At 71.5% G+C, this 57,671-nt stretch carries 46 protein-coding genes, 1 tRNA gene and 1 pseudogene (1 of these 48 running past the window's edge); 7 read left to right on the top strand and 41 right to left on the bottom strand.

Annotated elements, in window-relative coordinates; translation table 11 throughout:
• The 4 genes from uvrC to uvrB all read right to left on the bottom strand — a co-directional run.
• Positions 1-1,453 carry part of the coding region annotated (gene uvrC, locus HWD93_RS08240; protein ID WP_261646539.1) for an excinuclease ABC subunit UvrC on the bottom strand (this coding region is incomplete at its 3' end). The annotated region extends 492 nt beyond the left edge of the window, so 1,453 of the 1,945 annotated nt are shown.
• Positions 1,454-4,480 (bottom strand): excinuclease ABC subunit UvrA, encoded by a 3,027-nt coding sequence (gene uvrA, locus HWD93_RS08235; RefSeq protein ID WP_261646538.1) that lies wholly within the window; start codon positions 4,478-4,480, stop codon positions 1,454-1,456.
• A 48-nt stretch (positions 4,481-4,528) separates the two neighbouring features.
• Positions 4,529-5,473, bottom strand: a complete 945-nt coding sequence (locus HWD93_RS08230) for an SDR family NAD(P)-dependent oxidoreductase (RefSeq protein WP_229084951.1) — start codon at positions 5,471-5,473, stop codon at positions 4,529-4,531.
• Complete coding sequence (gene uvrB / locus HWD93_RS08225) at positions 5,463-7,535, bottom strand: excinuclease ABC subunit UvrB (protein WP_070419051.1); 2,073 nt, start codon at positions 7,533-7,535, stop codon at positions 5,463-5,465. Before uvrB ends, HWD93_RS08230 begins: the two co-directional genes overlap by 11 nt.
• Before the next feature lie 171 nt (positions 7,536-7,706).
• Between uvrB and HWD93_RS08220 the strand changes: the two genes are divergently transcribed.
• Positions 7,707-9,035: an MFS transporter gene (locus tag HWD93_RS08220; RefSeq protein ID WP_229084952.1), complete on the top strand. Its 1,329-nt coding sequence runs from the start codon at positions 7,707-7,709 to the stop codon at positions 9,033-9,035.
• Positions 9,036-9,196: 161 nt separating this feature from the next.
• Here HWD93_RS08220 and HWD93_RS08215 read toward each other — a convergent pair whose 3' ends face one another.
• The 7 genes from HWD93_RS08215 to polA all read right to left on the bottom strand — a co-directional run bounded on the left by HWD93_RS08215 (position 9,197) and on the right by polA (position 19,903).
• Positions 9,197-10,549 (bottom strand): acyltransferase, encoded by a 1,353-nt coding sequence (locus HWD93_RS08215; protein ID WP_261646537.1) that lies wholly within the window; start codon positions 10,547-10,549, stop codon positions 9,197-9,199.
• On the bottom strand, positions 10,546-12,042 hold the full coding sequence (locus HWD93_RS08210) for an AMP-binding protein (RefSeq protein ID WP_261646536.1): 1,497 nt from the start codon (positions 12,040-12,042) through the stop codon (positions 10,546-10,548). Before HWD93_RS08210 ends, HWD93_RS08215 begins: the two co-directional genes overlap by 4 nt.
• 22 nt (positions 12,043-12,064) lie before the next feature.
• Complete coding sequence (locus HWD93_RS08205; protein ID WP_229084957.1) at positions 12,065-13,096, bottom strand: hypothetical protein; 1,032 nt, start codon at positions 13,094-13,096, stop codon at positions 12,065-12,067.
• Positions 13,093-13,695: a dephospho-CoA kinase gene (gene coaE / locus HWD93_RS08200; RefSeq protein ID WP_071296297.1), complete on the bottom strand. Its 603-nt coding sequence runs from the start codon at positions 13,693-13,695 to the stop codon at positions 13,093-13,095. Before coaE ends, HWD93_RS08205 begins: the two co-directional genes overlap by 4 nt.
• 95 nt (positions 13,696-13,790) lie before the next feature.
• Positions 13,791-15,260, bottom strand: a complete 1,470-nt coding sequence (gene rpsA, locus HWD93_RS08195) for a 30S ribosomal protein S1 (protein ID WP_070416219.1) — start codon at positions 15,258-15,260, stop codon at positions 13,791-13,793.
• 189 nt (positions 15,261-15,449) lie between these two features.
• Positions 15,450-17,129, bottom strand: coding sequence for a DUF885 domain-containing protein (locus HWD93_RS08190; RefSeq protein ID WP_071296367.1), 1,680 nt, complete (start codon positions 17,127-17,129; stop codon positions 15,450-15,452).
• Positions 17,130-17,230: 101 nt separating this feature from the next.
• The gene (gene polA / locus HWD93_RS08185) at positions 17,231-19,903 is read right to left on the bottom strand and encodes a DNA polymerase I (protein WP_261646535.1); all 2,673 of its coding nucleotides are present in this window, start codon (positions 19,901-19,903) and stop codon (positions 17,231-17,233) included.
• A gap of 100 nt (positions 19,904-20,003) precedes the next feature.
• Here polA and HWD93_RS08180 point away from each other — a divergent pair, with 100 nt between their 5' ends.
• Together HWD93_RS08180 and HWD93_RS08175 are read left to right on the top strand one after the other, a co-directional pair.
• Positions 20,004-20,372, top strand: coding sequence for a PaaI family thioesterase (locus tag HWD93_RS08180; protein ID WP_071296366.1), 369 nt, complete (start codon positions 20,004-20,006; stop codon positions 20,370-20,372).
• 29 nt (positions 20,373-20,401) lie between these two features.
• Positions 20,402-20,785 carry a VOC family protein gene (locus HWD93_RS08175; RefSeq protein ID WP_261646534.1) on the top strand — a complete coding sequence of 128 codons (384 nt, stop codon included), beginning with the start codon at positions 20,402-20,404 and terminating at the stop codon, positions 20,783-20,785.
• A 4-nt stretch (positions 20,786-20,789) separates the two neighbouring features.
• Here HWD93_RS08175 and HWD93_RS08170 read toward each other — a convergent pair whose 3' ends face one another.
• The 5 genes from HWD93_RS08170 to HWD93_RS08150 all read right to left on the bottom strand — a co-directional run bounded on the left by HWD93_RS08170 (position 20,790) and on the right by HWD93_RS08150 (position 24,217).
• Positions 20,790-21,260 (bottom strand): GNAT family N-acetyltransferase, encoded by a 471-nt coding sequence (locus tag HWD93_RS08170; protein ID WP_261646533.1) that lies wholly within the window; start codon positions 21,258-21,260, stop codon positions 20,790-20,792.
• Between the two features lie 44 nt (positions 21,261-21,304).
• Positions 21,305-21,910 (bottom strand): ANTAR domain-containing response regulator, encoded by a 606-nt coding sequence (locus HWD93_RS08165; RefSeq protein WP_022905562.1) that lies wholly within the window; start codon positions 21,908-21,910, stop codon positions 21,305-21,307.
• A 44-nt stretch (positions 21,911-21,954) separates the two neighbouring features.
• Positions 21,955-22,035: transfer RNA gene (locus tag HWD93_RS08160), tRNA-Leu, on the bottom strand.
• A gap of 8 nt (positions 22,036-22,043) precedes the next feature.
• Positions 22,044-23,534, bottom strand: a complete 1,491-nt coding sequence (locus HWD93_RS08155) for a HAMP domain-containing sensor histidine kinase (RefSeq protein WP_261646532.1) — start codon at positions 23,532-23,534, stop codon at positions 22,044-22,046.
• On the bottom strand, positions 23,534-24,217 hold the full coding sequence (locus HWD93_RS08150) for a response regulator transcription factor (RefSeq protein ID WP_261646531.1): 684 nt from the start codon (positions 24,215-24,217) through the stop codon (positions 23,534-23,536). Before HWD93_RS08150 ends, HWD93_RS08155 begins: the two co-directional genes overlap by 1 nt.
• 159 nt (positions 24,218-24,376) lie before the next feature.
• Between HWD93_RS08150 and HWD93_RS08145 the strand changes: the two genes are divergently transcribed.
• Positions 24,377-24,883, top strand: a complete 507-nt coding sequence (locus HWD93_RS08145; RefSeq protein ID WP_261646530.1) for a hypothetical protein — start codon at positions 24,377-24,379, stop codon at positions 24,881-24,883.
• An 86-nt stretch (positions 24,884-24,969) separates the two neighbouring features.
• Here HWD93_RS08145 and HWD93_RS08140 read toward each other — a convergent pair whose 3' ends face one another.
• The 3 genes from HWD93_RS08140 to HWD93_RS08130 are packed head-to-tail and all read right to left on the bottom strand — an operon-like array spanning position 24,970 to position 28,187.
• Positions 24,970-26,145, bottom strand: coding sequence for a GAF domain-containing protein (locus HWD93_RS08140; protein ID WP_261646529.1), 1,176 nt, complete (start codon positions 26,143-26,145; stop codon positions 24,970-24,972).
• A gap of 45 nt (positions 26,146-26,190) precedes the next feature.
• Positions 26,191-26,646: a DUF779 domain-containing protein gene (locus HWD93_RS08135; RefSeq protein WP_261646528.1), complete on the bottom strand. Its 456-nt coding sequence runs from the start codon at positions 26,644-26,646 to the stop codon at positions 26,191-26,193.
• Positions 26,646-28,187, bottom strand: coding sequence for an aldehyde dehydrogenase family protein (locus tag HWD93_RS08130; RefSeq protein ID WP_261646527.1), 1,542 nt, complete (start codon positions 28,185-28,187; stop codon positions 26,646-26,648). Before HWD93_RS08130 ends, HWD93_RS08135 begins: the two co-directional genes overlap by 1 nt.
• Positions 28,188-28,365: 178 nt before the next feature.
• Here HWD93_RS08130 and HWD93_RS19445 point away from each other — a divergent pair, with 178 nt between their 5' ends.
• The gene (locus HWD93_RS19445) at positions 28,366-28,905 is read left to right on the top strand and encodes an HdeD family acid-resistance protein (RefSeq protein WP_070416229.1); all 540 of its coding nucleotides are present in this window, start codon (positions 28,366-28,368) and stop codon (positions 28,903-28,905) included.
• 39 nt (positions 28,906-28,944) lie between these two features.
• Here the strand turns inward: HWD93_RS19445 and HWD93_RS08120 are convergent, their stop codons facing one another.
• From HWD93_RS08120 to HWD93_RS08040, 17 genes and pseudogenes are all read right to left on the bottom strand, one after another.
• Positions 28,945-30,024, bottom strand: a complete 1,080-nt coding sequence (locus tag HWD93_RS08120) for a VIT1/CCC1 transporter family protein (RefSeq protein ID WP_071296287.1) — start codon at positions 30,022-30,024, stop codon at positions 28,945-28,947.
• A 127-nt stretch (positions 30,025-30,151) separates the two neighbouring features.
• Positions 30,152-31,597: a pyruvate kinase gene (gene pyk, locus HWD93_RS08115; RefSeq protein ID WP_070416231.1), complete on the bottom strand. Its 1,446-nt coding sequence runs from the start codon at positions 31,595-31,597 to the stop codon at positions 30,152-30,154.
• 140 nt (positions 31,598-31,737) lie between these two features.
• A complete protein-coding gene (locus HWD93_RS08110; RefSeq protein ID WP_092387017.1) occupies positions 31,738-33,195 on the bottom strand; it encodes a glutamate synthase subunit beta in 1,458 nt (485 codons plus the stop codon).
• Positions 33,188-37,705, bottom strand: coding sequence for a glutamate synthase large subunit (gltB, locus tag HWD93_RS08105; protein WP_261646541.1), 4,518 nt, complete (start codon positions 37,703-37,705; stop codon positions 33,188-33,190). The genes HWD93_RS08110 and gltB overlap by 8 nt, the downstream gene beginning before the upstream one ends.
• A 287-nt stretch (positions 37,706-37,992) precedes the next feature.
• The gene (gene lgt, locus HWD93_RS08100; RefSeq protein ID WP_261646526.1) at positions 37,993-38,991 is read right to left on the bottom strand and encodes a prolipoprotein diacylglyceryl transferase; all 999 of its coding nucleotides are present in this window, start codon (positions 38,989-38,991) and stop codon (positions 37,993-37,995) included.
• A 216-nt stretch (positions 38,992-39,207) separates the two neighbouring features.
• Positions 39,208-40,002, bottom strand: coding sequence for a tryptophan synthase subunit alpha (gene trpA, locus HWD93_RS08095; protein ID WP_070416233.1), 795 nt, complete (start codon positions 40,000-40,002; stop codon positions 39,208-39,210).
• The gene (gene trpB / locus HWD93_RS08090) at positions 39,999-41,213 is read right to left on the bottom strand and encodes a tryptophan synthase subunit beta (protein WP_261646525.1); all 1,215 of its coding nucleotides are present in this window, start codon (positions 41,211-41,213) and stop codon (positions 39,999-40,001) included. The genes trpA and trpB overlap by 4 nt, the downstream gene beginning before the upstream one ends.
• Positions 41,214-41,269: 56 nt before the next feature.
• Complete coding sequence (trpC, locus tag HWD93_RS08085; RefSeq protein WP_261646540.1) at positions 41,270-42,055, bottom strand: indole-3-glycerol phosphate synthase TrpC; 786 nt, start codon at positions 42,053-42,055, stop codon at positions 41,270-41,272.
• Between the two features lie 16 nt (positions 42,056-42,071).
• A complete protein-coding gene (locus tag HWD93_RS08080; RefSeq protein WP_070416235.1) occupies positions 42,072-42,311 on the bottom strand; it encodes an HGxxPAAW family protein in 240 nt (79 codons plus the stop codon).
• Positions 42,308-43,057: a Trp biosynthesis-associated membrane protein gene (locus HWD93_RS08075; RefSeq protein WP_261646524.1), complete on the bottom strand. Its 750-nt coding sequence runs from the start codon at positions 43,055-43,057 to the stop codon at positions 42,308-42,310. The genes HWD93_RS08080 and HWD93_RS08075 overlap by 4 nt, the downstream gene beginning before the upstream one ends.
• The gene (locus HWD93_RS08070) at positions 43,054-44,598 is read right to left on the bottom strand and encodes an anthranilate synthase component I (protein ID WP_070416237.1); all 1,545 of its coding nucleotides are present in this window, start codon (positions 44,596-44,598) and stop codon (positions 43,054-43,056) included. The genes HWD93_RS08075 and HWD93_RS08070 overlap by 4 nt, the downstream gene beginning before the upstream one ends.
• A gap of 89 nt (positions 44,599-44,687) precedes the next feature.
• Positions 44,688-45,056: pseudogene (hisI, locus tag HWD93_RS08065) on the bottom strand (phosphoribosyl-AMP cyclohydrolase); the annotation flags it as partial.
• 25 nt (positions 45,057-45,081) lie between these two features.
• On the bottom strand, positions 45,082-45,846 hold the full coding sequence (hisF, locus tag HWD93_RS08060) for an imidazole glycerol phosphate synthase subunit HisF (protein WP_229084985.1): 765 nt from the start codon (positions 45,844-45,846) through the stop codon (positions 45,082-45,084).
• On the bottom strand, positions 45,843-46,682 hold the full coding sequence (hisG, locus tag HWD93_RS08055) for an ATP phosphoribosyltransferase (protein ID WP_022906699.1): 840 nt from the start codon (positions 46,680-46,682) through the stop codon (positions 45,843-45,845). Before hisG ends, hisF begins: the two co-directional genes overlap by 4 nt.
• Positions 46,683-46,727: 45 nt before the next feature.
• Positions 46,728-46,991 carry a phosphoribosyl-ATP diphosphatase gene (locus HWD93_RS08050; protein ID WP_031259753.1) on the bottom strand — a complete coding sequence of 88 codons (264 nt, stop codon included), beginning with the start codon at positions 46,989-46,991 and terminating at the stop codon, positions 46,728-46,730.
• A gap of 101 nt (positions 46,992-47,092) precedes the next feature.
• Positions 47,093-47,752, bottom strand: a complete 660-nt coding sequence (rpe, locus tag HWD93_RS08045) for a ribulose-phosphate 3-epimerase (protein WP_071296283.1) — start codon at positions 47,750-47,752, stop codon at positions 47,093-47,095.
• A gap of 47 nt (positions 47,753-47,799) precedes the next feature.
• Positions 47,800-48,402 carry a TetR/AcrR family transcriptional regulator gene (locus HWD93_RS08040; protein ID WP_261646523.1) on the bottom strand — a complete coding sequence of 201 codons (603 nt, stop codon included), beginning with the start codon at positions 48,400-48,402 and terminating at the stop codon, positions 47,800-47,802.
• A gap of 62 nt (positions 48,403-48,464) precedes the next feature.
• Between HWD93_RS08040 and HWD93_RS08035 the strand changes: the two genes are divergently transcribed.
• Complete coding sequence (locus HWD93_RS08035; RefSeq protein ID WP_261646522.1) at positions 48,465-49,118, top strand: NAD(P)-dependent oxidoreductase; 654 nt, start codon at positions 48,465-48,467, stop codon at positions 49,116-49,118.
• A 28-nt stretch (positions 49,119-49,146) separates the two neighbouring features.
• Here HWD93_RS08035 and HWD93_RS08030 read toward each other — a convergent pair whose 3' ends face one another.
• Genes HWD93_RS08030 through HWD93_RS08020 form a run of 3 tightly spaced genes read right to left on the bottom strand, consistent with a single transcriptional unit; the run spans position 49,147 to position 54,615 of the window.
• Positions 49,147-50,640 carry a transcription antitermination factor NusB gene (locus HWD93_RS08030; RefSeq protein WP_261646521.1) on the bottom strand — a complete coding sequence of 498 codons (1,494 nt, stop codon included), beginning with the start codon at positions 50,638-50,640 and terminating at the stop codon, positions 49,147-49,149.
• Positions 50,637-51,572 carry a methionyl-tRNA formyltransferase gene (fmt, locus tag HWD93_RS08025; protein ID WP_071303720.1) on the bottom strand — a complete coding sequence of 312 codons (936 nt, stop codon included), beginning with the start codon at positions 51,570-51,572 and terminating at the stop codon, positions 50,637-50,639. Before fmt ends, HWD93_RS08030 begins: the two co-directional genes overlap by 4 nt.
• A gap of 58 nt (positions 51,573-51,630) precedes the next feature.
• Positions 51,631-54,615: a DEAD/DEAH box helicase family protein gene (locus HWD93_RS08020; RefSeq protein ID WP_261646520.1), complete on the bottom strand. Its 2,985-nt coding sequence runs from the start codon at positions 54,613-54,615 to the stop codon at positions 51,631-51,633.
• A 54-nt stretch (positions 54,616-54,669) separates the two neighbouring features.
• Here HWD93_RS08020 and HWD93_RS08015 point away from each other — a divergent pair, with 54 nt between their 5' ends.
• Positions 54,670-55,128, top strand: coding sequence for a DUF4383 domain-containing protein (locus tag HWD93_RS08015; RefSeq protein WP_175473778.1), 459 nt, complete (start codon positions 54,670-54,672; stop codon positions 55,126-55,128).
• On the opposite strand, the gene HWD93_RS08010 is transcribed toward HWD93_RS08015, so the two are convergent.
• Both HWD93_RS08010 and tdh read right to left on the bottom strand, forming a co-directional pair.
• Positions 55,115-56,350, bottom strand: a complete 1,236-nt coding sequence (locus HWD93_RS08010) for a glycine C-acetyltransferase (protein WP_071303722.1) — start codon at positions 56,348-56,350, stop codon at positions 55,115-55,117. The genes HWD93_RS08015 and HWD93_RS08010 overlap by 14 nt on opposite strands.
• Positions 56,350-57,399, bottom strand: a complete 1,050-nt coding sequence (gene tdh / locus HWD93_RS08005; protein ID WP_229084999.1) for an L-threonine 3-dehydrogenase — start codon at positions 57,397-57,399, stop codon at positions 56,350-56,352. The genes HWD93_RS08010 and tdh overlap by 1 nt, the downstream gene beginning before the upstream one ends.
• Between the last annotated feature and the right edge of the window lie 272 nt (positions 57,400-57,671).

Below are 57,671 nucleotides of genomic sequence, written 5' to 3'. Positions count from 1 at the left end.
GCTTGGTCGGCTTCGACCCCTCGACCACCTCGTCGCTGGTGACGTCGGGGACATCCGGCAGCTCGGCGTCCTCGTCGAGGCGCGCAAGCCGGCGGGACAGCACCTGGTGCATGCTGTCGGTGTCGTCGGTGGTCTCGGCGATCGAGTACCGCCGGTACTGGTCCTTGCGGGGCAACCCGTCCTCGAACACGACCATCGACGCGACGACGTTCGTCCCCTGCAGGTGCGAGATGTCGTAGCACTCCATGCGGAGCGGTGCCTCGGTCATGCCGAGGGCGTCCTGGATGTCCGCCAGCGCCGCGGACCGCGTCGTGTAGTCGGCGGAGCGCTTCGTCTTGTAGAGCATGAGCGCCTGGGCAGCGTTCTGCGCCGCGGTCCGGGCGAGCCCCGCCCGGTCACCCCGCTGCGCGGTGCTGAGCTTGGTGCCCCGACCGCCACGGCGTTCGCTGAGCCACTGCTGCAGCGCCTCGGCGTCCTCCGGCAGTTCCGGCACGACGACCTCGCGCGGGGGTTCCTCGCCCGTCGCGTACTGTCCCTGCACGATCTGCTCGATGAGGTCGCCCGTCGAGATGTCGAGTTCCTTGTCGACGACCCACCCGCGCACACCGCGGATGCGCCCGCCGCGCACCGAGAACAGCTGCACCGCCGCGGCGAGCTCGTCCTCGGAGATGCCGAACAGGTCGAGGTCGACCGAGTCGCGGAGCACGACCGCGGACTTCTCGAGCACGGCCTCGAGCGCGCCGACCTGGTCGCGGAACTTCGCGGCCTGCTCGTACTGCATCGCGTCGGCCGAAGCGGCCATGCGCTGCCGCAGCTGCGTGATCACCCGGCGGTCGTAGCTCGCCATGAAGCGCACGAACTCCTCGACCAGCGCGCGGTGCTCGGCGATCGTGACCTTCTGGGAGCACGGGCCGCCGCACTTGCCGATCTGCCCCGGGAAGCACGGCTTGCCGGTCTGCATCGCCTTCTTGTACGACGAGTCCGAGCAGGTGCGGATCGGGAACACCTTGATCATCAGGTCGATCGTGTCGTGCACCGCCCAGATCTTCGGGTACGGACCGAAGTACTTCGCGCCCTTGATCTTCCGGTTCCGGGTGACCATCACCCGGGGCGACTCCTCGCCCAGGGTGATCGCCATGTACGGGTAGGACTTGTCGTCCCGGAACTTGACGTTGAAGGGCGGATCGAACTCCTTGATCCACGTGTACTCGAGCTGCAGCGCCTCGATCTCGGAACCGACCGTCGTCCACTCGACGCTCCGTGCCGTGAGCACCATGCGCCGGGTGCGCTCGTGCAGCGTCGGCAGCGGTGCGAAGTAGTTGCTCAGCCGGGCACGGAGGTTCTTCGCCTTGCCGACGTAGAGCACCCGGCCGGCTTCGTCACGCCAGCGGTAGACGCCCGGATCAGTGGGGATCTCCCCCGCCTTCGGACGCCACGGGACGGTGTCCGCCACCTACCGAGCACCCGCCTTCTGCTTCGCCTTCAGCCGCTTCTGGCTGGCCGTACGTGCGCCGACCGCCTGTTCCTTGCCGACCCGCGCGTCCTGCGCATCGAAGATCTCCTTGAGGAAGACCCCGGTGTGGCTCTCGGGCACGTTCGCCACGTGCTCGGGCGTCCCCGTCGCGAGGACCGTCCCGCCGCCGGATCCACCTTCAGGTCCCATGTCGATCAGCCAGTCCGCCGACTTGATGACGTCGAGGTTGTGCTCAATCGTGATGACCGTGTTGCCCTTGTCGACCAGGCTCTGCAGCACGAGGAGCAGCTTGCGGACGTCTTCGAAGTGCAGACCGGTGGTCGGTTCGTCGAGGACGTAGACCGTCCGGCCGTTCGACCGGCGCTGGAGCTCGGTGGCGAGCTTGACGCGCTGCGCCTCGCCCCCGGAGAGCGTCGTTGCGCTCTGCCCGAGCCGGACGTAGCCCAGCCCGACGTCGACGAGCGTCGCCATGTACCGGTGGATCGCGGAGATCGGCTCGAAGAACTCGGCTGCCTCGCTGATCGGCATGTCGAGGACCTCGGAGATGTCCTTGCCCTTGTAGTGCACCTGCAGCGTCTCGCGGTTGTACCGCGCACCGCCGCAGACCTCGCACGCGACGTAGACGTCGGGGAGGAAGTTCATCTCGATCTTGATCGTGCCGTCACCGGAGCAGTTCTCGCAGCGACCGCCCTTGACGTTGAAGCTGAAGCGACCGGGCTGGTAGCCGCGCGCCTTCGCCTCGGGCGTCTCGGCGAAGAGCTGCCGGATCCGGTCGAACACGCCCGTGTAGGTCGCCGGGTTGGACCGCGGGGTCCGACCGATCGGCGCCTGGTCGACGTGCACGACCTTGTCGAGCTGGTCGAGCCCCTTCACGCGGGTGTGCTTGCCCGCGATGTGCCGTGCGCCGTTGAGCTGGTTGGCGAGCACCTTGTAGAGGATGTCGTTGACGAGCGTCGACTTGCCCGACCCGCTCACCCCGGTGACCGCGGTGAACACCCCGAGCGGGAAGTCCGCGTCGATCGACTTGAGGTTGTTCGCCCGCGCACCCTGCACGCTGATCGTGCGCTTGAGGTTCACCGTGCGACGCTCGGCAGGGACCTCGATCGCACGTCGGCCCGCCAGGTAGTCGCCCGTGATCGATTCGCGGTTCTCGATGATCCCCTCGTACGAGCCGGAGTGGACGACGTTGCCGCCGTTCACACCCGCGCCGGGGCCGATGTCGACGACCCAGTCCGCCGTGCGGATCGTGTCCTCGTCGTGCTCGACGACGATGAGCGTGTTGCCGAGGTCCTTGAGCTTCACCAGGGTGTCGATCAACCGCCGGTTGTCGCGCTGGTGCAGCCCGATGCTCGGCTCGTCGAGGACGTAGAGCACGCCGGTCAGTCCGGACCCGATCTGGGTGGCCAGACGGATGCGCTGCGCCTCGCCGCCGGAGAGCCCGCCCGCGCCACGGGAGAGCGTCAGGTAGTTCAGACCGACCTCGAGCAGGAACTCGAGCCGCGCCCGGATCTCGCGCAGGACGGCGGCCGCGATGTGCGCCTCGCGCTCGGTGAGGGTGAGGCTCTCCATGAAGCCGTACGCGTTGTCGAGCGACATGTCCGTCACGTCGGCGATGCTGCGGCCGTCCACCGTCACGGCGAGGACCTCGGGCTTGAGGCGCGTGCCGTCGCAGACCGGGCAGGGGACCTCGCGCAGGTAGCCCTGGAAGCGCTGCCGCTGCGAGTCCGACTCGGCCTCGGCGAACTTGCGCTCGATGTAGGGCATGACGCCCTCGAACCCGCTCGTGTACCGCATCTCGCGGCCGAACCGGTTGCGCCAGGACACCGACACCTGGAAGTCCTTACCGGTGAGGATCGCTGCCTGCACCGAGGCGTCGAGACGGTTCCACGGGGTGTCCAGGTCGAACCCGAGGTCCTTGCCGAGGCCGGCGAGGAGCTTCTCGAAGTAGGAGTAGAGCCCGCTCGTGCCCGTCCACGGCAGCAGGACGCCGTCGCGCAGGGACGCCTCGGGGTCGCCGAGGACGAGGTCCGGGTCGACCGACATGCGGGTACCGAGGCCGGAGCACTCGGGGCACGCGCCGAACGGCGCGTTGAACGAGAACGTGCGCGGCTCGATCTCGGTGAGCGCCAGCGGGTGGTTGTTCGGGCAGGAGAGGTTCTCGGAGTAGGTCCGGACCGCACCGGGTCCCTCGGCGTCGACGAGGTCGATCGCGACCGTGCCGTCGGTCAGGCGCAGTGCCGTCTCGAGCGAGTCGGTCAGACGCCCGAGGATGTCCTCGTTCGCGACGAGACGGTCGACGATGACCGAGATGTCGTGCTTGACCTGCTTCTTGAGCTTGGGCGGGTCGCTGAGCTGGATGCGTTCTCCGTCGACGATCGCGCGGGCGTAGCCGGACGCCGCCAGTTCTTGGAAGAGGTCGACGAACTCGCCCTTCTTCTTGGAGATGACGGGCGCGAGCACCTGGAACCGCGTGCCCGACTCGAACTCCATGAGCTGGTCGGCGATCTGCTGCACGCTCTGCTTGCTGATCACCTCACCGCAGACGGGGCAGTGCGGGATGCCGATGCGCGCCCAGAGCAGACGCATGTAGTCGTAGACCTCGGTGATGGTGCCGACCGTCGATCGCGGGTTGCGGTTCGTCGACTTCTGGTCGATCGAGACCGCGGGCGAGAGCCCTTCGATGAAGTCAACGTCCGGGCGGTCGACCTGCCCGAGGAACTGGCGCGCGTACGCAGACAGCGATTCGACGTAGCGGCGCTGTCCCTCGGCGAAGATCGTGTCGAACGCCAGCGAGGACTTGCCGGATCCGGACAGACCCGTGAACACGACGAGCGAGTCGCGTGGGATCTCGAGGTCGACGTCGCGCAGGTTGTGCACGCGGGCACCGCGCACGCTGAGCGTGGAGGTGCTGTGCGGTGCCGTGCCGCCGGGGATGTGGAGGTCTACGGGCTCGCCGAAGGCATTCCGGCCCGACGTCGAGGTTCCGCGGTCAGAGGTGATGGTCATCGTCGTCGATTCTACGAAGCGGCACCGACATTCGGCCGCGATGGACGGTCAGACGAGTGCGTCGAGAGCGAACGCGACCCCGGCGGCACGCTCACTCGCCACCCAGAGCCGGGCGGCCTCGGCCCGGTCGTGGGCCCGCGGTTCGGCCCGGACGACCGCTGCCGGCCCCCGGAGCTGCATCCAGCCCGACGGCCCCCAGTACTCGCCGGACCGGACGCCGTCGGCGATCGCCGCGTGCACGAGCGGGTCGGCGCCGGCGTCCTTGCCCTGGGCGTACAGCCGCTGCGCCGGACGGGTCCACGCCGGCTCCGATCGGGACGATGCGACGTCGGGACGCTCGGGTGACAGCAGGTCGAGCGAGAACCCGGGATGCGCGACGACGCTGGAGACCGGTGACCCGGCATCGGCGAGGCGTTCGGCGAGCTCGAAGCCGAAGAGCATGACCGCGAGCTTGCTCCGCCCGTACTGGCGGTAGCTGGAGTAGTGGCTCGCGCCGAGCGGGTCCGACGGGTCGAGCCGTGCCCACCGGTGTGCGATCGACCCGAGGTGCACCACGCGCCCCGCGCGGCGGTCGAGCAGTGGGAGCGTCAGCGCCGTCCAGGCGAAGTGCCCGAGGTGGTTCGTGCCCACCTGCAGCTCGGTGCCCTGGGCCGTCCGCTGCATCGTGCTCGCGCCCACCACGCCGGCGTTGTTCACGATCGCGTCGACACCCTCCGGCTGCAGCGCCGCGAGCTCGTCGGCGGCTGCCCGCACGCTGTCGAGGTCGGCGAGGTCGAGGTGCACGTGCGCGAGGTCGGCGCCGTCCACGTGGCGACGGATGCTCCGCTCGGCCGCCGCAGCGCGCTCGCGGCTGCGGGTCGCGAGGACGACGCGGTGACCGGCGGCGGCGAGCTGCTCCGCGGCGAAGTACCCGAGGCCGGCACTCGCACCGGTGACGACGACGGTGCGACGAGACCCGTCGCGCGCGGCGCGCGCGCCGGCGTCAGCTGACATGGCCCGCCGACTCCATCTGGCGGAGCGCCTTCTTGAGGTCCTGCACCTCGTCGCGGAGCCGTGCGGCGAGTTCGAACTTCAGCTCGGCCGCCGCCTGCAGCATCTGCTCGTTGAGGTCGCCGATGGTCGCTTCGAGCTGCATCGCCCCCTCGCCGGCGATCCCGCCGCGCTTGAGGTTCGGCGTCGGCGAGCGTCGGCCGTCCGCTCCGGGGCGACCTTCGAGCAGCGCCTTCGTGTCGTCGTTCTCACGCGCCAGGATCTCGGTGATGTCGGCGATCTTCTTGCGCAGCGGCTGCGGGTCGATGCCGCGCTCGGTGTTGTAGGCCACCTGCTTCTCGCGGCGACGGTCGGTCTCCTCGATCGCGGTCTTCATCGAGTCGGTCATCTTGTCGGCGTACATCAGCACCTGGCCCGAGACGTTGCGGGCGGCACGACCGATTGTCTGGATGAGCGACGTCGACGAGCGGAGGAAGCCTTCCTTGTCGGCGTCGAGGATCGCCACGAGCGAGACCTCGGGCAGGTCGAGCCCCTCGCGCAGGAGGTTGATGCCGACGAGCACGTCGTAGACGCCCTGGCGCAGTTCGGTCAGCAGCTCGACGCGCTTGAGGGTGTCGACGTCGGAGTGCAGGTACCGGACCCGGACGCCGGCGTTGCCGAGGAAGTCGGTGAGTTCCTCGGCCATGCGCTTGGTCAGCGTCGTGACGAGGACGCGCTCGTCCTTCTCGACGCGCTGGTTGATCTCCTCGAGCAGGTCGTCGATCTGGCCGTCACTCGGCTTCACGACGATCTCGGGGTCGACCAGGCCCGTCGGGCGGATGATCTGCTCGACGACACTGTCCGTCACACCGAGTTCGTAGCGGCCCGGGGTCGCCGACAGGTAGACCTTCTGGCCGGAGCGTTCGAGGAACTCTTCCCAGGTGAGCGGTCGGTTGTCGAGGGCGCTCGGCAGGCGGAAGCCGTGCTCGACCAGCGTGCGCTTGCGGGAGGCGTCCCCTTCGTACATCGCGCCGATCTGGGGCACGGTGACGTGCGACTCGTCGATCACGATGAGGAGGTCGTCCGGGAAGAAGTCGAGCAGGCAGTGCGGCGGTTCCCCCGCGGCACGGCCGTCCATGTGGCGCGAGTAGTTCTCGATGCCGGAGCAGAAGCCGATCTGCTCCATCATCTCGATGTCGAACGTGGTGCGCATCCGGAGCCGCTGGGCCTCGAGCAGCTTGCCCTGCCCCTCGAGCTCGGCCAGGCGCTCGGCGAGTTCGTCCTTGATCGTGGCGATCGCCCGGTGCATGACCTCAGTGTCGGCGACGTAGTGCGACGCCGGGAAGATCGACACTGCGGGCATGTCCTCGATCACGTTGCCGGTGAGCGGGTGCAGGTACGACAGCGCCTCGACCTCGTCGCCGAACATCTCGATGCGGATCGCGTGCTCTTCGTACATCGGGATGATCTCGAGTGTGTCGCCGCGGACCCGGAAGGTCCCTCGTGCGAAGTCGACGTCGTTCCGCTGGTACTGCATCGCGACGAACTTGCGGACGAGCTGGTCGCGGGAGATCGTCTGACCGACGTGCAGCGCGACCGAGGCGTTCATGTACTGCTCCGGCGTCCCCAGGCCGTAGATGCAGGACACCGTCGAGACCACCACGACGTCGCGCCGGCTGAGCAGCGAGTTCGTCGTCGAGTGCCGGAGCCGCTCGACCTCGGCGTTGACCGAGGAGTCCTTCTCGATGAAGGTGTCCGTCTGCGGGACGTAGGCCTCGGGCTGGTAGTAGTCGTAGTACGAGACGAAGTACTCGACGGCGTTGTTCGGCAGCAGGCTCCGGAACTCGTTCGCGAGCTGGGCCGCCAGGGTCTTGTTGTGCGCGAGCACGAGCGTCGGCCGCTGCACCTGCTCGATGAGCCACGCGGTCGTCGCCGACTTGCCCGTACCGGTCGCACCGAGCAGCACGACGTCGGTCTCACCGGCGTTGATGCGACCGGCCAGTTCGGCGATCGCCGCGGGCTGGTCGCCGCTCGGCGAGTACTCGCTGATGACCTCGAACGGGCGGACCGCGCGCGTGGGCTCGATTGACACTGCCATGCCCACCACGGTAGTCGGCACCCCTGACACCGGAGCCGTCTGCTCGCCCTCGGCGTATCGTCCACGCCAAGCACGCTCCGAGACCGCTGATAGGGACCCGGCATAGCCTCCGATCCGTTCAGTAACCCGACTCGCTCTCACTCCCCGAAGAGGCCCCCCATGACGACGGCGACCCCCGCCGCACCGACGAAGGGCACCCCGTTCCGCGGACGCATCCGCGGACGAGTGCTCATCCTGCTGTGCTGCATGTACGCGATCTCGTACATCGACCGCACCAACATCTCCACGGCGCTCCCCCACATCACCGAGGACTTCGGCTTCAACGAGACGACCGCCGGGCTCATCGTCTCCGCCTTCGCACTCCCCTACGCCCTGCTGCAGGTCTTCGGCGGCACGATCGCCGAGAAGTTCGGTCCCCGGAAGGCCCTGTTCGTCATCACCGTGATCTGGGGTGTCGCCACCCTCTGGACCGGGTTCTCGGTCGGCTTCTGGACGCTCTTCGCCGCCCGCGCGCTCCTCGGCCTGAGCGAGGCGGCCGCGTTCCCCGCCGCCACCCAGGCCATGAGCCGCTGGATCCCCCGCGACCGCAACGGCTTCGCACAGGGCGTCGTGCACTCCGCGGCGCGCCTCGGCAACGCCCTCGCACCGCTCCTCGTCGCCTGGGTCATCGGTGCGACCGGCAGCTGGCGGTGGGCCTTCTTCGCGACGGCCGTCCTGTCCATCGCCTGGGCGATCGTCTGGTTCGTCTGGTTCCGCGACAAGCCCGAGGACACCGCCGGCATCCAGCAGGTCGAGCTCGACGAGCTCCCGCCCGTCGAGACCCGCGCCACCCGGCCGCCCGTCCCGTGGCGCACGCTGGCCCGGCAGATCTCCCCGGTGACCTTCGTCGACTTCGGGTACGGCTGGGTGCTCTGGGTGTTCCTCACCTGGATCCCGACGTTCCTCAGCGACACCTACGGCCTGCCGATCAGCCAGTTCGCCCTCTTCACCACGCTCGTGCTCCTCGCCGGTGTCGTCGGCGACACCGTCGGCGGGATGCTCAGCGACCGGATCATCCACCGCGGCGGCGACAGCCGGAACGCCCGGAGGATCGTCCTCGTCATCGGCCTCGGTGGCTCCCTCGTCTGCCTCGTCCCCCTCGTGATCGGGCAGGGTCTGGTCGTCGCGACGATCTCGCTCGCCCTCTCGTTCTTCTTCCTGGAGCTCTGCAACGCCAACCTCTGGGCCATCCCGATGGACGTCGCCCCGCAGTGGTCCGGCACCGCGTCGGGGTTCATGAACACCGGCTTCGGCATCGCCGGCGTGATCTCGCCGATCGTGTTCGGCGCGCTGATCGACGCCTCCGGCTGGCAGCTGCCCTTCGCCCTCTCCTGCGTGCTGCTCGCCGCTGCGGCCGTGGTCGCGTGGTTCATGAAGCCGAAGCGGCTCACGATGACGGACGGCGTCCTCGAGATCGGCGTCCCGAAGGCCGAGCAGCACGCCGGCTGATCCGCGTCGCGACGACCGCTGCACGCTGCGGACGGGAGGCGCGGTGCCAGGCCGACCCGCGCCTCCCGTCCGACACTGCGCACGACGGGAGGCGCGGTGCCAGCCCGACCCGTGCCTCCAGTCCCCACGCGGTGCGGGCGACGCCCCATCGACGGACGCGCTCAGCGCGTCGACCGCGGCCCGACGTCGTCCGTCTCCCCCACGAGCGCATCGTCCGGCTCGACCGGCTCGACCGGCTCGACCCGCGGTTCCGGGGCGACCACCGGCACGGCACCGGCACCCGCACCCCGAGCAGCCGTCTCCCGCTTCCGCGCCCGCGCCGCCCGCTGCCCACGCGACGACAACGACGGCCGCCCCGTGAGCGGCACGCTCAACGGCGTCCACCGGAACAGCTCCGTCACGGCCACCGACAGCACGAGCACGAGCACATAGGTGACCAGCGTGAGCCAGGGCTGGGGCACGACCCGTTCGAGCCAGCTGTCGCCGTACAGCAGGATCCAGATCGCGAACGGGTGGCTGAGGAAGATGCCGAACGACCGGTCCGAGCCGTGGTCGACGACGCGGGCGAGCGCGCTCCCGCGCCGGCGCCGATCCGCCCAGCGCGCGCCGATCGCCAGGAACCCGACGAACACGGCGCTGCTCCAGAGCACCTGGACGGGCTGCAGGGGCGTGCCGGCGGCGTAGAGCGACTGCCCGAGACCGACCTGCAGCCACCACACGCCGAGGGTGAGCGCGCCGACGCCCGCGAAGCCCCAGAGGACGGCGCGGCGGTGCACCCGGATGAACCGGAGGAAGGCATCCGCGTGGTCGGCGGCGATCGCGCCGGACACGATGAAGAACACGTACGAGAAGAAGAACTGCTTCTGGTAGCCGTGCATCCACGCGTCGCTGGCGGGGAAGTACTTGTACCCGGCGAAGACCACGAGCTGGAACACGAGCGTCACGGCGAGGACCGCGACGTGGTGGCCGCGCGTCCTCCGGACCAGCCACGCGATGACCGGCAGGAGCAGGTACACCTGCATCGTCACGAGCAGGAAGTAGAGGTGGTACCAGGAGACGCCGGTGACGATGCCCTCGGCGTACGTGCGCACGAGGTCGGGCACGTCGCCCCGGCGGGTGGCGCTGAGGAGCCAGGACGACGCCACGTAGACGAACGACCACGCCAGGTAGGGCACGCCGACGAGCAGGAAGCGCTTCGGCCAGAACTGCGCCATCGGCCGCGGTCGGAGCGTGTAGCTGTAGACGAGCACGAAGGCCGTCAGCGAGAAGAAGACCAGGCGGGTGAAGTGGAGCAGGCCGAGCAGGGCGTTCAGCGGGACGTCGTCGGCGGCCACCGTGTGGCTGGTGGTGTGCACGCCGATGACGCAGGCGAAGGTCAGGATGCGGAGGACGTCGACCTCGTAGAGGTGCCGCGGCTTCCCCTCGGAGGTGCGGGTCGGCGTCTGCACCCGACGGTCGGTAGCGTCGGCGGTGGGCGTGGCGGCGTCGGCGGTGGGCGTGGCGGCGTCGGTCACGGGTGTTCGGCCATCGTCCGCACCTTCGCCCGCTGGACCTTGCCGGTCGGCGCGCGCGGCAGGTCGGGCACGACGACGATCTCGACCGGACGGCGGAACCGTGTGAGGTGCGCTTCGGCACGCGCGGTGAGGTCGGCGACCAGGGCCTCGGCGTCCACGGCCTCGTCCGGCTGCGGGATCACGTAGGCGATCGGCACCGCGCCGAGGACCTCGTGCGGCCGTCCGACGACCACGGCCTCGAGCACGCGGTCGTCGCCGAGCAGCACGTCCTCCACCTCGGAGGGGTACACCTTCTCGCCGCCCCGGTTGATGACGTCGTCCGAGCGACCGGCGAGCGACACCCAGCCGTCCGCCGAGACCGATCCGACGTCGCCCGTGCTCAACCAGCCGTCCGCGTCGAACCGCTCCGCTGCGCGACCGAAGAGGTAGCGGTGGACGATGCCCTCGCCGCGGATCCAGAGGGCACCGACCTCGTCGGCAGGCAGCACCGTGCCGTCCTCGCCCCGGACCTGCACCTCGGACCCGACCGGCACGCCGACGGTCCCGACGCGTGCGGGTGCACCGAGCGGCGTGGCGGTGATCTGCGACGCCCCCTCGGTCATCCCCCAGCTGACGACGAGCGGGACGTCGCCGAGCGCCTGCCGCACCGGATCGGGCAGCGGAGCGGAGGCGCTGCGGACGAACCGGAGGCCCTCGGGGAAGTCGAGCGGACCGGTCTTGGCGAGGACCGCGAGGATCGCCGGGACCGCGTTCAGCCAGGTGATCCGGCGCTCGGCGAGCAGCTCCCAGAAGCCGGTGCGACGGAACCGCCGGTCGAGCACGAGGGTCCCGCCGGCCACGAGGGTCGCCAGCAACCCGACGACCTCGGCGTTCACGTGGAAGAGCGGGAGGGAGTTGAACCCGCGGTCCTCCGGCGTGAGGCGGTTGTGCTGCGCCACGGACCGGGCCACGAACAGCAGCTGCGACTCGGGCAGCTCGACGCCCTTCGGGGTACCGGTGGAGCCGGAGGTGAAGAGCACGACGGACCCCTCGCCGGGTGCGCCCGGGTTCTTCGACGGCAGGTCGCCGTCGCGGACGGCTGCCGGGAGGAACGTGGCCGCGTCGATCCCGCTCGCCGGTGCCCCGGGGACGGTCGCGTCCACGGCGCGGTCCGACACCACGAGCGAGGCGCCGCCGATCAGGTCCGCAAGACGGCCGGGTTCCGAGGTCGGCTGTCCGGTGTCGACGGGGATCGCCCGCCGACCGGTCGCGAGGGCGGCGAGGTGCACGACCGCGAACGAGAGCGGGTCGGCGAGGTCGACCAGGACCGCCCCGGACGGCGCGACCCCGATCGCGTCCAAGGTCGACGACCACGCGGACACCGCGTCTTCGAGCGCGCGGTAGGTCAGGACGCGGTCACTGCGCGCGTCCTCGAGGTAGGTGCGCTCCCCGTCCTGCGCCGCGCGGGCACGGATGGTCGAGCGCAAGTCGGGTCGTTCGCCTGCTTGCTGCACGGACTCAGAGTATTGCGGGATCCTATGACGGGTCCGAGGGGAAGCGGTGGAGCAGCCACTGCCACAGTGCCTCCATCCGCGGGAGCCCGTCGCGGCCGATCGGGGTCGTGTCCTTGATCGTGCGCGAGTGCGACTCGGCCGGCGACCCCACCGCGATGTCGGTGAGGATCGCGTGCGGGTCCTCGTCGGGTCCGGGCGGCGCGGTGTCGGTCCGGAACGGTCCGTCGGGACCGTCGAGCCCGAGCACCTTCCAGGAGCCGCGGATCCGGGGGCCGAAGACGTCGCGCACGTCGTCGATCGCGTACATCCGGGCGACCGGTGTCCGCCCCGGGCGGTCCATCCAGGCCGCGTGCTCGCTGCCCAACGACTCCACGGGCGAGGAGAACATCAGCGCGCCCTGCACCGGCCGGATGTGCGCGATGTACGCAGCTTCTCCACCGCCCTGAGAGTGCCCGGCCACCACGATGTCCTGCCAGGCGATGTCCGAGTCGCCCTGGACGAACCGTCCCCACCCGCCGTCCGGGTCGTGGTCGTCGAGGTAGGCGATCGCGTCACGGAACCGCGAGACGATCGAACCGGCCGGCTGCACCGAGCTGAACCGTGACGGCCGGGTGCCGTCGAACCGGTTCCGCTGCACCTGCCCGTAGCAGTGCGGATCCGCCTCGCACGTCCCCGACAGCGTCTTGCCGAGGTTCCAGTAGTCGAGCCCGAGCACGTGGTACCCGTCGCGCAGCGCCGCGGACAGGAACAGCTGGTAGTCAGCGGGCCGGGCTCGGGTCGCCGGGAGGAACAGCAGCAGCGGGCCGCCGGAGTCGGTGCGTGCCGCGAAGTCGTCACGGTTCGGCTCGAGCCGCTGCCCGTTGATCGTGCCGAGGCGGAAACGGTGGAACTCGCCGACCGGACCGTGCTCGTCGCCGCGCGGTCGGTCGGCTGCGGACACCCGGCCGTGCTCCGCGACCCGATCGCCACCGAGGACGTTCGCCGCGACGAGCGAAGCGGCGCCGATCGCCACGAGGAGGACGGCCGCGAGGACCAGGAGCACCCGGTGCTTCATCGGCCGATGCGCTCCCAGACCTTATCGGCGGATCGGATCGTGTCGGCGAGGGTGCCGGTGGCGTCCACCACGTGGTCGGCCAGTGCCAGGCGGTCGGCATCGCTCGCCTGGGCGGCGACGCGGCGCTCGGCTTCGTCGCGGGGCATGCCGCGGTGCTCCACGAGCCGCTCGATCCGCTGGGCAGCGGGAGCATCGACCACCACGACCGCGTCGAACCGCAGCGGCCGGCTCCCCCGGGCTTCGGCGAGCAGTGGCACGTCGTAGACCACGACGGCGTCCGGGTCCGCTGCCTCGGCTGCGTCGAACGCCGCCTGGGCGAGACGCCAGACCTCGGGGTGGGTGATCCGCTCGAGGTCCTTCCGCGCCGCGGCGTCGGCGAACACGATCGCGCCGAGTGCCGGCCGGTCGAGCGAACCGTCGGGGGCGATGACGCCGGGGCCGAACCGCTCGGCGACCTGCGCGAGGCCCGGGCTGCCGGGAGCGACGGCGTCGCGCGCCAGCCGGTCGGCGTCCACCACGACCGCGCCGTGCTCGGCCCAGCGGCCGGAGACGGTGGACTTGCCCGCGGCGATGCCGCCCGTGAGACCGATGATGCGCACACCGACAGGCTACCGACCCGCCACCTCCGGAACGGCCGGAAGCCCGGCACCCCTTCTCAGGGATGCCGGGCTTCCGGTACGGCTGCGCCGCTCGATCAGTTGGTCGAGCTGAGCTTCTCGCGGAGCGCTGCGAGCGAGGCGTCGTCGGCCAGGGTGCCCTGACCGTTCGACTCGGTCGCGAACGTCGAGGACGACGACGACGAAGCGGTCGCCGGGAGGTCGAAGCCACCCTGCGCCTCGTCGGCGATGGTCTTCGCGACCTGCGCCTTGTGGGCTTCCCAACGCGACTGGGCGGCAGCGTACTGACGCTCCCACTCCTCGCGCTGGGTGTCGAAGCCCTCGAGCCACTCGTTCGTCTCCGGGTCGAAGCCGTCCGGGTACTTGTAGTCGCCCTTGTCGTCGTACTCGGTCGGCATGCCGTAGAGCGCCGGGTCGAACTCGGAGCCTTCCGGGTCCACGCCCTCGTTCGCCTGCTTGAGGCTGAGCGAGATGCGACGACGGTCGAGGTCGATGTCGATGATCTTGACGAAGACCTCGTCGTTGACCGAGACGACCTGCTCGGCGAGCTCGACGTGCTTGTTCGAGAGCTCCGAGATGTGCACGAGGCCCTCGATGCCGTCGGCAACGCGGACGAAGGCACCGAACGGCACGAGCTTCGTGACCTTGCCCGGTGCGATCTGGCCGATCGCGTGGGTGCGGGCGAAGACCTGCCACGGGTCTTCCTGCGTGGCCTTGAGCGAGAGCGACACGCGCTCGCGGTCCAGGTCCACCTCGAGGATCTCGACGGTGACTTCCTGACCGACCTCGACGACCTCGCTGGCGTGCTCGATGTGCTTCCAGCTGAGCTCGGAGACGTGGACGAGACCGTCGACGCCGCCGAGGTCGACGAACGCACCGAAGTTGACGATCGACGACACGATGCCCTTGCGGACCTGGCCCTTGTGGAGGTTGTTGAGGAACGTGGTCCGGGACTCGGACTGCGTCTGCTCGAGCAGCGCGCGGCGCGAGAGGACGACGTTGTTCCGGTTCTTGTCGAGCTCGAGGATCTTCGCCTCGAGCTCCTGACCGAGGTACGGCGTGAGGTCGCGGACGCGACGCAGCTCGATGAGCGACGCCGGGAGGAAGCCGCGGAGGCCGATGTCGACGATCAGACCGCCCTTGACGACCTCGATGACCGTACCGGTCACGACGCCGTCGGACTCCTTGATCTTCTCGACGTCGCCCCAGGCGCGCTCGTACTGCGCACGCTTCTTCGACAGGATGAGGCGACCTTCCTTGTCCTCCTTCTGGAGAACCAGGGCCTCGACCTCGTCACCGACCTCGACGACCTCGTTGGGGTCGACGTCGTGCTTGATGGAGAGTTCGCGCGAGGGGATGACACCCTCGGTCTTGTAACCGACGTCGAGGAGGACCTCGTCGCGGTCGATCTTCACGACGGTGCCGGAGATGAGGTCTCCGTCGTTGAAGAACTTCAGGGTCTTCTCGACCTCGGCCAGGAAGTCATCAGCCGAGCCGATGTCGTTGATGGCGACCTGCTTGGGAGCCTTGGTCGTGGTGGTTGTCATGTAGAGATTGCTCCGAACGGACATGAGTCGGGCCGAGACGGCGAGGGAGCGACCCCCTGGTCCGAACCGGATGCCGGTTCGAGCCGTCCTGGCGATGTGTTTGGTGAGCGCGGATTGCGCCGCACAAGTCTAACCGCAGCGAGCGAGCGCCCACAACCGGGCGTGTCGGATCGTGTCGGCCCCGATCGATCAGTCGAGCAGGGCGCTGCGGAGCGTGTCCAGACCGATGCTGCCGAGCGCGAGGGCCCGGTGGTGGAACGCCTTGAGGTCGAACGACGCACCCTCGCGGGCGGCCACCTCGTCGCGGATGGACTCCCAGACGCGCTGACCGACCTTGTACGACGGCGCCTGCCCGGGCCAGCCGAAGTACCGGGCCACCTCGAACTGCACGAACTCGTCGGACATGTTCACGTTCTGGCGCATGAAGTCGAGGGCGTACTCCCACGTCCAGGCGCCACCGTCGGGGTTCGTCTTCTGCAGGTGGACGCCGATGTCGAGCACCACCCGGGCTGCACGCATGCGCTGCCCGTCGAGCATGCCGAGCCGGTCCCCGTCGTCGTCGAGGAAGCCGAGCTGCTCCATGAGGCGCTCGGCGTAGAGCGCCCAGCCCTCGACGTGCCCCGAGGACCCGGACAGCTGCCGACGCCAGGTGTTCAGCTCGCCGCGGTTGTAGACGCCCTGGCTGATCTGGAGGTGGTGGCCGGGGACACCCTCGTGGTAGACCGTCGTCTTCTCGCGCCAGGTGCCGAACTCGGTGACGCCCTGCGGCACGGACCACCACATGCGGCCGGCGCGCGAGAAGTCGTCGGACGGGCCGGTGTAGTAGATCCCGCCCTCTTGTGTGGGGGCGATCCGGCACTCGAGGCGCTTGATCGGGTCGGCGATGTCGAAGTACTTGCCGTCCATCGCCCGGATCGACTCGTCGCTCGTCTCCTGCATCCACCGCTGCAGGGCGTCGGTGCCGTGCAGCACCCGCGCCGGGTCGGCGTCGAGGACCTCGATCGCCCGGGCGACGCTCGCACCGGACTCGATGCGGTCGGCGATGCGCTCCTGCTCGTCACGCATCCGCGCGAGTTCCTCGATCCCCCACTGGTACGTCTCGTCGAGGTCGACGACCGCACCGAGGAACCGCCGGGAGTGCAGCTCGTACGCCTCGCGCCCGACGGCGTCGACCGGCGTCGCGAGCGGCATCAGCTCGTGCTCGAGGAACTGCCCGAACGACCGGTACGCAGCAGCGGCGACCTCGGCCCCGCGGGCGAGCTCGGCCCGGAGCGGCTCAGGCACCGGACCACCGTCGTCGAACGCGGCGCCGTCGACCAGCTGCCGGAAGACGCCGTCCGCCGCGCCGGTGCGGGTGGCCTGCTCGGCGATGAGCGCGACCTGGCGACGAGCGGGCGTGACGTCCTCGCGCGTTCCCTCGAGCAGGGTCTCGCGGATGCCCTCGATCGCGTCGGGGAGCGCGTGCAGCCGACTCGCGATGTCCCGCCAGTCGGACTCGGTCGCGGTCGGCATGAGGTCGAGGACGTCGCGCACGGACTGCGCCGGGCTGGCGATGACGTTGAGGTCGCGGAGGTGGAGCTTGCGGTCGAAGGACTCCTGGACGAGGTCGAGCTCGGCACCGAGGTCGGTCTTCGTCACCTCGTCGACGGCGTCCACCGCGTCGGCTGCGTCCAGCGCACGCTTCGTGGCGCGCGCCGCGTCCGCCATGGCCGCCGCACCGGCGGGCGACGTGTCGCCGTACTCCCCCGTGCGCCCCGGGACGCCGATGTACGTGGCGACGGTCGGGTCGAGGTCGACGAGGGTGGACACCCAGTCCTCGGCGACGCGGTCGACGGCGGAGGGCTGGCGGACAGGACGGTCATCGGTCATGCTCACGACCCTATCCACGACCGCTCACGACGTGGGACCCGCGGGACTGGAGGCACGGTGCGGGCCGGCACCGTGCCTCCTGTCCAGCAGGCGGTCGCGCCTCAGTGCGCAGCGGCTTCCCAGTTCGGGCCGACGCCCACGGACACGTCCAGCGGGACGGTCAGCTCGGCCGCGCCGCCCATGCGGGTGCGGAGGATCTCCTCGACCCGCTCCTGCTCGCCGGGCGCGACCTCGAGGATGAGCTCGTCGTGCACCTGCAGCAGCAGGTGCGACGCGAGCTCGCCGTCGCGGAGGTCGGCGGCGACGCCGAGCATCGCGATCTTCATGATGTCGGCCGCCGAGCCCTGGATCGGCGCGTTCAGCGCCGCGCGCTCGGCGTTCTCGCGGAGGACGCGGTTCGGGCTCTTCAGGTCGGGGAACGGGCGACGGCGACCGAAGATGGTCTCGGTGTAGCCGTCCTCGCGCGCCTGCTCGACGACACCGCGCAGGTAGTCGCGCACCGCGCCGAACCGGGCGAAGTACTCGTTCATGAGGGTGCGTGCCTCGGACTGCTCGATGCGGAGCTGCTTCGACAGGCCGAACGGGCTGAGGCCGTAGGCGAGGCCGTACGACATCGCCTTGACCTTCGTGCGCATCTCGGGCGTGACGTCGGCCGGCTCGACCGAGAACACCCGGGCGCCGACGAACCGGTGCAGGTCCTCGCCCTCGTTGAAGGCCTGGATGAGACCCGGGTCACCGGACAGGTGCGCCATGATGCGCATCTCGATCTGCGAGTAGTCGGCCGTGATGAGCGTCGTGTAGGGCTCGGCGACGGCGAACGCCGACCGGACCCGGCGCCCGACCGCGGTCTTCACCGGGATGTTCTGCAGGTTCGGGTCGGTCGAGGAGATGCGGCCGGTGCTGCTGCCGGTCTGCTCGTACCGGGTGTGGATGCGTCCGTCGACGATCGCGGCGTCGAGCGTGTCCACGATCTGCCGGAGCTTCGTGGCGTCGCGGTGCTGGAGCAGCAGCCCGAGGAACGGGTGCGGGTGCTGTTCCTGCAGGTCGGCGAGGCTCGCGGCGTCGGTCGAGAACCCGGTCTTCGTCTTGCGGGTCTTCGGCATCGCGAGCTCGGTGAAGAGGACCTCCTGCAGCTGCTTCGGCGACCCGAGGTTCACCTCGTGCCCGATCTCGGCGAAGGCCTGCTGCGCGAGTTCGGCCGCGCGCTCCCCCAGGTCGTGCGACAGCCCGGTGAGCACCGGACGGTCGATCGCGACACCCGTGGTCTCCATGCCGGCGAGGACCGGGACGAGCGGGAGCTCGATGTCGTCGAGGACGGTGAGCGAGGACTCGTCGAGACGGGCGCGCAGTGCGGTGGTGACCCGGAGCACGAACCACGCGTGCACGCCGACGTTCACCGGGTCGGTCTCGGGGACGAGCTGGTTCGGGTCGGCCGTGGGGAGCTCTTCGCCGAGTTCCTGGTAGACGAGGTCGGCGAGGGGCTGCCCCTGCTTGCCCGGCTGCGCGAGCCACCCGGTCAGGCGGGCGTCGCCGGCGATGCCGTTCACCTCGAAGCCGACCGTGGCGAGTGCCTTGATCGCGGTCTTGGCGTCGTGGAAGTGCTTCGGGGCGTCGGAGGCGAACCACGCCGACAGCTGCTCGTAGTCCTTCGCGCCGCTGCCGCCCGGGACGAGGACGGCGTCGTCGTGCGTGGCGATGCCGATCGCGCTGAGGCGCCCGTCGATGACCTCGACCGCGACGCCGTAGCCGTTCGCCGCCTCGGCCGCGTTGCGCCGCTCAAGCCAGTAGCCGAGCTCCTCGTCGATGAGGGTCTTGACCGCGGGCGGCGTCGGCGCGCCGCTGTCGACCGAGCCCTCGACCGCGCTGGACTCCGACGGCTCGCCGGAGCCCGCGACCTTGAACACGCGGTCGAGCAGCGTGCGGAACTGCAGCTTCGCGAAGAGCTCACGCACCGCGGCCTCGTCGAGGGGACGGAGTGCGACGTCAGCCGGCCCGACGGGCAGTTCCACGTCGTTCACGAGCCGGTTGAGCTTCCGGTTGCGGATCGCCCGGTCCTTCTGCTCGCGCAGGTTGTTGCCGACGACGCCCTTGATCTCGTCGGCGTGCTCGAGCACTCCGTCGAGGGAGCCGTACGCCGTGATCCACTTCACCGCCGTCTTCTCGCCGACCTTGTCGATGCCGATGAGGTTGTCGCTGGTCTCGCCGACGAGCGCCGCGATGTCGGGGTACTGGTGCGGCTCGATGCCGTACCGCTCGTACACCTTGTCGCGGTCGTACCGGGTGAGCTCGGAGACGCCGCGGACCGACGGGTACAGCAGCGTGACGTCGTCGTTCACGAGCTGGATCGAGTCACGGTCGCCGGACACCACGTAGACCTGGTAGCCCTGTTCGGAGCCCTGGCGGGCGAAGGTGGCGAGGATGTCGTCGGCCTCGTAGTCCTCTTTCGTGACGGTGGTGATGCCCATCGCCTCGAGCGCCTGCTGGAGGAGCGGGATCTGGCCCTTGAACTCCGCCGGGGTCTCGGAGCGGGTGCCCTTGTAGTCCTCGTACTCACGCGTGCGGAACGAGAAGCGCGAGATGTCGAACGCGACCGCGAGGTGGGTCGGCTTCTCGCGCTGGAGGAGCATGAGCAGCATCGAGATGAAGCCGTGGATGGCGTTCGTGTGCTGCCCGTCACGGTTCACGAAACTGTCGACCGGCAGCGCGTAGAAGGCCCGGAAGGCGAGCGAGTGGCCGTCGATGACCATGAGGGTAGGCTTTGCGGAGTCCGACACCCGGACAGCCTACCGACGCCATCCGACACGGGAGTCCGCCAGCGTGACCGATCGAGCTGCCACCACCGGGACCGTCAACGAACGCCTCGCCGACCGGGGGATGGGCGAGCTCGCCGAGAAGATGGGCATGGTCATCACGGAGCTCACGGCCGAGCGCGCGGTGGGCACCATCCCGGTCGAGGGCAACCGTCAGCCCGTCGGACTCCTGCACGGCGGCGCCTACGTCGTCCTGGCCGAGAGCCTCGGGTCGATGGCCGCGAACGTGCACGCCGGTCCCGGCCGGTACGCGGTCGGCATCGAGCTGAACGCCTCGCACTCCCGGAGCGCCACGAGCGGCCTGGTCACCGGTACCTGCACGGCACTGCACCTGGGCAACACGCTCACCACGCACGAGATCGTCCTCACCGACGACCAGGGGCGGCGCTGCTCCACCGTGCGCATCACCAACATGATCCGCGAAGCCCGCTGACCCCGGCGGGCGTCACGAAGGAGTGACCCGTGCCCGCCACCGACTGGAGGATCGAACTGATCCTCGTCCCCGTCAGCGACGTCGACCGATCCCGCGAGTTCTACGAACGGATCGGCTTCTCGATCGACCACGACCAGCGCGTCTCCGACGAGCTCCGCTTCGTGCAGGCCACCCCGCCCGGGTCCGCCTGCTCCATCGCGTTCGGCGAGGGCATCATGTCCCCGGACGTCGTCCCCGGCTCGCTCAAGTCGATCCAGGTCGTCGTCCCGGACGCCGACGAGGCCCTCGCGCACCTGCGGGGGCTCGGCGTCGACGCGATCGGGGTGGACGAGATGGCGTGGGGACGCTTCGTGTTCTTCGCCGATCCCGACCAGAACGCGTGGACGCTGCAGCAGCTCCCGGCGCGCGGATGACGGGTCAGTCCTCGGGCGGGCGCTGCAGCAGCAGTCGGGCGTCGCCGAACCCGAGGCGGCGGTAGAGCGTCTCGCCCTCGACGCTCGAGTGCACCGACGTCCGCTCCGCACCGAGCTCGTCGGCGGCGTCGAGCAACGCGGTCACGAGGCGCTTCGCGACGCCGGCGCCCCGCAGGTCTGGGTGGACGTAGACGGTCTGCACGTCAGCGGTCAGCCGTCGCCCGGGTCGGTCCGGCGTCGGGGGCCGTGCGACGAGTCCGAGCCACGCCATGCCGAGCACCCGGCCGTCGCGTTCGGCCACGACGCAGCGGTGCGTGTCGGGGTGGGCGGCGGCGAACGCCGACATCGCCTCGCGGTACTCGTCCGGGGTCACGCCCGGCGTCGCACCGCCTTCGTCGACGCTCCACCGCCATCGCAGATCGGCCACCGCCGGCATGTCGTCGGGCCTGGAGGCACGGATCACCACGTCGTCCATGGCTCCACCCTGCCAGGTGGTCGGCCTGGTGCGCGCTCGGGTCGCTACTTCTTGGCGCTGAGCTGCTCGATGATCGCCTTGGCGACGTCGTGCATGGTCAGGCGGCGGTCCATCGAGGCCTTCTGGATCCAGCGGAACGCCTCGGGCTCGGTGAGGCCCATCTTCTCGTTGAGCAGGCCCTTGGCGCGGTCGACGAGCTTGCGGGTCTCGAAGCGCTCGACGAGGTCGGCGACCTCGGCCTCGAGCGTGATGATCTGCTGGTGCCGCGAGAGGGCGATCTCGATCGCGGGCAGGAGGTCGTTCGGCGTGAACGGCTTGACGACGTAGGCGAGGGCGCCGGCCTCGGTCGCACGCTCGACGAGGTCCTTCTGGCTGAACGCCGTGAGGAGGACCACGGGGGCGATGTGGTTCTTCGAGAGCTTCTCGGCGGCGGAGATGCCGTCGAGCTGCGGCATCTTGACGTCCATCACGACGAGGTCGGGACGGAGGTCGGTCGCGAGCTGCACGGCGGTCTCGCCGTCACCCGCTTCGCCGACGACGTCGAACCCGTTGTCGCGGAGGATCTCGACGATGTCGAGGCGGATGAGCGACTCGTCCTCGGCGACGACGACGCGACGGGGTGCTGTTGCAGTTGCTTCTGTGTCACTCACACCCAGAAGCCTACTAGACGTCGGAAGTCGCAGTTGCGCAGTTGTACGAGTGGCGGGACTCGAACCCGCACGCCGTGAAGCAGAGCATTTTGAGTGCCCCGTGTCTACCATTCCACCACACTCGCGTAGGGCATCAGGCTAGCAGGACGCCCGCTCGCGGACGTGCACCGGCCGGCACCGTCGCGCTCGCGGGCAGGCGCACGTCGAACACCGCGCCGCCGAGCTCGCCGTCGCCCCCGTGCGCGAGCGAACCGCCGTGCGCGACGGCGATCCCGCGCGCGATCGGCAGCCCGAGGCCGGCGCCGCCGGAGCGGGTGTCCCGAGCGTCCTCGAGCCGGACGAGTCGGTCGAACACGCGCTCGCGGTCGGCTGCCGGGATCCCGGGGCCGTCGTCCTCGACACGGAGTCGAGCCCCCTCCGGTCCCACGCTGAGGCGGAGCCAGACCGTGCCGGTGCCCCCGGTGGCCCTCGCGGCGTTGTCGACCAGGTTGCCGAGCACCTGGGCGAGTCGGTCCGGGTCCACGTCGGCGTCGACCGGGTGCTCGGGGACCTCGACGCGCAGCTCCACGCCGGGCAACCGGATGCGGAGCCGCTCGGCCTCGGCGTGGAGCCAGTCGACGAGCTCCGTTCTGCGCCGGTCGAGGGCGATCCCCCGGTCCAGTCGCGCCATCGTCAGCATGTCGTCGACGAGCCGAGCCGCCCGGTCGGCCTGCCGCACGACGTGCACCGCGAGCATCTCGTTCGTCTCCGGGTCGTCCGGGCCGTTGCGCACGAGGGTGTCCGCCGCGGCCCGGACACCGGCGACCGGCGTCCGCAGCTCGTGGGCGGCGTCGGACAGGAACGCGCGCACCCGTTCCTCGGCGGCGACGGCCTGCGCCTCCGCACCCTCGACCGCGTCGAGCATCTCGTCGAGGGCGAGCGCCACCCTGCCGATCTCCGTGTCGGTGCGGGACGGCCGGAGTCGGCGTCCGCGGTCCCCCGCGGTGATGGAGCGGGCGGCGGCGGTCATCTCGTCGAGCGGGCGCAGCGAGCGTCGGACGACGAGCACGACACCCACGACGGCGACGCCGAGGAAGGCGGCGGACGCACCGCCCATCACCCAGCCGAGCTGCGCCAGGGTCTCCTGCACGTCGCGCGTCCCGGCGGTCAACGTGATGCGGGTGCCGTCCTCGAGGTCCGAGCGGAGGGTCAGCACGCCGTCGTCCTCGTGCACCGACGACGACGTGATGGTGGCGCCGGCACTGTCGGACGAGCCGGTGGTCGACGGAGCCGCCGAGGACCGGGCCGCCGGTCCGGGCAGGCCCGTCGGGTCGGGTGGCCCCTTCCGCAACTGCTCGGGGCTGGGGCCGGCCTCGACCGCGGCGCCGTCGGGTTCGACGATCCGCACGGAGAGCCCCTGCGCGGACAACCGGTCGGCGAGGTCGCTCGCGTCGAGCACCCCGACGAGCGCGGCCGCAGCGGACGCCCGGTCACGCAGGCGGTCCTCGACCTGCGCGGTCAGTCGGGCGCCGAGGACGGCCTCGACCGCGACGACGAGGGCCGTCAGCAGGACCGCGAGGAGCACCAGGATCGCGACCACGGTCCGCAGCCGGAGCGAGGTGGTCCGCAGGCGTCCGTCGCGCATCACGCCGCACCCCGGTCCACCGCGAGCCGGTACCCGAGGCCCCGGACGGTGTGCACGAGCCGCGGCCCGTGCGCCTCCATCTTCCGCCGCAGTGCGCTGAGGTGCACCTCGACCAGGTTGGGTGCGATGTCCTCGTAGCCCCAGACCTGGGTCGTGATCTGCCCCTTCGACACCGTCCGTCCGCGGCTCTCGGCGAGGAACCGGAGGAGTCGGAACTCGGTCGCGGTCAGGTCGAGCAGCACGCCGGCGCGGCGGACCGTGGAGCCGTCGGGGTCGAGCACGAGGTCGCCCACCTCGATCACGGACGGCACCCGTCCTCGGCGCCGGAGCACCGCCGTCACCCGGGCGACGAGTTCGGCCATCGCGAACGGCTTCACGACGTAGTCGTCCGCACCCTCGGCGAACCCGCGCAGTCGGTCGTCGAGCTCGTCCCGCGCGGTGGTCATCACGACGGCGGCGTCCGACCGGGCCCGGATGCGGGCGGCGAGCAGGATGCCGCTCGGCCCGGGGAGCATCCAGTCGAGCAGGACGAGGTCCGGGGCGGTGCGGTCGAGGTCGGCGGCGATGGAACGGCCGTCCGCGACCTCGGCGACGGTGAACCCCTCGGCGCGGAGGGTCGTCACGACGGCGGTGCGGAGGGAGTCGTCGTCCTCGACGACCAGGATGCGGGCGGGTGCGGTCACGGCGGACACCGTAGGTCGGCTCCGCCAGCACGGAACATGGAACGGCCTGGAGAAACCCTGTGCGCCACGAATGCTTCAGTCCTGCTTCAGATTCGAACCCGAGCGTCGTCCTCGTCGGCGGACCGACCCGGTCGACCGACGGACGAACAGGAGAACACCATGGAGAACGAACAGGGCACGAAGCGTCGCCGGACCCTCCGCGCGGTCGGGATCGGATCCGCAGCGGCGGCCGTGCTGGTCCTCGGCGGGATCGGGGTGAGCGCAGCAGTGGCCGCACCCGCCACGCCGAGCGCAGCGGCGACCGGAGCCCCGTCCGGAGCACCGAGCGGGGCACCGACCGGCGCGCCCACGGACGGACCCGCCGCCGGGCCCGCCGGGAAGGGCGACACCGGCACCGCCTCCGGCTGCGTCGCCGGCCCGCTCGCCGACGGGAAGGCGCCGACCCCGCCGACGGACGGCACGGCTCCGACCCCGCCGAAGGACGGCAAGGCACCCAAGCCCCCGAAGGACGGCACGGCACCCACCCCGCCGAAGGACGGAACGGCGCCGAAGCCGCCGAAGGACGGGAAGGCGCCCGAGCCCACGAAGGACGGCGAGGCACCGACCCCGCCGGCCGCACCCGACGCGGGCGACACCTCGACACCGGAGCCGACGAGCGGGTCCTGACCACCCCGCACCCGCCGCGGGAGGCGCGCGCCGTCGGCCGACGGACCGACGTGTGCCGTGCCTCCCGAGCCGGCGGAGCCGTCCGCTCAGGGACGCTCGATCGCCTCGATCGCCGCCACCACGCCCGCCCGCCGCGGCGACCGACGCGGCAACGCCGCGAGCAGCACCCGCAGCACCTGCTCGTCCGCCGCGCCGTCCGCGGTGCGTGCCCACGCCTGCAGCGCGTCCACCCCGCCGTCCTGGAGGAGCGACTCACGGAACCGGGACCGGACGCGGTCACGTAGGTCGTCGACCCCGGGCGACGCGGACCCCGGCAGGACCGGTCCGGTGTACCGGTCGACGGCCTGGAGGCGCGCCCCGCGGTCGAGCGCGGACAGGACCGTCTCGACGTCGGTCCGGATCCCCTCCAGGCGGTACGGCCTGGACGTCAGGCGCGCGTCGAGCGCGTGGCGGGCGAGGACACGGCGGAGCCGCACCACCTCGGCCCGCAGCGTCTGGACGGCGCGCGGGTCGCCGTACACGGCGACCGCGAGGTCCGCGGCGGCCAGTCCCTGCGGGTTCGCGGCGAGCACCGCGAGGATCTCCGAGTGCCGCTCCGACAACGCGACCGACCGCGACCCGGCGTGCAGCGTCGCGGTGTCGGACCCGAGCAGGGTGAGCTCGGCGGACGGGGCCGCAGCCGGACGGTGTGCGCTCCGGGCCGAGAGCGCCGCCAGTGCGAGTTCGGCCTCGGCCGCCGCGGCCGTCGCCGTCAGGAGCGGCAGCGTGTGGCGTTCGACGGCGCGGTCGTCGCCCGTGATGTCGAGCGCGCCGACCACCGTGCCCGCGGCGTCGCGGAGCGGGACCGCCGTGCAGGAGAACCCCTTCACGGCCGTCGCGTAGTGCTCCTCGGCGTGGATCTGCACGGCGCGTCCGAGCCGGAGCGCGGTCCCCGGAGCACTCGTCCCGGCGCGTTCCTCGGCCCAGTCGGCACCGGGGACGAACCCCATGCCCTCCGCGGCGCGCCGTGCGGATCGTGCGCCGTCCACCCAGACGAGCCGACCCGATGCGTCCGCGAGGGCGACGACGCACCCCGCCGACCGGACGTCGTCGAGCAGGAGCCGTCGGACGACCGGCAGCGCGGTGCCGAGCGGACCGGCACGGCGGAGGGCGTCGAGTTCGTCCTCGCCGATCGAGGGCGTCGGCACGGTCTCGGGGTCGACGCGGGCGGAGCGACGCCAGGACGCAGCGACGAGCGGGCGGAGACCGGACGGTTCGCGCATGCGCCCTCCTGTCCGGTCCCCGTCGCGTCGTCACGAGCGGTGCGGTCAGCCTACGTCCGGCACCCCGCTCGGGCCAGGGCCGGCGCTGACCAGGCCGAGATCCGCGAGCTCGGCGTCGTCCAGCATCCGGGAGCGGGTGAGGAACCGCTTGCCCTCCGGTACCTCGAGGGAGAAGCCCGCGCCACGACCGTCCACGACGTCGATCGTGAGGTGGGTGTACTTCCAGTACTCGAACTGCGACCGCGACATGTACACCTCGACGGGCGCGATGCCGTCGACCTCGAGCGCGCCGAGGAGCACGTCGCCCGAGCCGGTCATGAACATGCCGACGGGGTAGCACATCGGGCTGGAGCCGTCGCAGCACCCGCCCGACTGGTGGAACATCAGCGGGCCGTGCCGGGCGGCGAGGGAGCGCAGGAGCTCCCCCGCCGCCGGCGTCACCGCCACGCGGGCGGTGGCGGGCCGGTCGGCGGTGGCCGGCCGGTCGTCGGTGTCGGGCATCAGAAGAAGCCCATCGGGCCCTCGGCGTAGGACACCAGCAGGTTCTTCGTCTGCTGGTAGTGCTCCAGCATCATCTTGTGGTTCTCCCGTCCGATACCGGACTGCTTGTAGCCGCCGAACGCCGCTCCGGCCGGGTACTGGTGGTAGGTGTTCTCCCACACGCGCCCGGCCTGGATGTCACGGCCGGCGCGGTAGAGCGTGGTGGCCTCGCGGCTCCACACCCCGGCGCCGAGGCCGTACAGCGTGTCGTTGGCGATCGAGATCGCGTCGTCGTAGCCGCTGAAGCTCGTCAGGGCCAGGACCGGGCCGAAGATCTCCTCCTGGAAGATCCGCATCGAGTTGTCCCCCTCGAACACCGTCGGCGTGACGTAGTACCCGCCGGACAGCTCCCCGCCGAGGTCCGCCCGCTCGCCACCGGTGAGGAGCTTCGCGCCCTCCTGCTTCCCGATGTCGATGTAGCTCAGGATCTTCTCGAGCTGGTCGTTCGACGCCTGCGCGCCGATCATCGTCGACAGGTCGAGCGGGTGTCCCTGCTTGACGGCGCGCACCCGGTCGAGGCCGTCCGCGACGAAGCCGTCGTAGATCTCCCTCGCCACGAGTGCCCGCGACGGGCAGGTGCAGACCTCGCCCTGGTTGAGGTTGAAGAAGGCGAAGCCCTCGAGTGCCTTGTCGTAGAAGGCGTCCTGCTGCTGGGCGACGTCGGCGAAGAAGACGTTCGGGCTCTTGCCGCCGAGTTCGAGCGTCACGGGGATGAGGTTCTGCGACGCGTACTGCATGATGAGCCGGCCCGTGGTCGTCTCCCCCGTGAAGGCGACCTTGCGGATGTCCGGGTGCTGCGCGAGCGGTGCACCGACCTCGATGCCGAAGCCGTTCACGACGTTGAGGACACCGGCCGGGAGCAGGTCCCCGATCAGGTCGATGAGCACGTGGATGGACGCCGGTGTCTGCTCGGCCGGCTTCAGGACGACGCAGTTGCCCGCTGCCAGTGCCGGAGCGAGCTTCCACACCGCCATCAGGATGGGGAAGTTCCACGGGATGATCTGCCCGACGACGCCGAGCGGTTCGTGGAAGTGGTAGGCCACGGTGTCGTGGTCGATCTCCCCCGTCGAGCCCTCCTGCGCGCGGATCGCCCCGGCGAAGTAGCGGAAGTGGTCGATCGCCAGCGGGATGTCCGCGCCGATGGTCTCGCGGATGGGCTTGCCGTTCTCCCACGTCTCCGCGACCGCCAGGGCCTCGAGGTTCTGCTCCATCCGGTCCGCGATCTTGTTGAGGATGCCGGCGCGTTCGGCGACGCTCGTCCGACCCCAGGCCGGGAACGCCTTCCACGCGGCCGCGACCGCACGGTCGACGTCGGTGGAGTCGCCGCGGGCGATCTCGGTGAACACCTTGCCGGTGACGGGTGTGGGGTTCTCGAAGTACTGTCCCCCGGCCGGTGGGACGTACGCGCCGCCGATGTAGTGGTCGTACCGGGAGCGGTACGAGACGAGGGACCCCTCCTCGCCGGGTGCGGCGTAGGTGGATGGTGACGGTGCGATGGTCATGGTGGACACCTTTCGACGACTCTGTCGGGGCGCTGGGTCCGCGCCTGCCCGAACGCTACGGCGGCGGAGGTTGCATCCGGTTGCACCCCTTCGCGGCGCTTCGCCCCCCGCGCGACGAACCGACCGCTGCCGGCCGAGGTAGCGTCGGAGCGAGCAGACCTGACAGGGAGGAGTGCTCGTGGACTCTCGTGCCGTCCGCACGTTCCGCGTGTTCGTCATCGTCACCGCGGTCGTCGCCATCGCGCTCGGCATCGTCGCGATCGTCTGGCCACGGCCGTCGCTCGTCGTCGTCGCACTGCTGTTCGGCGTCTACCTCGTCGTGGCCGGCGCACTGCGGGTGTTCGCCGCGGTGCGGGGCCACGGCACGCCGCCGGTGTGGCGCTGGACCTCCGGCGTCGTCGGCGGCCTGGTCGGGGTCGCCGGACTCGTGACGCTGCTGGACCCCGCCGTCCCGCTCGTCGTCTACGCGGTGCTCGCCGGCGTCGGCTTCATCGTCGAGGGGATCGCGTCGTTGATCGGCGGCTTCGTGGGACACCCGGGGTCGTCGCGGGTTCCGTCGATCGTGAGCGGGGTGCTCTCGATCCTCGGGGGCGTGGTCGTGCTGGTCGCGCCGGGGCTCGCGCTGACCGTGTTCATGGTCTTCTCGGGCATCGCGCTCATCGTCGTCGGCGCTGCGGCCCTGCTGCTGCTCCCGCCTCGGGCCGCCGTCCGTCGCTAGCCCGGTGGGCCGGACGCGGCCTCGTCGGTCGTCGGAGGGCTAGGCGCTGCCCGTCCCGAACAGCAGTCCGAGCCCGTAGGTGACCGCTGCCGCACCGAACCCGATCGCGAGCTGCCGGAGCGCCCGACGCAGCGGCGACGCACCGCTCAGCACGCCGACCACCGCGCCCGTGCCGAGCAGGGCGATCCCGACGAGGAGCGCCGCGACCGCGATCGCCGCCCACCCCTCGAGGCCGAACAGGTACGGGAGCACCGGGATGATCGCCCCCGACGCGAAGAAGCAGAAGCTCGAGACCGCCGCGCTCATGCCGTTGCCGATGGCCTCGTGGTCGTCCACCGGCGCCGTGCCCGTCACCGCGGCTCCGCCGAGGACGTCGTCGGCGTGCTGCTGGGCCTCGGCCTCGGACATGCCCCGAGCCCGGTACACGAGGGCGAGCTCGTTCGCGTCGACGTCGAGGTCCGCGACGGCCCGGCCGGCTTCGGGGTGCGGGGCCGATGCCGTGAGGAGCTCGCGCTGCGACCGCACCGAGACGTACTCCCCCGCCCCCATCGACAGCGCGCCGGCGAGGAGTCCCGCGATGCCGCTCAGGAGGACGAAGTGCCGGTCCGCCCCGGACGCGCTGACGCCGATGATGAGCGCCAGGTTCGACACGAGGCCGTCGTTCGCGCCGAACACCGCGGCTCGGAAGGTGCCGGACAGACGCATCCGCCCGCGGTTGGCGAGCCCGCGGACGACCTCGCCGTGGATCCGTTCGTCGGCCGCCATGCTCGCGGTCGCGTCGGCGTCGTCGGCGTAGGGCGAGCGGTCCTCGGCGCGCTGCATGAGCGCGAGGACGAACACCGACCCGAACCGCTTCGCCAGCGACGCGAGCACCCGGGTGCGGAGGCTCCCGCGCTGCGGCCGACCCACGTCGTCGCCGAGCAGGTCGAGCCAGTGCTGTTCGTGCCGGCCCTCGGCCTCGGCCAGGGCGGACAGGATCTCGCGTTCCTCACCGTGTCGCCGGGCGGCGAGGTTCCGGTAGACGGCGGCTTCCGCCCGTTCGTCCGCCAGGTAGCGGCGCCAGCGTCGGACGTCGGTGCGCTGGGCGGTGGGTCGGGACTGGAGGCTCACACCGGCCATCCTGCCCGCTCGCGCGACCGCGTGGTCACGCGGCCGCGGGGCGGAACGCGACAGGGCGCGGACCGGAGGCTGCGTGCGTCGCCGCACCGCGCCTCCCGTCCGCGCCCTGTCGGGACGCGACGCGACGTCAGTCGCGCACGTAGGCCGGAGCGGCCTCGGCGTGGGCGTCGCCCACGCGGTGCACGCGCAGGTCGTTCGTCGACCCCTCGATGCCGGGAGGGGAACCGGCCGTCACGATGACGCGGTCCCCGGGGGCGGCGAGGCCGTTCTCGAGGAGGACGTCGTCCACCTGCGAGAAGAGCTCGTCGGTGTGGGTCTTGCGCTCGACGAGGAACGAGCGGACACCCCAGGTGAGGGCCATGCGGCGACGCGTCGCCTCGTTCGGGGTGAACGCGATGATCGGCAGGCCGTGGCGCAGACGCGACATGCGTCGGGCCGAGTCGCCGGACTCGGTGAACACGCAGAGGTACGAGGCCTCGGTGAACTCCGCGATCTCGACCGCGGCGAGCGTGATCGCCCCGCCGAGGGTGCGCGGCTTGGTGCCGAGCGGCGCGATGCGCTCGAGGCCGTGGTCCTCGGTGGACTCGACGATGCGGGCCATCGTGCGGACCGTCTGCACCGGGTACTCGCCGACGCTGGTCTCGCCCGAGAGCATGACCGCGTCCGCGCCGTCGAGCACGGCGTTCGCGACGTCGGAGGTCTCGGCGCGGGTCGGGATCGGCGACGAGATCATCGACTCGAGCATCTGGGTCGCGACGATGACCGGCTTCGCCATGCGGCGGGCGAGCTCGACGGCGCGCTTCTGCACGATCGGGACGGCCTCGAGCGGGAGCTCCACACCGAGGTCACCGCGGGCGACCATGATGCTGTCGAACGCGTCGATGATCTCCTCGAGCGCGTCGACGGCCTGCGGCTTCTCGATCTTCGCGATCACGGGGAGGCGCTTGCCCTCTTCGTCCATGATCTCGTGCGCACGCTCGACGTCGGCGGCGTTGCGCACGAACGACAGCGCGATGAGGTCGGCGCCCTGGCGGATGCCCCAGCGGAGGTCCGCCTCGTCCTTCTCGCTGAGCGCGGGGACGTTCACGGCGACGCCGGGCAGGTTGATGCCCTTGTTGTTGGACACGGTGCCGCCGACGACGACCTCGGTGCGGACGCGCACGCCGTCGGTGTCGAGCACGCGGAGGCGGACCCGGCCGTCGTCGATGAGCAGCGGGTCACCGGGCTTGACGTCCTGCGGGAGGCCCTTGAAGGTCGTGCCGCAGATCTCCTTCGAGCCGGGGACGTCCTCGGTGGTGATGGTGAACACGTCGCCGACCGCGAGGTCGTGCGGGCCGTCGGCGAACTTCGCGAGGCGGATCTTCGGACCCTGCAGGTCGACGAGGATCGCGACGGGCTTGCCGAGCTCCTCGGCGGCGCGACGGACGTTCTCGTAGTTGGCCTCGTGGACGCTGTAGTCACCGTGGCTGAGGTTGAGGCGGGCGACGTCGACGCCTGCCTCGATGATCTCCTTGACGGTCTCGTACTCCGACGTTGCCGGTCCGAGCGTCGAAACGATCTTTGCGCGTCTCAATGGATTCCTTCGTGGTGGTGGATGGTGCTTGGGTTTCCGCGCTGTGGGGCCGCGCGGAACGAAGCGAGGCCACCAGCACCCTATCGAGTGCCGGTGGCCTGTCGCTCACTGCTGGGTGGGCATCGGGTGGACGTCCATCGTCAGACCGAGATCGCCCGGTCGGTCGCCTTGACCGGAGCCGGGAGGATCGTCGAGCCCTCGAGGTACTCGTCGACCTTCGCGGCGGCGGCCCGGCCCTCGGCGATCGCCCACACGATGAGCGACTGCCCACGACCGGCGTCGCCCGCGACGAAGACGCCCGGCTCGTTGGTCGTGTAGTCGGCCTGGCGGGCGACGGCACCGGAGACCGTCACGGGCAGTCCGAGCTGCGGCGCCAGCGTGTCGGTCTCGGGACCGGTGAAGCCCATGGCGACGAGGACGAGGTCCGCGGGGATCTCGCGCTCGCTGCCGGCCTTCGGGACCCGGCGGCCGTCGAGGTACTCGGTCTCGGCGACGCGGAGCGCCCGGACCTCGCCGGCCTCGTTCGCGAGGAACTCGACGGTGGACGCGAGGTAGTGGCGTTCGCCGCCCTCTTCATGGGCGCTCGTGACCTCGAACACGGTCGGGAACATCGGCCACGGCTGCTCGGACGGACGCTCCAGCGGCGGCTGCTTGCCGATCGCGAGGTTCGTCACGCTGAGCGCACCCTGCCGGTGGGCGGTCCCGATGCAGTCCGCACCGGTGTCGCCGCCGCCGATGACGACGACGTGCTTGCCCTCGGCCGTGACCTGGTTGTCGACGGTCGTGCCGGCGTTCGCCTTGTTCTGCTGCACGAGGTAGTCCATCGCGAAGTGCACGCCGGCGAGGTCGCGCCCCGGGATCGGCAGGTCGCGCGGGACCGTGGCGCCGGTGGCGACGACGACCGCGTCGTACCGGGACTTCAGGTCGTCCCAGGTGATGTCGCGCCCGATCTCGACGCCCGCACGGAAGCGGGTGCCCTCGGCCTGCATCTGGGCGAGCCGCGCGTCGATCTGACGCTTCTCCATCTTGAAGTCCGGGATGCCGTAGCGGAGCAGACCACCGATGCGGTCGTCGCGCTCGTACACCGCGACGGTGTGGCCGGCGCGGGTCAGCTGCTGTGCGGCGGCGAGCCCGGCGGGACCGGACCCGACGACCGCGACGGTCTTGCCGGTCAGGCGCTCCGGCGGGTGGGGCGTGACCCAGCCGTTCTGGAACGCCTCGTCGATGATCGAGACCTCGACCTGCTTGATCGTCACCGGCGGCTGGTTGATGCCGAGCACGCAGGACGCCTCGCACGGTGCCGGGCAGAGCCGACCCGTGAACTCCGGGAAGTTGTTCGTCGCGTGGAGTCGCTCGATCGCCTGCCGGCCCTCGCCGCGCCAGGTGAGGTCGTTCCACTCGGGGATGAGGTTGCCGAGCGGGCACCCCTGGTGGCAGAACGGGACGCCGCAGTCCATGCAGCGTCCGGCCTGTCGCTTGAGCGCGCCGGACTCCTGCTGCTCGTAGACCTCTTTCCAGTCCATGAGCCGCACGGGCACGGGTCGTCGGGCCGGGAGCTCGCGCTCCTGGACCTTCAGGAATCCCTTGGGGTCAGCCACCGGTCACCTCCAGAATGCGGTTCCAGACGACGTCGCCGTCCGGGTCGAGGCCCTCGTCGACGGCCTGCTGTCGGGTCTCGAGCACGGCTGCGTAGTCCCGCGGCAGCACCTTGACGAAGTCGCTCAGGTCACCGGACTCGAGCAGTTCGCTCGCGAGGGTCGACCCGGTCTCGGCAGCGTGCCGCGCGAGCAGGTCGTTCACGATCTCGACGTCGGCGCTGTCGAGCGGCTCGAGCCGGAGTTCACCGGACGCGAGCGAGTCGGTGTTCACGTGCTCTTCCCGCAGGCCGCGGACGTACGCGGTCCCGCCGGACATGCCGGCACCGAGGTTCCGACCCGTCTCGCCGAGGATCAGGGCGAGCCCACCGGTCATGTACTCGAGCGCGTGGTCCCCCACGCCCTCGACGACGGCGGTCGCACCGGAGTTGCGCACCAGGAAGCGTTCGCCCACGATGCCGCGGATGAACATGCTGCCCTGGGTCGCGCCGTAGCCGATGACGTTGCCGGCGATGACGTTCTGCGCGGGGTCGAAGCCACTGCCCGCGTCGGGACGCACGACGATGTCGCCGCCGGACAGCCCCTTGCCGACGTAGTCGTTGCTGTCCCCGACCAGGCGGAGCGTGATGCCCGCCGGCAGGAACGCACCGAGCGACTGCCCGGCGGAACCGCGCAACGTCACGTCGATCGACCCCGACGGCAGGCCGTTCTCGCCGTGGCGGAGCGTGACCTCGTGGCCGAGCATCGTGCCGACAGCGCGCTCCGTGTTCCGGATCGGCAGGTCGAGCGCGATCGTCCCGCCGTGCTCGAGGACGTCGGCCGTCTGCTGGATGAGCTGCACGTCGAAGTGCTGCTCCAGCTCGTGGTCCTGGTCGCGCTGGTGCCGGCGGGGCTCGTCGGCGTCGAACCGCGGTCCCTTGAGCACGGGCTCGAGGTCGAGGCCGGACGCCTTCCAGTGCTCGACCGCGCGGTCGACGTCGAGGGCGTCAGCGTGGCCGATCGCCTCTTCGAGGGACCGGAAGCCGAGCTCGGCGAGGAGCTCGCGGACCTCTTGCGCGATGAACTCGAAGAAGTTCACGACGAACTCCGGCTTGCCGCTGAAGCGCTTGCGGAGCTCGGGGTTCTGGGTCGCGACGCCGACCGGGCACGTGTCGAGGTGGCACACCCGCATAAGGATGCAGCCCTCGACCACGAGCGGCGCGGTCGCGAAGCCGTACTCCTCGGCGCCGAGCAGCGCGGCCACGACGACGTCACGGCCGGTCTTCATCTGCCCGTCGACCTGCACGACGACGCGGTCGCGCATGCCGTTGAGCATGAGCGTCTGCTGCGTCTCGGCGAGGCCGATCTCCCACGGGGTGCCCGCGTGCTTGAGCGAGTTCAGCGGCGACGCACCGGTGCCGCCGTCGTGCCCGGAGACCAGGACGACGTCGGCGAGGGCCTTCGTCACACCGGCGGCCACGGCCCCGATGCCCGACTGGCTCACGAGCTTCACGTGGACGCGTGCGGACGGGTTCGCCCGCTTGACGTCGAAGATCAGCTGCTTGAGGTCCTCGATCGAGTAGATGTCGTGGTGCGGCGGCGGCGAGATCAGGCCGACACCCGCGGTCGCGTGCCGGGTGCGGGCCACCCACGGGTACACCTTGGTCGGGGGCAGCTGCCCGCCCTCGCCCGGCTTCGCACCCTGCGCCATCTTCAGCTGGATGTCGGTCGCGTGCGTCAGGTACATGCTCGTGACGCCGAACCGCCCGGACGCGACCTGCTTGATCGCGCTCCGACGCTCGGGGTCGAGCAGGCGGTCGACGTCCTCGCCGCCCTCGCCCGTGTTCGACCGGCCGCCGAGACGGTTCATCGCGATCGCGAGCGTCTCGTGGGCTTCCTTCGAGATGGACCCGTAGGACATCGCACCGGTGTTGAACCGCTTGACGATCGACTCGATCGGCTCGACCTCGTCCAGCGGGACCGGCTTGCGGGCACCCTGCGCGAAGCGGAAGAGGCCGCGGAGCGTCATCAGCTGCTCGGACTGGTCGTCGACCGCCTGCGAGTACTCGCGGAAGATGTCGTAGCGACGGGAGCGCGTCGCGTGCTGCAGCCGGAACACGGTGTCCGGGTTGAAGAGGTGCGGCGGGCCTTCGCGACGCCACTGGTACTCGCCGCCGGTCTGCAGGCGCTCGTGCGAGAGGACCGCGCCGTCCTGCGGGTACGCCTGGGCGTGCCGCTCGGCGTTCTCCTTCGCGATGACCTCGATGCCGACGCCGCCGAGGATCGACGAGGTCCCGGTGAAGTACCGGTCGACGAACTCCTGGCTGAGCCCGACGGCCTCGAACGCCTGCGCGCCGGCGTAGCTCGACACCGTCGAGATGCCCATCTTCGACATGATCTTCAGCACGCCCTTGCCGAGCGCCTTGATCACGTTCTTGACGGCCTGCTCCGGCGTGATGCCGCTGATCATGCCCTGGCGGACGAGGATCTCGCAGGTCTCCATCGCGAGGTACGGGTTGATGGCCGACGCGCCGTAGCCGATGAGGGTCGCGACGTGGTGGACCTCGCGCACGTCACCGGCCTCGACGATGAGCCCGACCTTCATGCGCTGCTCGGTGCGGATCAGGTGGTGGTGCACGGCGGCGAGCAGCAGCAGGCTGGGCACCGGTGCCTGTTCGGCGTTGCCGTCGCGGTCGGAGAGCACGATGAACTGCTTGCCGGCTTCGATCGCCGCGTCGACCTCGTCGCAGACCGCGGCGATGCGCTTCTGCATGGCCTTCTTGCCGGCGTCGACGCGGTACAGGCCCTTGATCGTCACGGTCAGGTGGCGACCGGACTCGGTCTCGAAGTGCTGGATCTTGGCGAGCTCGTCGTTGTCGATCACGGGGAAGTCGAGCGTGATCTGCTTCGCGTGCTCGGGGCCGGCGCTCAGGAGGTTGCGCTCCGGACCGAGTCCCATGCCCATCGAGGTGATGACCTGCTCGCGGATCGAGTCGAGCGGCGGGTTCGTCACCTGGGCGAACTGCTGGGTGAAGTAGTCGAAGAGCAGCCGGGGACGCTGGGACAGCACCGCGATCGGCGTGTCCGAGCCCATCGCACCGAGCGGCTCCGCTCCGGTGTGCGCCATCGGACGCAGCAGGATGCGGACCTCTTCCTCGGTGTAGCCGAACGCGCGCTGCCGACGGGTCACCGACGCGGGCGTGTGCACGATGTGCTCGCGGTCCGGCAGGTCACCGAGGTTGATCCGGCCGCCGTCGAGCCACTCGCCCCACGGGCCGGACGTGGCCAGCTCGCGCTTGACCTCGTCGTCCTCGATGATGCGACCGGCCTCGGTGTCGACGAGGAACATCCGGCCGGGACGGAGCCGGCCCTTGCGCACGACCTTGTCGGCCGGCACGTCGATGACGCCCGTCTCGGACCCCATGACGATCAGACCGTCGTCGGTCACCAGGAAGCGACCGGGGCGCAGGCCGTTGCGGTCGAGGGTGGCGCCGACGAGCGTGCCGTCGGTGAACGTGATGGCTGCCGGGCCGTCCCACGGCTCCATGAGCATCGAGTGGTACTCGTAGAACGCCCGGAGCTCGGGGTCCATCCCGACCTGGTTCTCCCACGCTTCAGGAACCATCATCGACACCGCGTGCGGCAGCGACCTGCCGGTGAGCGTCAGGAGCTCGAGCACCTCGTCGAAGGACGCCGAGTCGCTGGCGCCCGGGCTGACGATCGGCAGCAGGGGCGCCATGTCGCCGAGCAGTTCGCTCTGCAGCTGCGACTGCCGGGCCCGCATCCAGTTGCGGTTGCCACGGACGGTGTTGATCTCACCGTTGTGCGCGAGCGTGCGGAACGGCTGCGCGAGCGGCCACGAGGGGAACGTGTTCGTGGAGTAGCGGGAGTGCACGATCGCGAGCTTCGACGCGAAGCGCTCGTCGCTGAGGTCCGGGTAGAACGGCTCGAGCTGGAGCGTCGTGACCATGCCCTTGTAGACCATGGTCCGGCTCGACAGCGACATGAAGTAGACCTCGGTGTCGTGCTCGGCACGCTTCCGGAGGCGGAAGGCCTGGCGGTCGAGCGCGACGCCGCTCCACGACGCGCCGTGCACGTCGTGCCGGATCGAGGCGACGAACAGCTGCTCGAACGCGGGCATCGCCGCTCGGGCCAGGGTGCCGAGGACCTCGGGTCGGACGGGGACGTCGCGCCAGCCGAGGACGCGCAGGCCCTCTTCACGCGCCAGTCGCTCGACGGCGCCCTTCACCGCGTGCCGGTCGTCCTCGTCGACGGGCAGGTACGCGGTACCGACCGCGTACTCCCCCGCTGCTGGAAGGTCGAAGGACACCTCGGCGCGGAAGAACTCGTCGGGCACCTGGCAGAGGATGCCCGCACCGTCACCGGTCCCGGCGTCCGAACCGACCGCGCCCCGGTGTTCGAGGTTGCGCAGCGCACCGAGGGCGGCGTCGACGATGTCGTGCCCGGCCGTGCCGCGGAGCGTCGCGACCATCGCCAGGCCGCACGCGTCCTTCTCGTTCGCCGGGTCGTACATGCCCGTGGCGTCCGGGATCGCGGAGAACCGACGGTGCGGCGGCACGAGTGCCGCCGGGGACTGGGGTGGCTGGAGCGCCATGGGGAACCGTCCTCACGAGGAAGTGGAACAGGGACAGCGGTGGCCCGGTGGTGCGTTCCGCCCAGATGGGCGGGACTGGTGCCCGTGCCCGCCGTCAGTGAGTTGCCCTGGCGGCGTGCGAGGTGTCGGACCCGCTTGTGGTGGGTCCGGGAGGTGCTGCTGACACTCGTGACCGATCGCGATCGGTCACGCAGGAGGGGTGCTTCCTACGCGCGGCCAGCGGTGCTGCTGGTGACCGGATCGGAGTCGGTGACGGCCGCCGGAGCGTCGTCGTCGGACTCTGACCAGGTGTCGTCCGAGTCTACCCCGGACTTCGAGCGGGGCTCGCGACCGGGCAGGTACGGACTCGGCTCCTTGCCGAGGTGCCGCTTGGACTGGACGAGGAAGATGATGATGCCCAGCAGGATCGCCGCGAAGGACATCCACACGTTCGTCCGGATGCCGAAGAACGTCTCGCTCGTGTCGACGCGGATGGACTCGAGGACCGAGCGACCGATGCCGTACCAGATCAGGTAGAGCGACAGGACCTTGCCCCACTGCAGGCGGAACTTCTTGTCGAGCAGCAGGATCACGACGACGCCGACGACGTTCCAGATGATCTCGTAGAGGAACGTCGGGTGGAAGAGCGTGCCCTCGGGCAGGCCCTTCGGGAACGCCGCGTTCGACGACTCGATCTGCAGGCCCCACGGCAGGCTGGTCGGCATGCCGAAGAGCTCGTGGTTGAAGTAGTTGCCGAGGCGACCGAACGCCTGGGCGAGCAGCACGCCCGGCACGACGGCGTCGATGAACGCGGTGAACCGCAGGCCGACCTGGCGGCAGCCGATGTAGGCGCCGACCGAACCGAGGATGAGCGCGCCGAAGATGGCGAGGCCGCCCTCCCAGATGTAGAGGAAGGACAGCGGGTCGCGCCCGGGACCGAAGTAGTCGCTGACGTGGGTGAACACGTGGAACAGGCGACCGCCGATGATCCCGGCGGGGACGGCCCAGATCGCGATGTCGATGATGATCCAGCGCTCGACGCCGCGCGCGTTGAGCCGCCGGTTCGCGAGGATGACGGCGGCGACGATGCCGAGCAGGATGCACATCGCGTAGGCGTGGATGCGGAAGTCGAGCGGCAGCGACCAACCGAACGCGTCGCGCAGCCAGGCGGTCAGGTCGAAGTACTGCCACGCGGTGCTCGGGCTCGGGATGCTCAGGAGGGGCATGGAGGTGCTGTCGCCTTTCGGTGCTGGCTGGGCGCGGTGCCGACGTGCCGTCGGCCCCGCTCACTGTAGCGCGGGAGGTGCGTGCGTCAGGAACCGAGGGCCCGGTCCTGTGGAAACTGTGACCGACGCCAGGCGCGGTGCGGGCGGGACGCGTCGCTCACCCGCACCGCGGTGCAGGTGGGCCGACGGGGTCGCCGGCACCGCGCCTCCTGGACGTCAGCGGCGCTGCGCGCCCGAGGTGAGGTCGGCTGCGCGGTCGGCCACGCCCTGCACACCGAGGTCCGCGAGGGCCCGGACGAAGGCGGACCCGATGATCGCGCCGTCGGCGTACTCGAGGACCTCGCCGACCTGCTCCGCCGTCGAGATGCCGAGACCGACGCACGTGCGCTCGACCCCGGCGTCGCGGAGCCGCGACACGACGGTGCGGGCTGCGACGTCCACGCCCTCGCGCGCGCCGGTGACGCCCATCGTGGAGACGGCGTAGACGAACCCGCGGCTGGACCGGACCGCCTGCTGCATGCGCGTGTCCGACGAGGACGGGGCCGCGAGGAACACCCGGTCCAGGCCGGTGCGCTCCGACTCGCGGATCCACTCGGCGCCCTCGTCGGGGATGAGGTCCGGCGTGATGAGCCCGGCGGCACCCGCGGCGACGAGGTCGTCGGCGAACCGCTCGACGCCGTACCGGAGCACCGGGTTCCAGTAGGTCATCACGAGCACGGGCACGTTCGCCCGCTCGGTGATCTGGTGCACGGCGTCGAAGACCTGCGCGACGCGGAAGCCGTTCGCCAGGCTCTCCTCTGCCGCCCGCTGGATGACCGGGCCGTCCATCACCGGGTCGGAGTACGGCAGGCCGAGCTCGATGACGTCGACGCCGTTCTCGGCCAGGGCCACGGCCGCGTCGACGCTCGTCTGCACGTCGGGGTAGCCGGCGGGCAGGTAGCCGACGACGGCCCCCGCGCGCTCGGCGTTGGCGGTGTCGATCGTCGTCGCGACCGTCTGGTTCGTGGTCACAGCTGCACCGCGTTCTCGTCGAGGATGCCGAAGTAGCGACTGGCGGACGCGACGTCCTTGTCGCCCCGGCCGGACAGGTTCACGAGGATGACGCCCTCTGGGCCGAGCTCCGTGCCGAGCTTGATCGCCCCGGCGAGGGCGTGCGACGACTCGATCGCCGGCAGGATGCCCTCGGTGCGGCTCAGCAGGCGGAAGGCCTCCATGGCCTCGTCGTCGGTGATCGGCTCGTACTTCGCACGCCCGATCGAGGCGAGGTAGGCGTGCTCCGGCCCGACGCTCGGGTAGTCGAGCCCGGCGGAGATGCTGTGGCTCTCGATCGTCTGGCCGTCCTCGTCCTGCATGAGGTAGGACTTCGTGCCCTGGAGGACCCCCTCGCGACCGAGCGTGATGCTCGCGGCGTGCCGACCGGTCTCGACGCCGTCGCCACCGGCCTCGAAGCCGTGCAGCGCAACGGACTCGTCGTCGAGGAAGGCCTCGAAGATGCCCATGGCGTTCGAGCCGCCGCCGACGCACGCGGCGACCGCGTCCGGCAGGCGCCCGACCCGGTCGAGGACCTGCTGGCGAGCCTCTTCGCCGATGACCTTGTGGAACTCGCGCACCATCTCGGGGAACGGGTGCGGGCCGGCGACGGTGCCGAGCAGGTAGTGCGTGGAGTCGACGTTGGCGACCCAGTCGCGCAGGGCGTCGTTGATGGCGTCCTTCAGCGTGCGGGAGCCCGTCTCGACCGGGATCACCTCGGCACCGAGCAGCCGCATCCGGGCGACGTTCAACGCCTGGCGCTCGGTGTCGACGGCGCCCATGTACACGACGCAGTCCATGCCGAACAGCGCCGCCGCGGTGGCCGTCGCCACGCCGTGCTGGCCGGCGCCGGTCTCGGCGATGAGGCGCGTCTTGCCGAGGCGCTTGGCCACGAGGGCCTGACCGAGCACGTTGTTGATCTTGTGCGAGCCGGTGTGGTTGAGGTCCTCGCGCTTGAGGATGATCCGGGCACCGCCGGCGTGCTTGGCGAACCGGGGCACCTCGGTGATGATCGAGGGCCGCCCGGTGTAGTCGCGCTGGAGCGTGTCGAGCTCGTCGCGGAAGGCCGGGTCCGCCCAGGCCTCGCGGAAGGCCGCTTCGAGTTCGTCGAGCGCGAGGACGAGCGACTCGGGGACGAACCGCCCGCCGAAGTCGCCGAAGTACGGTCCGTGCAGGTCGCGGAGTGAGGTCACGATGGGTCTCCCGGGACACGCCCGGCGAACCGGGCTGGGATGGATGCTGTCGTCGGTCAGTCGCGGTCGGCGGCTGCGATGAACGACGCGAGTGTGGCAGCGGGGTCGTCGCCCGTCACGAGCGCCTCTCCCACCAGGACGACGTCGGCGCCGGCGGCACGGTAGTGCGCGACGTCGGCCGGACCGGCGACCGCGGACTCGGCGACGCGCACGACCCCGTCGGGGATGCGGTCGGCGAGCGATCCGAACAGGTCGCGGTCGAGCGAGAAGTCGGTCAGGTCGCGGGCGTTCACCCCGAGGATCCGGGCGCCGGCGTCGAGGCCGCGCGAGACCTCGTCCGCCGAGTGCGCCTCGACCAGGACGCGCATGCCGAGTTCTTCCGCCAGGGTGTGGAGCTCGACCAGGTGCTGCTGCTCGAGCGCCGCCACGATGAGCAGGACGACGTCGGCACCGGACGCCCGGGCCTCGATCACCTGGTACGGGTCGGCGATGAAGTCCTTGCGGAGGACGGGGACGCCCACCCGTGCCTTGACCGCTTCGAGGTCGGCGAGGCTGCCGAGGAACTTGCGCCCCTCGGTCAGGACGCTGATCGTCGACGCTCCGCCACGCTCGTAGTCGGCGGCGAGGGACGCGGGGTCCTCGATCGGGGCCATGGACCCGCGGGACGGGCTGGCACGCTTGACCTCGGCGAGGATCTTCACCCGGTCGCCGGGGGCCAGGAACGTGAGGGCGTCGAGCGGGGACGCGACGCGGTCCAGGTCGCGTTCGACGTCCGCGTACGGACGGTCGACGCGACGGGCCGCGGCGTCCTCGAGCGCGCCCGCGACGAGGGTCTCGAGCACGTTCGGCATGCCGGACCTACTCGGAGTGGTGCTTGGGGACGAACTTCGGGCCGTCGACGCCGTAGCCCGCCTTCTTCATGACGCCACCGACGATGAGGCCGATGAGCACCACGCCGGCGGAGGCCCAGACGCCCCACGGCTGGTCGAACCAGAAGAACAGCGTGCCGGCCGCGAATCCGATCAGCATGATCACGACGGCGGTCCAGGCTGCCGGCGAGTGGCCTTCGCCGAGTTCTGCGGGCTCAGTGTTGCTCACGGTGCTCCTCGTTCTGCTTCGACGCCGTCGTTCGACCGGCGTCCGTTCGATCCTACCGTGTCGTCCGGGGCCGCTCCGGCAGCGTCCGCGCTCGCGTCGTCGGGGCCCGCGGCTGCGCGGTCGGGGCCCGCGACCGCGTCCGAGGTCGGGTCGACGCCGGCGCTCAGGTCGTCCCAGTCGACGACGGCGTCACGCTCGACCGGCGCCACCGCACGGGCATCCGCCGCCGCACCCGCGGTGGCCGCACCGTACTTCCGGCTCGGCCCCGGCCAGGACCGCTGCACGACGAGCACGACGACCCCGAGGGCCACCGCGAGCACGCCGCCGACGATGCCGACGACCGGCCACGCCGACACGTCCACGCTCGACACGGCCCGGCGGACGGCGGACAGGTCCGCGACGCCCGCGACCTCGCCCACGGCGCCCTTCGCTGCGGCGACCGGGTCGGCCAGGGCGGTGATGCCGGACACCACCACGCCGACGCCGAGCAGGATCTCGACGGCGGCGAGCACGATCCGGACGACCCGACCGGCGATGGTCATCGCCAGGAAGAGCGCGAGGCTCGCGATCGCCAGGGCGGTGTACTGCGGGACCGCGGCCGCACCGTCGGCGTCCACCTTCGCGGCGACGGCAGCGCCCGCGTGGAGGTGGACCGTGAACCAGGTCTGCGTCCACGAGAGCATGATGATGCCCGCCACGGCGAGGCCGGCGACGACGACGAGCGGCCGGGAGCGGCGGGCCGTCACGAGTGCACCCCGCGCATCCGGTTCGCGGTCGCGATGGCCCGCAGCGGTGCCGCGGCCTTGTTCACGGCCTCGATGTGCTCGGTCTCGGGGTCGGAGTCGGCCACGAGCCCGGCCCCGGCCTGCACGCGTGCCACACCGTCCTTGATGAGGGCGCTGCGGATCGCGATCGCGAGGTCGGCGTCGCCGGCGAAGTCGAAGTAGCCGACCACGCCCGCGTAGGCCCCACGCTTCGCGGGTTCGAGCTCGTCGATGATCTCGAGCGCCCGCGGCTTCGGCGCCCCGGAGAGGGTGCCGGCCGGGAAGGTCGCTCGGAACACGTCGATCGCCGAGGCCCCGGGCCGCACGGCGCCCTCGACGCTCGACACCAGGTGCATGATGTGGCTGAACCGCTCGACCGTCATGAACTCGGTCACGGCGACCGTGCCCGGCTCGCAGACCTTCTGCAGGTCGTTGCGCGCCAGGTCGACGAGCATGAGGTGCTCGGCGCGCTCCTTCGGGTCCTCGAGCAGGTCCTCGCCGAGACGGACGTCCGCCTCGGGTGTGGCGCCGCGCGGACGCGACCCGGCGATCGGGTGGGTGATCGCCCGGCCGTCCTGCACCTTGACCAGGGCCTCAGGCGAAGCACCGACGATCCAGAAGCGCTCGTCGGCGGTGTCCGCCAGCGACAGGAAGTACATGTACGGGCTCGGGTTGAGCGTCCGCAGCACGCGGTAGACGTCGAGGGGATCCGCGGTGACCTCGTGGTCGAACCGCTGTGAGATGACGACCTGGAAGACGTCCCCGTCGCGGATGAAGCCCTTCGACCGCTCGACGGCCGCCATGTAGTCCGCGGGGGTGGACCGGTGGGTCGGCGTCGGCTCGGCGATGTCGAACGCCTCGGCGACGGTCGCGGCGGAGGGCTGCACGAGGTCGGCCTGCATCCGGTCGAGTCGCGCCTGGGCGTCCGCCCACAGCGCCTCGGCGTCGTCGACACCGTCGTTCAGCACGCTGGCGACGAGCAGGACGAGCCCGGTGCGGTGGTCGAGCGCGGCGAGCTCGGACACGAACGCGAGGGCCTGCCCCGGGACGTCGAAGTCGGCCGGCGGCACGTTCGGCAGGTGCTCGAGCTGACGGACGGCCTCCCAGCCGATGAACCCGACGGTGCCACCGACGAGCGGCGGGGTGCCGGGGATCCGGGGGGTCGCCCAGCGCTCGTGCAGCCGCGCCAGGACCTCGAGCGGCTCGCCGTCGAGCGAGTCCACGGCGCGGGACGCCGGGATGCCGGTGTCGATCCACGCGGCACGGTCGCCGTCCTGGGTGAGGACGCCGAAGCTGCGCACCCCGACGAAGGACCAGCGCGACCAGAGGCCCCCCTGCCCGGCGGACTCGAGCAGGAAGGTACCGGGCCGACCGTCGGCGAGCTTCCGGTAGACACCGACCGGCGTCTCGCTGTCGGCGTAGAGCGCGCGCACGACGGGGACGACGCGGTGGGCGTCGAGCAGGGCGTCGAACTCCGGACGGGAGGTCGTGTGCGGCGTGTCGGAGAGCGTCGCGGTGCTCATCGGGTCTCCTCCACGGCCCCACCAGCGAGAGCGGACGGCGCACCAGCGAGGTCGGACGGCGCTCCAGCGAGATCGGACGCGGCGCCGTCGGGCGCGGACGCCGTCACGGGCTCGAGGGGGTCGACGTCGAAGCAGCGGTGCGCGCCGGTGTGGCACGCGGCACCGACCTGTTCGACGGTCACGAGGAGCGTGTCCGCGTCGCAGTCGAACGCCGCCCCGCGCACGTACTGCGCGTGCCCCGAGGTGTCGCCCTTGCGCCAGTACTCGTTCCGGGACCGCGACCAGAAGGTCACCCGTCCCTCGGTCAGGGTGCGGCGCAGGGCTTCTCGGTCCATGTAGCCGAGCATGAGGACGTCCTTCGACGACTCCTCTTGCACGATGGCGGGGAGCAGCCCGTCCGCACCGAACCGCGCGCGGTCGAGGACCGCGTCCGTGCTGGTGCTGGTGCTGTCGGTCATGAGACTCCTAGCCTACGGCGGCGGATCAGCGGACGGCGTGCCCGGTCGCGCGCAGCGCGGCCTTCACGTCACCGATGGTCATCTCGCCGCGGTGGAAGACGCTGGCGGCGAGGACGGCATCCGCGCCCGCCTCGATCGCGGGGGCGAAGTGCTCGAGCCGACCCGCGCCTCCCGAAGCGATGACCGGGACCGACGCGACCGCGCGCACCGCTGCCACGAGCTCGACGTCGAACCCGTTCTTCGTGCCGTCCGCGTCGATCGAGTTGACGAGGAGCTCCCCCGCGCCGCGCTCGACGGCCTCGCGCGCCCAGGCGAGCGCGTCGAGGTCCGACTCGGTCCGACCGCCGTGGGTCGTCACGACGAAGCCCGACGGCATCCGGTCGGACCGCTTGATGTCCAGGGAGAGCACGACGGCCTGCGCGCCGAACCGGTCCGCGATCTCGCCGACGAGGTCCGGCCGCGCGATCGCCGCACTGTTCACGCCGATCTTGTCCGCGCCGCACTGCTGCAGCCGCGACACGTCGTCGACGCTCCGGACGCCGCCACCGACGGTGAGCGGGATGAACACCTGCTCGGCCGTGCGCGTCACCGTGTCGTACATCGTCGCGCGGTTCTCGACCGTGGCACCCACGTCGAGGAAGGTCAGCTCGTCCGCGCCCTGCTCGTAGTAGCGCGCGGCGAGCTCGACCGGGTCACCGGCGTCCTGCAGGTCCAGGAAGTTGACGCCCTTGACGACCCGGCCGCCCTTGACGTCCAGGCAGGGGATGACCCGGACGGAGACCCCGGTCACAGTCGTGCGGCGTGGATCGGGCTGACGAGGATGGCGCGCGCGCCGAGGTCGTACAGCGCGTCCATGATGAGGTTCGCGTCGTCGCGCGGGATCATCACGCGGACGGCCGACCAGTCGCGACCGTGCAGCGGCGAGACCGTCGGCGACTCGATGCCCGAGGCGACGGCGGTCGCCTGCTCGAGGAGCCCGGTGGGGATGTCGTAGTCGAGCATCACGTAGCCGCGCGCGACGAGCACGCCCTGCAGTCGGCGTCGCAGGACGTCGATGCCGGGGATCGTCTCGTCGGTGGAGATGAGGAGCGCGGTCGACTCGAGGATGACCGGCCCGAAGATCTCGAGGCCAGCGGCCCGGAGCGTGCTGCCCGTCGAGACCACGTCGGCCACGGCGTCGGCGACACCGAGGCGCACGGCGCTCTCGACCGCGCCGTCGAGCTTCACGAGCGTCGCGGTGACGCCGTGCTTCGCGAGGAACTCCCCCACGAGTCCGGGGTAGCTCGTCGCCACCCGCACACCGTCGAGGTCCTGCAGCGTGCTGAACCGGCCGGGCGTGCCGGCGAACCGGAACGTCGAGTCGGCGAACCCGAGCGCGTCGACCTCGTGCGCAGCGGAGCCGGAGTCGAGCAGCAGGTCGCGGCCGGTGATGCCGACGTCGAGCGCGCCGGAACCCACGTACGTGGCGATGTCGCGCGGGCGGAGGAAGAAGAACTCGACGCCGTTGCGTTCGTCGAGCAGGTGGAGCGCCTTCGGGTCGCGGCGGCCGGCGTACCCGGCCTCGCGCAGCATGTCGGACGCGGTCTCGGACAGGGAGCCCTTGTTGGGCACGGCGATGCGGAGCATCAGGGGGTCTGCTTTCTGGTGGAGGGTCGGCGGCTGATCAGCGGATCAGAGATGTCGCCAGACGTCCGCCGGGGTGAGCCCCTTCGCCACCATGAGCACCTGCAGGTGGTACACGAGCTGCGAGATCTCCTCCGAGGTGCGCTCGTCGCCCTCGTACTCGGCCGCCATCCAGACCTCGGCCGCTTCTTCCACGATCTTCTTGCCGATCTGGTGCACGCCGGCGTCCAGTTCGGCGACGGTGCCGGAGCCCTCGGGGCGCGTGCGCGCCTTCTCGGTGAGCTCCTGGAACAGGTCGTCGAACGTCTTCACGCGCACCAGGCTACCGTCCCCCGCCGACACGGCCGACGTACCGTCCGGACGGGAGGCGCGGCTCGTGTCCGTCACGCCCGTCACCTCGGTCGCCGGTCCGGTCACGAGCGTGCTGCCGCGGCCGCCTCGCGCAGGTCCGCGATGCGCGCGGCCGGCTCGCCGCCGTACACCGCGGAGCCTGCCACGAGGGTGTCGGCACCGCTGCGGACCGCCTCGGGCACCGTGTCGACCGCGATCCCGCCGTCGACCTCGAGCCAGACGTCGAGCCCCGAGGCGTCGACCGCCGCACGGGCGTCGGCGAGCTTCGGCATCACCGAGCGCATGAACGCCTGGCCGCCGAACCCGGGCTCGACCGTCATGAGCAGGATCATGTCGTAGGCGTCGAGGTGGTGGAGCACCTGGGTGATCGGGGTGCCCGGCTTCACCGCGACGGCCGCCCGGGCGCCGTTCGAGCGGATCGCCGCGGCGGTCGCCACCGGATCGTCGGCGGCCTCGAAGTGGAAGGTCACGCTCGACGCACCGGTCTCGGCGTACTTCGGCGCCTCGGTGTCGGCGTTCGTGATCATGAGGTGGACGTCGAGCGGCACCGGGGAGACCTCCTGCAGGCGCTGCACGATCGGCAGGCCCAGCGTGAGGTTCGGCACGAAGTGGTTGTCCATCACGTCGACGTGCACCAGGTCGGCGGTCTCGATGCGGTGGAGCTCGCGTTCGAGGTTCGCGAAGTCGGCGGACAGGATGCTCGGCGAGATGCGGATCGTCACCCGTCGAGCCTACCGGGGTGCGTCCGTCAGCCCGCTCCGCACCGGCCTCAGCCCGCGCCGACCGCGCGGGAGCCGAGGTCCGAGCGGAGCATCGTCTCCAGCGCCGCGTCCACCAGCCGCTCCCCCTCGGCGCGGTCGATCCGACGCGAGACCACGAGCGCGGCGATCCCCTGCATGGTGGCGGCGAACAGGAGCTTGAACAGGTGCCGGGCGTCGCCGTCGCCGCCGTCCGCCACCGCGCTCCCCATCGCGCCGTCGAGCACGGCGAACAGCGACGAGGCGGCGGCCTGCACCGATTCGGCCCGGGTGGTCGTCTTCGCCTGGAACATCAGGTCCATCAGCGCGGCGTCGTCGATCGCGAAGTCGACGTACGCGAGGGCGACCCGGCGGAAGCGGTCGTCCAGGTCACCGGCCCCGGCCAGCGCTCGGCGCACCGCGGTGGCCAGCCGATCGAAGCCGAGCTCGGCCACGGCGTCGAGGAGCGCCTGGCGATCGACGAAGTGGCTCCGTGGCGCTCCGTGGCTCACACCGGCACGGCGCGCGAGGTCACGGAGGGACAGCCCGTCGACACCGTCCTCACGCAGGACCGTCACGGCCTCGTCGAGCAGGACGGCGCGGAGGTTCCCGTGGTGGAAGGGACGATCCGGCATGGCTCCACCCTACCGCGTGACTAGGCATTGCCTATTTTCTAGTCAGTGCCTAGATTGGGACCATGACATCGCAACAGCACCTGCTCGTCTTCGGCGCGACGGGCCAGACCGGCCAGCACTTCACGCAGTTCGCCCTCGACGCCGGACACCGGGTGCGCGCCGTCGCCCGCACGCCGGCCAAGCTCACGATCCAGCACGACGACCTCGAGGTCGTACCGGGCTCCGTCCCCGACGACCTCGACCTCGACGCACTGCTGGACGGTGTGACCGCCGTCGTCGTGATGCTCGGGGACGTCGACGCGCAGCGTGACCGTCTGGTCAACACGCCCTTCGTCCGGGCGCTCGTGCCGGCGATGCGTCGGAGCGGTGCCACCCGCCTGCTCTACCAGGCGGGCGGGTTGAGCGCGCCTCCCGGCCGGCGGCTCGCACCGGTGCTGCGGCTCGTGCGGGCGACGCTCGCACGCGCGTACCGCGGTCAGCACGCCGACAACGAGGCGGTGATGCGCTACCTCGACGCCGAGGCGCGGGACATCGCCTGGACGGTGCACCGGGCCGGCATCGGCTCGGACGACCCAGCGAAGGGCGAGCTCCGCCGCTCGGCGCGGTGGATCAGCATCGCGACCTTCCGCGACTGCGCCGCGTACAACCTGCGGGCGCTGTTCGACGAGGACGCCGTGCACACCTGCGACGGGAGCGCGTACCGCCGGTCACGCTGAGCCGGCGGCCTGCTGCTGGGCTCTGGTGCTACGCGACGCGCCGGAACAGCGCGATGAACATCGCGTCCGTCCCGATCCGGTGCGGCCAGAGCTGCACCGTGTTCCCGTCGACCACTCGAGGGTCCCGCGCAGCGACGGACCGCACGACGGACGCGGTGTCGAGCTGCTCGAGCTCGCCACCGTGCCGTGCCATCAGGGCGTCGACCTGGCCGCGGGTCTCCGCCAGGTGCGGCGAGCACGTCACGTACGCCAGGGTCCCGCCCGCTGCGAGCACCCGCACGGCGGCGTCGAGCAGTTCGGCCTGCAGCGCGGCGAGCTCGGGGACGTCCTCGGGCTGCTTGCGCCACCGGGCCTCCGGACGACGCCGGAGCGCTCCGAGTCCGGTGCACGGCGCGTCGAGCAGGATCCGGTCGAACCGCACCCCGGCGCCGTCGCGACCGAAGCGCCGACCGTCGCCCTCGACCACGGTCACGCCGTCGCCGGAGCCCGCGAGGGCCTTCCGCACGAGTCCGGCACGCGCCGGCACGAGTTCGTTCGCCACGAGGGTCGCCCCGCCCTGTGCGGCCTCGGCCGCGAGGAGCGCCGCCTTGCCACCGGGCCCGGCGCAGAGGTCGAGCCACCGCTCCCCCGGCCGGATCGCCGACGACCGGCTGAGCGCCAGTGCCGCGAGCTGGGAGCCCTCGTCCTGCACGCGGAGCCGTCCGGCGGTGACGCCCGGCACGCGGGCGGGGTCGCCGGAGATCCCGCGGATGCCGACGGGCGAGACCGGCAGGTCCGCCTCGGGGTCCGTGAGCGGTTCGGGAGGCGCGACCTGCGTCTCGTCGTCGGCGTCCGTCTCGTGTTCGGTCGCGGTCGCGGCGTGGGCCCGGGCAGCGGCGACGTCCTCGTCGGTGGCCAGCCCGGGCAGCGCGGCGAGCTGCACCCGGGGTGCGGCGTTGTCGGCCGCCAGGAGCGCGGCGAGCTCGTCCCGCGAGCGTTCGGCAGCGAGGGCGTCCCGCAGCGCGGACACCACCCACGTGGGGTGCGACCACCGGGTGGCGAGCAGTGCGTCCCCACCGCGGCCCTCGGTGATGAGCGCGTCCCACTCGTCGTCGGTCCGTGCGGCCACCTTGCGCAGCACGGCGTTGACGAAGCCGGTGGCACGGCGGGCACCGACCTCGCGGGCGAGCTCGACCGTGGCGTCGACGGCGGCGTGCGTCGGGGTGCGCATCCCGAGCAGCTGGTGGGCGCCGAGCCGGAGGACGTCGAGCACGTCGGACTCGACGTTGTCGATGCGACGACCGGAGGCGAGGGCGATGATCGCGTCGTACCGGCCGAGCATCCGGATCGACCCGTAGGTCAGCTCGGTGGCGAACCCGGCGTCGCGCGCGGAGAGCCCGGCGCGGCGGATCCGGGTCGGGAGCAGGAGGTTGGCGTAGGCGTCGTCGACCTGCACCGCCCGCAGCACGTCGAAGGCGACACGGCGGGCGCTCGTCTGCCGCGGTCCGTGGTGCCGGCGCTGCCCGGTGCTCGCGGCGCTCACGCCAGGACCTTCCCGTCGAGGGAGCCGAGGCCCCGGGCCCAGGCGGCGGCGTCCATCGCCTTCTTGCCGGCGGGTTGCACCTCGGTGAGCACGAGCGGGTCGTCTGCGGTCCCGACGAGCAGCCGACCGCCCTGGACGCTGAGCGCACCGGGGGCGAGCGACGGGGCGGGGTCTGCCGCGCCTCCTGGCAGTCGGTTGCTGCGGAGCAGCTTGACGCGGGTCTCGCCGAGGTGGGCGTACGCGCCGGGCTCGGGCGTGACGCCGCGCAGGCGTGCGTGCACGACGGTGGCCGGTGCGGCGAAGTCGATGCGACCGTCGTCGATGGTCAGCTTCGGGGCGACGGTGGGCTCGCCGGTCTGCTCCACGGCGACCGCGGTGCCCGCGGCGATGTCGTCGACGACGCGGACGACGGTCTCGGCGCCGGTCTCGGCCATCGCGGCGAGGACCTCGCCGGAGGTCGCCTCGGGGTCGATGTCGAACGGGTCGCTCGCGTACACCGGACCGGCGTCGAGCGCCTCGACGAGCTGGAACACCGTCGCGGCGGTGCGGGTGTCGCCGGCCATCACCGCGCGCTGGACGGGGGCGGCGCCGCGGTACTGCGGCAGGTCCGAGAAGTGCAGGTTCACCCAGCCGAGCCGCGGGGCGTCGAGCGCCGGGCGTCGGAGCAGGGCGCCGTACGCGACGATGACGCCGAGGTCGACCCCGAGGTCGGCGATGCGGGCGGTGACCTCGTCGTCGACCCGGGACGCCTCGATCACCGGGAGGCCGAGCTCCTGTGCGACCTGGGCGACGGGGGTCGGGGTGAGGACGCGCTTCCGGCCCTGCGGGGTCGCCGGACGGGTGAGCACCGCGGCGATCTCGTGCTCGGACGCCGCGAGGCGGCGGAGGGTGGGGACGGCCGCAGCGGGGCTGCCGGCGACGACGAGACGCATGGGTTCGATCCTCCCATGTTCCCCACGTGCTCCGCGTCCGACGGCAGCTCGGATCGTGTCAGGACCACTGGTCGCGGAGCACCGGCGCGGCCGTGGCGGCACCCGACGTCCGGCGGGCACGGACCAGCAGCACGAGCGACTCCGGCGAGTCGATCTCGTGCAGGCGGCACGGACCGACCCGGCGGCTCCAGTCGGCGGCGAACGCCTCGGCATCGGCACGGCGACGTCCCACGGCCGCCGGCACGGCGAAGTACCGGTCGCCCGGGGTGGCCGCACGGGCCACGGCCAGGGCCACGACGAGCAACGGTGCCCGCCGCACGGTCGCGCGCTCGGTGCGGCTGACCTGCAGCAGGAAGCGCAGGGTCCGCACCGGGCCGAAGAACTCGGCGAGCGCGCCGGTGACGACGCGGCGGTCCTCGGGGCGTGCGCCGAGCACCTCCATCGTGAAGCTCTGCGGCACCTTCCCCGCCATCTGCGCGGTGACGCGGACGTCCCCCTCGCCGAACGCCGGGACCCGACCGGCCCGGTGCAGTGCGTCGACGACGACCCGGACGGCTCTGCGGTAGGCGCCGACGGTGCTGAACCGCTGGCGGAGGGCGAGGCCGAGCTGTCGGGCGACGGGCCAGACGAGCAGGACGGCGAGACCGATGACGACGAGGAGCCCGAGCACGCCGGGTAACGAGCCGAGCCGCCAGAGGGCGACGATGCCCCGGGCGGACTCGGCGAGCAGCCAGAGGACCGCGCCGAGGACGACGGCGAGCACGAACTCCGCGGTCGGTCCGGTGCGGAACGGCTGCGTCCGTGGTTCCTCGACGACGGTCGCCGTGCTCTCGCGGTCGGCGTAGGGCTCGCCCACGCGCCAGGCGGCCCAGCTGTCGGCCCGGGTGGGGAGTTCGGCGGCGATGGTCTCGTCGAGGGCCCGGACGGTCTGCCGCTCGTCCTTGGCGACGAGTCCGGCGAGCCGGCGGGCCTGCCCGTCGGTGAGCGCGATCGACGTGCCGCGGACCACCTGCGCAGAGTCCGAGCGGAGCAGTCCCCAGATCTGTTCGTGCTTCCGGCGCATCCGGGAGACGTCCGGGGCGGCGTCGAGCGGGACGTCGGCCGGGATGACGGCGGTGACGGTCCAGTTGTGGGCGACCTTGCGGGGCCACGCCGGGTCGAGGCGGAGCGTGCGACCGCGGAGCTGCTGGGTCGCCGACGAGGTCGCGACGGCGGTGAGGTCGATGAGGGTGTTCGCGGCGGGGCAGTCCCAGCCCTCGCCGAGGAGGCCACGGGTACCGACGACGAGTCGGGTGGTGCCGTCCGTGAGCAGGGCGGAGACGGCGGCCAGCACGGCGGCCGATCCGGCACCGGGGGTCTCGACGCTGAGCACGTGCGGGTCCTCGGGCACCGGCTCCGTGCTGCAGGTCGTGCCGAGGCGCTGGTCGAGTGCGGGGAGCAGGACGTCGGCGTCCCGGGTGGCGATCCGGAGGTGGCGTGCGGTGACGAGCACGGGGCGCAGCGGCACGGGGTGGTCCTCCGTCGCGACCGTGGCGAAGGTCCGGAGTGCGCCCGCGGCCGGGACGGCGCTCCCCCGGGTGTTGCCGTGGGTGGCGTGGTCGGTCACCACGACGGCCCGGACCCGGTCGGCGGCGTCCTGGGAGAGTTCGAGGTGGAGCAGGTCGACGACGGCGCGGTCCTTCGCGGCGGACGATGCGAGCACGGTGTCGATCGGGTCCCGGCTCCGTCGGACGCCGCGGTCGGTCAGGGTGAAGCCGAAGTCCACGATCGAGCGCTTGATGCGCTGCCACTGCTCCGCGCGGTCGGGGTCGGGCAGCAGTCGGTCGAGGGCGTAGCGGGCGAGGACCCGGATCCGCCCCTCGGCGTCGGGGGCGCGTCGGACGTCGTCGGGCAGGAGCGCGAGCAGCGGGTGGTCGGGGCGGAACTCGGCGAGGGTGCGTGCGGCGGCCTCGGCGACGGGGAAGTCGGCGGCGAAGGCTGCGGCGAGTCGTTCCTCGGCGGTGGCGGGCCCTGTGCCGGGGTCCGGTCCGGGGACCGCGCCGGTGCTGGTCTCCGGTTGCAGCGTCGTCTCGAGCCAGTCGATCCCGTCGGGTTCGGCGAGCGCGCCGCGGATCAGCGCGGCGAGTCGGCGTTCGTGGTCGCGCAGGAAGGCGAGCTCGTCCGGGGTCGGCTCGACGAACCAGACGTGGTCGCGGTAGGGCGCGAGGTTGCCCTCCTTCACGACGGCGGGTGTCGGCACTTCGTGGTCGACGTCGCCGAGCAGTGCGGTGTAGGTGTCGTGGGCGTCGCGGTCGTCGGTGGACGGCAGGGTCGCGGTCAGGCCGATGACGACCGGTTCGCGGCCGGACGCGCGGATGCGGCCGAGCAGGTAGGCGACCACCAGCGCCCAGTGGTCGAGGAGGTGGTGGCACTCGTCGAGGACGACGGTCTCGACGCCGTGTGCCACGAGCCGGTCGACGAGTGCGCGGGCGTTCGGGTGCAGGGCCTCGGCGAGGCGCTCGGGGTCCTCGCGCGCGAGCCGCTTCCGGATCGCGCGGGAACGGCGACGGACGCCCTTCCGGAACGCTGCCGGGTTGCTGGTGCGGAGGTCGTCGATCCACCGTGCTGCGGCCGCGTCGTCCCGTCCCCCGTCGACGAGTTCGCGACGCCAGTCCGCGGTGGCGAGGTCGGTGAGCGGACTGCCGGTGTCGAGGACGGAGAGCATCTGGTAGGTCAGCGCGGTGAGGTCGCCGGGCCGGTCCGGGTCCTCGGACACCGTCGCGTCGCCGTGCAGGGCCGACGCCGATCGGGCCCACTGCGCGCGGATCGTCGCGGTCGGCGCGAGCACGAGGGCGCGCGCACCGTGGCGTCCGGCGAGGAGCAGCCCGAGCAGGGTCTTGCCGGCCCCGGGGGGCGCGACGACGTGGACGGGGTCGCCGGGTTCGACCGGCACCCGGTCGAGGACGTCGCGTTGGTACGTGCGCAGCGTGCCCTGGTAGCGCCAGCCGGCGAGCGGGAGCGTGCGGGCCCCCGTGCGGTCGTTCGTGCGTTCCCCCGTCGTCACCGTCCGAGTCTCCCACGGGTACCGTCGCCAGCAGCCGAACGAGGAGGTTCCACCATGTCCGACGTCACCACGTCCACCAACCGCTACGCGGGCTCGAGCATCCAGGCGATCGCACTCGTCGTCGGGGTCGTCTTCCTGCTCGTCGGGATCGCCGGGTTCGTCCCCGGGCTGACGACGGGCGACCTCGGCGGGGCGGGGCACGGCTCGATGGCGATGCTGCTCGGACTCTTCCAGGTGTCGGTGCTCCACAACGTCGTGCACCTGCTGTTCGGGGTCGTCGGACTGCTCGCGGCGCGCTACGCCACCGGATCCCGCATGTACCTCGTGATCGGTGGCGTCGTCTACTTCGTGCTGTGGGTGTACGGGCTGTTCACCGCCGGGCACGACTTCGGGGCGAACTTCGTGCCGCTGAACTGGGCGGACAACTGGCTGCACCTGGTGCTCGCGGTCGGGATGGTGGCGCTCGGCGTGGTCTTCCCGCGCGAGCGCCACCACGCCGTCACCGCGGGCTGACCGCGTCGCCGCTCGGACCCGCGGCCGCTCGCGCCGCGGCCGCTCGCGCCGCGGCCGCTCGGGCCTCGGTGAAGGCCGTCACGCACCGCCGGACCTGCTCCTCGGTGTGCGCCGCCGAGAGCTGCACCCGGATCCGTGCCCGGCCCTTCGGGACCACCGGGTAGCTGAACGCCGTCACGTAGATCCCGCGCGCCTGCATCTCGTCGGCGATCCGGGCGGTCAGGGCCGCGTCGTGGAACATCACCGGGACGATCGGGTGCTCCCCCGGCAGCAGCTCGAACCCGGCGTCGGTCATGAGCGACCGGAAGCGCGCCGCGTTCGCCCGCAGCCGCTCGCGAGCGTCGTCCGACCGTTCGATGAGGTCGAGCGCTGCGACCGTCCCCGCGGCGATCACCGGCGCGAGCGAGTTCGAGAACAGGTACGGACGGGACCGCTGCCGCAGCAGGTCGACGATCTCCTGGCGGCTGGCGACGTACCCGCCGCTCGCACCCCCGAGTGCCTTGCCGAACGTGCCCGTGTACACGTCGACCCGGTCCGCGACGCCGCACAGCTCGGGCGTCCCGCGGCCGTGCTCGCCGACGAAGCCGACGGCGTGCGAATCGTCGACGATGACGAGGGCGTCGTAGCGGTCCGCGAGGTCGCAGATCTCGGCGAGCGGCGCGATCGAGCCGTCCATCGAGAAGACGCCGTCGGTGACGATCGCGCGGAACCGGGCGTCCCCGGCGGCGACGAGCTGCGCCTCGAGGTCCTGCACGTCGCGGTTGCGGTACCGGTACCGCTGCGCCTTCGAGAGCCGCACGCCGTCGATGATCGAGGCGTGGTTCAGCTCGTCCGAGATGATCGCGTCCTCCGGCCCGAGGAGCACCTCGAACAGGCCGCCGTTCGCGTCGAAGCACGACGAGTACAGGATCGTGGCCTCGGTACCGAGGAACGCCGACACGCGACGCTCGAGGTCGAGGTGGAGGTCCTGCGTGCCGCAGATGAACCGGACGCTCGCCATGCCGTAGCCCCAGCGGTCGAGGGCGTCCTTCGCCGCGTCGACGAGATCGGTGGAGTCGGCCAGCCCGAGGTAGTTGTTCGCGCAGAAGTTCAGCAGCGGAGCACCGTCCGCCTCGATCGCCGCACGCTGCGGACCGGCGATGCCGCGCTCCCGCTTCGTGAGCCCGGCGGCCTCGATGCCCGCCAGCTCGGCCGTCAGGTGTTCCTTGATCGCGCCGTACATCAGATCTCCGTCCAGTCGATGACGACCTTGCCGCCGTCCGCGCTCGCCGCCGCGGCGAACGCTGCCTCCCAGTCACGCGCCGCGAAGCGCCCCGAGACGATCGAGGCGATGCGGTCGCGCAGAACCTCGCTCGTCTGCAGCATCGAGCTCATGGTCTGCCACGTCTCGAACATCTCGCGGCCGTAGATCCCCTTGACCGTGAGCATGTGCGTCACGACCTTGCCCCAGTCGACCGCGATCTCGCCGGTCGGGAGTCCGAGCATGGCGATCCGCCCGCCGTGGTTCATGTTGTCGACCATCGCCGGGAGGGCGGTCGGGGCGCCGGACATCTCGAAGCCGACGTCGAACCCCTCGCGCATGCCGAGCTGCTCCTGCGCCGCCCGGATCGGGTCACCGGCGGCACCGACGTCGACGCCGAGGTCGGCGCCCATCGCCGTCGCCATCGCCAGGCGCTCCGCACTGACGTCCGTGCCGACCACGAACCGGGCACCGGCGTGCCGAGCGACCGCGATCGCCATGAGGCCGATCGGCCCGCACCCGGTGACGAGCACGTCCTCGCCCACGACGGGGGACGCGAGCGCCGTGTGGACCGCGTTGCCGAGCGGGTCGAACAGGGCGCCGACCTCGGGGTCGACGTCGGCGTGGTGCACCCACACGTTCGCGCCGGGCAGCGTCAGGTACTCCGCGAAGGCGCCGTCCCGCTGCACGCCGAGGCCCTTCGTGCGGATGCACATCTGGCGTCGGCCGGCCCGGCAGTTCCGGCACGTGCCGCACACGATGTGGCCCTCGCCGGAGACCCGGTCCCCCACCGCGACGTCGCGCACGGCGGAGCCGACCTCGACCACCTCGCCGAAGAACTCGTGTCCGGGGACCAGCGGGGCCGTGACCGCCGACGCCGCCCAGTCGTCCCACCGCCGGATGTGCAGGTCGGTCCCGCAGATCCCGGTGCGGAGGACCCGGATGAGGACCTCGTCCTCCGTCGGGACCGGTACCGGCCGCTCGGTCATGATCAGTCCCGGAGCAGCGTCCGGCTTGTACAGCGCCCTCATCGGCGTCATCCGCGTCACCTCGTCGTGCGTGATGTGTGTCGTCGGCGGCTCGTGACCGCCGTCGTCCACCCTGGCACAGGTCGCGCGCGCGGGTCGCGCACGTCGCATGCACGGCGTGGGCCCGGGCGCCCGGGCGGCCGGTGCGTGCGCATGCGTCGACAGAACACGCGTCGATCGACGGGCGGAACGTCGGAACATGCGCGCGCAGGCAACGCGCGGCACGCGGCACGCGGCAGGCGCCCTGGAGGCACGGCGCACGACCGGCGCGACGG

The sequence above is a fragment of the Curtobacterium sp. C2H10 genome (genome assembly GCF_025407985.1).
Classification (GTDB): domain Bacteria; phylum Actinomycetota; class Actinomycetes; order Actinomycetales; family Microbacteriaceae; genus Curtobacterium.
This window is presented reverse-complemented; position numbering and strand designations above follow the sequence as displayed.

Coding starts and splice junctions, on each gene's coding strand:
- HWD93_RS08035 (WP_261646522.1), top strand. CDS start 48,465: ATGACATCGCAACAGCACCTGCTCGTCTTCGGCGCGACGGGCCAGACC.
- HWD93_RS08190 (WP_071296367.1), bottom strand. CDS start 17,129: ATGACCGATGACCGTCCTGTCCGCCAGCCCTCCGCCGTCGACCGCGTC.
- HWD93_RS08120 (WP_071296287.1), bottom strand. CDS start 30,024: ATGGCCGGTGTGAGCCTCCAGTCCCGACCCACCGCCCAGCGCACCGAC.
- HWD93_RS08230 (WP_229084951.1), bottom strand. CDS start 5,473: ATGTCAGCTGACGCCGGCGCGCGCGCCGCGCGCGACGGGTCTCGTCGC.
- HWD93_RS08145 (WP_261646530.1), top strand. CDS start 24,377: ATGGAGAACGAACAGGGCACGAAGCGTCGCCGGACCCTCCGCGCGGTC.
- rpsA (WP_070416219.1), bottom strand. CDS start 15,260: ATGACAACCACCACGACCAAGGCTCCCAAGCAGGTCGCCATCAACGAC.
- tdh (WP_229084999.1), bottom strand. CDS start 57,399: ATGAGGGCGCTGTACAAGCCGGACGCTGCTCCGGGACTGATCATGACC.
- HWD93_RS08130 (WP_261646527.1), bottom strand. CDS start 28,187: ATGACCATCGCACCGTCACCATCCACCTACGCCGCACCCGGCGAGGAG.
- HWD93_RS08070 (WP_070416237.1), bottom strand. CDS start 44,598: ATGAGCACCGCGACGCTCTCCGACACGCCGCACACGACCTCCCGTCCG.
- gltB (WP_261646541.1), bottom strand. CDS start 37,705: ATGTACGACCCGGCGAACGAGAAGGACGCGTGCGGCCTGGCGATGGTC.
- uvrA (WP_261646538.1), bottom strand. CDS start 4,480: ATGACCATCACCTCTGACCGCGGAACCTCGACGTCGGGCCGGAATGCC.
- HWD93_RS08170 (WP_261646533.1), bottom strand. CDS start 21,260: ATGGACGACGTGGTGATCCGTGCCTCCAGGCCCGACGACATGCCGGCG.
- HWD93_RS08135 (WP_261646528.1), bottom strand. CDS start 26,646: ATGCCCGACACCGACGACCGGCCGGCCACCGCCGACCGGCCCGCCACC.
- fmt (WP_071303720.1), bottom strand. CDS start 51,572: ATGCGTCTCGTCGTCGCCGGCAGCCCCGCTGCGGCCGTCCCCACCCTC.
- HWD93_RS08140 (WP_261646529.1), bottom strand. CDS start 26,145: ATGCGCGAACCGTCCGGTCTCCGCCCGCTCGTCGCTGCGTCCTGGCGT.
- lgt (WP_261646526.1), bottom strand. CDS start 38,991: ATGCCCCTCCTGAGCATCCCGAGCCCGAGCACCGCGTGGCAGTACTTC.
- HWD93_RS08220 (WP_229084952.1), top strand. CDS start 7,707: ATGACGACGGCGACCCCCGCCGCACCGACGAAGGGCACCCCGTTCCGC.
- HWD93_RS08015 (WP_175473778.1), top strand. CDS start 54,670: ATGTCCGACGTCACCACGTCCACCAACCGCTACGCGGGCTCGAGCATC.
- HWD93_RS08205 (WP_229084957.1), bottom strand. CDS start 13,096: ATGAAGCACCGGGTGCTCCTGGTCCTCGCGGCCGTCCTCCTCGTGGCG.
- hisG (WP_022906699.1), bottom strand. CDS start 46,682: ATGCTCCGCATCGCCGTGCCCAACAAGGGCTCCCTGTCCGAGACCGCG.
- HWD93_RS08010 (WP_071303722.1), bottom strand. CDS start 56,350: ATGTACGGCGCGATCAAGGAACACCTGACGGCCGAGCTGGCGGGCATC.
- HWD93_RS08040 (WP_261646523.1), bottom strand. CDS start 48,402: ATGCCGGATCGTCCCTTCCACCACGGGAACCTCCGCGCCGTCCTGCTC.
- HWD93_RS08180 (WP_071296366.1), top strand. CDS start 20,004: ATGGGCGAGCTCGCCGAGAAGATGGGCATGGTCATCACGGAGCTCACG.
- HWD93_RS08155 (WP_261646532.1), bottom strand. CDS start 23,534: ATGCGCGACGGACGCCTGCGGACCACCTCGCTCCGGCTGCGGACCGTG.